Origin of the sequence: Bartonella sp. AA81SXKL (genome assembly GCF_042196945.1) — a bacterium.
Lineage (GTDB): Bacteria > Pseudomonadota > Alphaproteobacteria > Rhizobiales > Rhizobiaceae > Bartonella.
Map to the genome: position 1 here is coordinate 57,672 of NZ_JBHIRH010000005.1, position 57,671 is coordinate 115,342.

Genomic DNA, 57,671 nt, shown 5'->3' on the forward strand with positions numbered 1-57,671 from the left:
CACAGCTGATAAAAAAGCGCTATCAAGAACTAATTGTTGATTTACGTAGCAAGATAGATGTGAAATACCCTGATCCTAATGTTACAAAAATCATGGAATCGCTTCATCAAAATGGGACGCTACTTCCCGATGAAACATCTGATGAAGAAGATACGGAATAGCTAGGAAAAATAGGTGGATAGCCTCTTTAATAGATAATTTGCTAGGTTAGTTTTGTTCAAAAAGCCTAGCAGTTTTCTATGAGAGGTTATTGATCTGCAATCGTTTCATTTGTTTTTATAGAAAGCATATTGTGGTTTTGAAAATTTCTCCTTTGTCGCCTCAAAAGATCCAGGAGCTTTCTCCATTATCTGGTGTACGGATAGCAACAGCTGAAGCTGGGATTAAATATAAAGATCGTACAGATCTTCTTTTCATCATATTTGATAAGCCAGTGAGTGTGGCCGGTGTTTTTACTCGTTCAAAATGTCCATCTGCCCCTGTAGAGCATTGTCGTGCATCGCTTCCTCATGGGGTTGCGAGGGGTGTTGTTGTGAATTCTGGAAATGCAAATGCTTTTACAGGAAGCAAAGGAAAGCACACAACCGATGCAATTATTTGTGCAGCAGCGAACGCTTTAAAGGTTAGAGAAGATGAAATTTTTATAGCTTCTACGGGTGTTATTGGTGAGCCAATGGATGCATCGGGTATTGTCAATCTTTTACCAAGTATGACAGAGACAGCAGAAGAGGGAAATTGGTTGGAAGCTGCAAAAGCCATAATGACAACGGACACATTTCCAAAACTTGCGACGCGCACTTTTGACTGTGGGGGAGAGCGTGTTACCATTAATGGAATTGCAAAAGGTGCTGGTATGATTGCACCCGATATGGCGACAATGCTGTCATTTGTGGTTAGTGATGCTACCATTTCTTCGGATGTACTCCAATCCATGTTATCAGAGGCAGTTGAGGGTTCTTTCAATTCAATTACTGTTGATAGCGATACCTCAACTTCAGATACGCTTATGTTGTTTGCGACAGGGAAAGAACATTTTCCATGTCTTACAAGTAAATCTGATCCGCGCTATGGGGTTTTTGTGAAACAATTGAGTGCACTTCTGCATGAACTTGCACTACAAGTTGTTTGTGATGGTGAAGGTGCTCGTCATTTAATTGAGGTTAATGTGGTGGGTGCTACAACAAATAATGCAGCTAAAACTATTGCTTTATCAATTGCAAATTCACCGCTCGTAAAAACGGCTATTGCCGGTGAAGATGCGAATTGGGGGCGGGTCGTTATGGCAGTTGGGAAGGCCGGTGTTGAAGTCGATCGTGATCTATTGACGATTTGGTTTGGTGAGCATCGTGTGGCCGTGAATGGCGTACGAGATCCTGAGTATTGTGAAGAAACAATAGGTACTTATATGCAAGGTAAGCACATCACGATTCGTGTTGATATCGGTTTGGGTAAGAGCACGGCGACGGTTTGGTCTTGCGATTTAACAAAAGAGTACGTTATGATCAATAGCGATTACAGAAGTTAATGGATGCACTTTATATTTAACAGTTTATTATTTTTCAGAGCAAATGGGGTATGTGAGCTCTTTTAGGAGCAGAGGGGATATGATAGAAAAGTCAGTTATCTTTATGTTCCCTATTGGGGAGTGATATGTGTATGAAAAGTTCCATTCTTCTTGTTGTTGCATGCGCACTGTTAGATCAGAATAATCGTGTTTTGCTTACACAGCGTCCTGAAGGAAAATCGCTGGCTGGTTTATGGGAGTTTCCTGGTGGCAAGGTTGAGCAAGGTGAAACTCTGGAAGCATCATTGATTCGTGAACTAGAGGAAGAGCTTGGTATTTATGTTCAACCAAATAATTTACACCCTTTAACATTTGCAAGTCATAGCTATAAAACATTTCATCTCTTAATGCCATTGTATCTTTGTGACCATTATGAGGGCGTTGCGCAAGGACGAGAAGGGCAAAATTTAGAATGGGTTTTTATTAATGATCTTGATAAATACCCTATGCCTGATGCTGATAAACCATTGGTTCAGGTATTGAAAAATCACCTTCTTTAATGTGTCATAAGAAGGAAATATTGTTTAAATATAAATCAATATATTGAGTTATAATAATAATTTATAATTTTTTTTTATGTTGAATGGGGAAGTCCAGGGTCATAAAAAATTTTTTCATTTCAAATCTGTTTTATGTTAAATTAATCAAAATCATTCTTTTGCACGTTCCAAGTGGGGCGGGTCATATGGATAAAATTATTTAAGACAGAAATAAATAAAATACGTGCTGAAAGAACACTCTTCAATAGCCAAGGGTTATCGCAACATTGAGAATTGGCAAAAAGTGTATAATGATGCCTTTGCGCGCTTCATAAGCATAAAAATGGTGGTAGATAATGGATTTATACTTTTCGCGATTATTATTGAGAGATTGTCTTGGATGCATCGAGAGATATTAGGAGTATTTATTTCATAAGATATCGATAATAGGAAAAATTTCAAAAAATGTTGCTTTTGATTAAGAGGGGCATATCCCTTACGTAATATAGAACGCCATTGTGTTGCATATTTACGGGGTTGTTTAAAAGAGACATCTCGCAATATTCCAAAGCCCATTTCGTGCTGGCACTCGTGAATGGTATAATGGTAAAGCCTTATAAGATAAAATCTATTGAGCGCCACTATCTTTACGCTTATGAAGGAGTAAGCTGGTTCCAATGTTAGTTATGATAGCTCTTGGCATTTGAGAGCATTCAGAAGGGATATTTTTTCTTTTCGTAATCATTTTTACTTATACATCAATTTCGCTTGTGATGAACAAGCAAGCGATTTTGATTGATTCAACATAAAAACAGATTTGAAATAAGAGAATTTTACGATATTTAGAATGCTTGATGCAGAGCGAATGATGGATAGTTATCCTTATAAATCAATCTATTGTATAATAAAAACATTCAATTAACTTTTTATAGGAGGCATGTATTAAGTTTCTTGAATTGGACGGCGTTTTGCGATGGGATATTGATTTTTTTTAGCGATACGCGTAATTGTTTTTTCCAATGGCTCAATCATAACGTCCATAGAAAAACCATTTGCGTGAATAATATTTGCGTGATCGACCATAATAGCAACATGATCTTTCCAAAAAATTAAATCACCTCGTTGAAGTTTATCAGTATCTGTAAGAGGACTGCCTATAGTTTTTTGCTGCATATCGGTGTCACGTAAAACTATTTGATCAGTCATCATCATAGAGAGCTGAATGAGTCCCGAACAATCAATTCCAAAACCGCTGACACCACCCCAAAGATAAGGTGTACGGATAAAGGTTTCTGCAACTGTGACATAATCTTCATATACGCGTCCAATGGGGCTGAGATGGCTCGTAATGATTGCTGTTCTATTTTCAAGAATAGAATACATTGTGTCACGGACTTCAATTTCATCAACAACACTGACTTTGCTTCCCATAGATAATGGGGATACTATTGGTCCACGTAAGTCAGCGTGTAAATATTTAAATGTGCGTGGTACTGAAACAACATGGGTTTGTTTTATGGTTGATGTACAAAGAACTTTTGTATCAATATAACCGACATAACCATCTTTGAGTGATTGTCCCCACGACAATGTTTCCCCTTGTTCAAAAATGAGAAGTTCTTCTCCCAATAAGCATTCTGTTTGTCTTTCACTTTTTTTACTATTTTCTTTAAAAAGTTCAGCGACCGCTGTATTAACACGTCTTTTTTCACCTTGAACAAAGCGCTGAGCTGTAATTTCTGTTTCAAGACGTTGATCTGCTAGATCATCTCTGAATGCATGAAGTCTTGGGTCTTTAGAGATCATCTTTTTGCTGTCCATTTTGTTACTCCTTACCTTTAAACAAACTCATGAAAACTGTATTGGTAAGGTTTTTATCCTCAAACAAAACTAAGAACACAGTGTAAGACCAATTATTCTTTAAGCTGCAAAATTGTCCATTTTTGTGGATATTTGTGTCAAAATTCATTTTTAAAAATATTATAAAGGGCACGAATAGTTTGTGCTGATCCACCAATAGGGTATCCTGGTTTTTCTTTTGGAACCCATCCATAAAGGTCAAAATGCGCAAAATGTTCAGCTTTTTCAACAAAAGAATTAAGAAATAAAGCAGCCGTTATAGAATCAGCAAAGCTATTTCCAGTTACATTGTTAAGATCAGCAATTGGTGATGATAACATCTCTTGGTAAGGTTTCCAAAGGGGCATTTGCCAAAGAGGATCAAAGACAGCGTGAGCAGATTCAGAAATTTGTTGTGCCCATATTGAATCATTACAATAAAATGCGGGAAGATCTGGTCCTAATGCTATACGCGCTGCCCCTGTTAAAGTAGCCATACAAAGCATGAATTGTGGACTTTCTTCATCACCATAGGCGAGTGCATCGGCAAGGACAATTCGCCCTTCAGCATCTGTATTACCTACTTCAACACTTAAACCTTTACGACTTTTGAGAATATCACCTGGTCGGTAAGCATTCCCAGAAATTGCATTTTCTACAGCTGGAATCAAAACGCGTAAACGGAAAGGCAATTTTGCATCCATGATAAGTTTAGCCAATCCCAAAACGTTTGCTCCACCCCCCATATCTTTTTTCATAAGCAACATGTTATTGGCTGATTTAATATCGAGACCTCCAGTATCAAAAGTTACGCCTTTGCCCACCAACGTTATTTTAGGATGATGTTCTTGCCCCCAGAGTAACTCAATCAGTCGTGGTGCAGTGCTGCCTGCTCGTCCTACAGCATGAATCATCGGAAAGTTATGGATTAAGAGATCGTCTCCACAAATACTTTTGATATGAGCACCGTAGGTTTTTCCTAGTTTTCGAGCTTCTTTTTCGAGAGTATCAGGGTTCATATCATTGGCTGGAATATTAATGAGATCACGGACGAAAAAGACAGCTTCATAAATTCGTTGGAGCTCATTAAGATCAATCGCCTCATTGACATGGATAGATAATGATTTGAAAGAAGAATTTTGACGATAGCGATTAAATTGATAGCTACCAAATGCCAATCCAAGATAGGTATTTATTTCATCAGAGGTTGTACCTTCTAGATGCCATTGACCAGCAGGAAGCTTTTGAGCAAGCAGTCCTGTGATAAAAGGATCGTTACCATTGCCAATTCCAAATAAAACTTTTTTTAAATGTCCCGTTTCGTGAGGAATAAAGAGTATTTGTCCTGCTTTACCAGTAAAGTCATTAACTTTTATCCATGCTGTTGTTGACGCATCAAGTGATAAGTTGGCAAGAGTTCTTTGGTTTACCAAGATGATAGGGCAACTGTTATCGATACGCGTTGAGGTAAAATGAATGTGGTGGTGCTGCATAGTTATGAGATCCTTATAGTCGTCTAAGTGCGACATATTCGACCAAATGATTTTTTCCCTTTCGTAGAATGAGATTGGACCGTGGTCGTGTTGGCAATATATTTTCCTGTAAATTTTTTAAATTAATCGTTTGCCAAAGATCCTCAGCGATTTTTGAAGCTTCTTTTTCATTGAGGTGGGCATAACGATGAAAATAGGATTCAGGATTTTGAAAAGCTGTTTTACGCAAACGTTTAAAGCGCTCTAAATACCAGTGACGAATGACTTCTGTTTCGGCATCGACATAGATTGAAAAATCAAAAAAATCTGATACGAAAGGAATAACTTTCCCATCTTTAGGAAGATCACTGACCTGTAATACATTAATACCTTCAACAATTAAAATATCAGGACGATCAATGGTAATAGTCTGATTTTCTAGAACATCATAGATCATATGTGAGTAAAGCGGGGCACGGACATTTCCGATACCTGCTTTTATCGCCGAAAGAAAGCACAGCAACTTTTTAATGTCATAGGAATCAGGAAATCCTTTGCGATTCATTCGATTTTTTTGCTGTAAGATTGCGTTAGGATAGAGAAAACCATCCGTCGTTATCAGATCAACTTTAAGGCTAGATGTCCATCTTTTCAACAGTTCTTGAAGAATGCGAGCCGTGGTTGATTTTCCTACAGCTACAGAACCAGCAATTCCAATAATAAAGGGCGTTTTTCTACTCTCTTCTTGATGGAGAAACTGCTGACGTTTGTGAAAAAGTTCCTGTACTGCTTCAACATGGCATGATAATAGACGCGATAAAGAAAGATAAATGCGTTGGACTTCTTTAAGATCAATAGGATCATCAATAGAGCGTAAACGCTTAATTTCATCAAAAGTCAAAGTAAGAGGTGTGTCTGCACGAAACTCTGACCATTCTTGTGCAGTAAAAACGCGATAGGGTGAATATCGGTCAGAAACGGATTTGACCAGATTATCTTTCTGATTAATTTTTTGTATAGTCGTATCAATCATTTGTATTGGTCGAGAATTTTTTGCAGCAGCAATTGATTAAGAGCAGACAGATGAGCGGCTTTATTTTCAAGTAAATTTTGTTTTGCATGCTCTCTTCTTTTAAGATAATAGATCATTTTTCATTAACTTATAGTCCAGTCATTCCAGTTTGCACGGATTTGTGCTAATGAGTACCCTTGTGCCCAAAAAGCCCATAAAAGTAGGCGCGCTTTTACGGCTGATAAATAACCAGACATGAGAGCACCAGAAGCAATCATATCGATTTCGGAGCCTTTATAGCCATAAGTTATACGAGTTGTTGAGCCATTACAACAACGACTAGCAATAATGATTGGTATTTTTTGTGCATATTGTTGTACAAGGTCTGCTTCTTGAAAACTACAGTGTCCTGCACCAAAACCAGCAATAACAACTCCAGCATAATACCCACTTTCAAGGCATAGTTTCATTAATTGTGCATCAGATGATAAAGAGGAATAGAGGAGTGCAATTTGATGATCATGGTTTTGGGGAAGATCAAACGTTTTTGGGAAAAATTTTCGATCATTGAAATAAATAAGTTTTCCCTCTAAAATAGTTCCTAAAATACCTGCAAGACCTGATTGAAATGTTTCGACTTTGACGGTATGACTTTTATAGAGCCAATAAGGTGAATGAATTGTATCATTTATGACAACAAGAACGCCCCTGTTACGACTTTGTGTGGCTGCTGCGACACGAGTGGCTGCTAAAATGTTGGCGGGGCCATCGGCGCCTGCTTCATGAGGCATGCGCATAGCACCGGTTATGATGAGTGGTTCGGCTTCTTTCCAATAAAGAGAAAGAAAAAAAGCTGTTTCTTCCAGAGTATCAGTCCCTTGTGTTAAAACAATACCTTCTGCACCAGCGTTTATTTGTTGTTTTGCCCACTTAATTATTTCAAAAAGCATTTGAAACGATAAAGATCCACTTGGTATTTGCATTAATGTTTGTGCATTAATATCAGCAACGTTATTTAAATCAGGAACACTTTTTATGAGGTTATCTGAAGTTAAAGTCGGTTGCATGTGACCAAAACTATCAGCAGTCATTGCAATTGTTCCACCTAAGGTCCCTATGGCTATTTTTTTCATAATTTTCCTCTAAAAAGCACAAACTGTTTATATAAAGCTATTTAGCAGTAATTTACATTGACAACAATGATATCATTTTTCCATTTTCAACAAATTGAGTTATGCTGAATCATTGTGTTTTGCTGTATATGTTCTTAAATAGGACAATAGTAATTGAGTTTTACATTGTATGAAAAGAAATCAATATTAAAAAGTAAAGTTAATATTAAGGAGTTTCCTTATGACAGAACATAAGCCAGACATAATGTATGGTACAACAATTATTACGGTACGAAAAGGTGGAAAAGTCGTGATGTCCGGGGATGGTCAGGTCTCTCTTGGACAGACAATTATGAAAGGTAATGCACGTAAAGTGCGTCGTCTTGGAAAGAACGGAGTGGTTATTGCTGGTTTTGCTGGTGCTACGGCAGATGCTTTTACATTACTGGAGAGATTGGAAACAAAGCTTGAGCAATATCCTGATCAGCTTATGCGTGCTTGTGTGGAACTTGCAAAAGATTGGAGAACAGATCGCTATTTGCGTCGTCTCGAAGCAATGATGCTCGTGGCTGATAAGAAAGTAACTTTGGCTCTAACAGGGCTTGGTGATGTCTTAGAACCAGAAGATGGGGTTATGGCAATTGGCTCTGGAGGAAATTTTGCTCTTTCAGCAGCGCGTGCACTCATGGATTTGGATTTGGATGCAGAAACTATTGCTCGTAAAGCTATGGCTATTGCCGCTAAAATTTGTGTTTACACCAATGATCATTTTACGATTGAAACATTGGATGCAGAATTATCTTCTTTAGAGAAAGCTATTTAAATGTGTGTTGTATTTTCCCCTCGTGAAACTGTTTCTGAACTTGATCGTTTTATTATTGGCCAAAATGATGCCAAACGCTCTGTAGCTATTGCACTGCGCAATCGGTGGCGTAGGCAACAGCTTGATGCGCCGATGCGTGAAGAAGTTATGCCAAAAAATATTTTAATGATAGGGCCAACAGGAGTTGGTAAAACTGGTATTGCACGTCGATTAGCAAAACTTTCTGGAGCACCCTTCGTTAAAGTAGAAGCGACTAAATTTACTGAAGTTGGTTATGTGGGACGTGATGTTGAGCAAATTATTCGAGATCTTGTTGAAATTGCCATTTCTCTTGTGCGTGAAAAGAAACGGGATGAAATAAAAGAAAAGGCTCACGTGAATGCTGAAGAGCGCGTTTTAGATGCCCTTGTTGGTAAAACAGCCAGTCCCGCTACCCGTGATAGTTTTCGCAAAAAATTGCGTGGAGGTGAATTGGATGAGAAAGAGATTGAAATTGAAGTAGCCGATAATAATAGCAATAGTGCTTCAACCTTTGATATTCCTGGTATGCCTGGGGCACAAATGGGTATTATGAATTTATCAGATATTTTGGGTAAAATGGGCAGTCGTACAAAAGTTCGTAAGACGACAGTAAGGGATGCTTTTAAGCCGCTCATTGATGATGAATCTGAAAAACTCCTTGATCAGGATCAAATTATTCAAGAAGCGCTTCGTGTTGCTGAAAATGACGGGATTGTTTTTATTGACGAGATTGATAAAATTGCAACTAGGGATGGTGGAGCAAGTGTTGCGGTTTCGCGTGAGGGCGTTCAACGGGATCTTTTGCCTTTGGTTGAAGGAACAACAATTGCTACAAAATATGGGCAAATCAAAACAGATCATATTCTTTTTATTGCCTCAGGTGCATTTCATGTTTCTAAGCCATCTGATTTATTACCGGAACTTCAAGGACGTTTGCCCATCCGTGTGGAGCTAAACCCTTTAACAAGAGAAGATTTACGGCGCATTCTAACGGAACCAGAAGCTAGTTTGATTAAACAATATATTGCTCTTATGGCAACAGAAGAGGTTCATTTAGAAATTACCGATGATGCAATTGATGCTTTAGCAGATATTGCTGTAGATTTAAATGCAAGGATTGAAAATATAGGGGCACGTCGTTTGCAAACAGTGATGGAGCGCGTTTTGGATGAAATTTCTTTCACGGCACCTGATAAAGCTGGAACATCCTTTACAATTGATGCCGCTTATGTGAGAAAATCTATTGGCGAACTTGCTGCTGATATCGATCTTTCACGTTTTATTCTTTAGAGTTATCGCTTGTTTTCTTTATCTGCGCGCTTCGATAATTTTGAAACCATGGGCTTGTTCATGTATCAACACTGTGCGGAAAATATTTTTTAATAATGTTTCATAAGGCAGGTGGCGGTTTGCAACAAAAAGCAGACTGCCGCCTGGTTTTAGGCACTTTGCAGCATTTATAATAAAATTTTTTCCTAATGAAATATCTGTCGTTTGTTGCGTGTGAAACGGTGGGTTTGAAATGATTGTGTCATACAGATTTGTGATAGGTTCATGCACAAGGTCGTGCCAATAAAAATGAATTGAAAAAGGAGCTGTTCTGGATTTAAGGTGCTGTTTTGCTGCTCTCAAAGCGTTGTAGTCTGCTTCATAAAGGTCGAGAGCGGTGAGTTTTTCACTTCTTTCAAGCGCAACGTGAGAAAGATAGCCCCATCCAGCACCAAAATCAGCCATTTTTCCAGAAATAACTTTGGGCATATAAGAAGCAAGTGCAGCGGATCCCGGATCAATACGTCCGTGTGAGAACATACCAGAAGTGGTTTGAAATTTACCAAAAGTGAGCGGTGGTGAGCGCAATTGTGCAATGTTATGTCTCTCAATTTGTTGAGGAACTTGCAACCAAAATACAAGACCATGATTTTTAGACAATTTGTTGGTGATGGGAACAATTGTTTTGACCCACTTCATCATTGAAGCAGCACCAGCAGTTTTATTCCCACTGATTACAATCCATCCATTGGGTTTAACGCATTCTAATAAATCAAGAAAACAATTTTGGTTAAAACCACGATATTTGCTCAAATGTAAAAATGCACCATCATAGCTGAAGGTTTTATCTATTTGGGGAGAGCAGTGAAATTGAGTATCGACAAATTTTAAAAAATCTGGTCGCCAAGGCGTAATAACTTTTAAATTCTGTGCCCATTCTGGAGCTGGGATTTCTGTTAAACCGAAACTTAACCAACATTGGTTTGGATCAGGATATGGGAGTTCATGATTTTCAAAAGGCAAAAATAATAACACATATGACTCTTTCAAAGAAAAATGCCACTCCAATGTTGGGATGGCATTTCATGATACGATAAGAGGAAAAACTTACTCTTCTTTTTTCTTACGGCGGCGCTTATTTTCAGGTTGTTTTTTTTCATCCACGCACTTTTCTTCATTCATCGCTTTATCACCGGTGATTTCCTTTCCGGTTTTTTGATCAACAACCTTCATTGATAACCGAACTTTTCCACGCTCATCAAAGCCCATTAATTTAACCCAAACTTTGTCACCTTCCTTCACAATATCGGTTGTTTTGGTGACGCGTTCTGATGCAAGCTGAGAGATATGAACGAGTCCATCACGAGAACCAAAGAAGTTTATAAATGCACCAAATTCTGCAGTTTTTACAACTGTTCCTTGGTAGACAGCACCAACTTCAGGCTCATCGACAATAGAATGGATCCAGCGTTTTGCTGCTTCAATGGTTTTAGCATCAGCAGAAGCAATTTTAATGGTACCATCATCTTCAATATTAATTTTTGCTCCAGTTTGTTCCACGATTTCCCGAATAACTTTACCACCAGAGCCGATAACATCACGGATTTTATCGACAGAAATATTCATAACTTCGATTCGTGGAGAAAATTCACTCAGCTCAGCACGTGCACTGGTTAAAGCTTTCGCCATCTCATTGAGGATATGGATTCGTCCACCTTTGGCTTGTTCAAGCGCGATTTTCATAATTTCTTCGGTAATACCATCAATTTTGATATCCATTTGCAAGGCAGTAATACCATTTTCTGTTCCTGCGACTTTGAAATCCATATCTCCAAGATGATCTTCATCCCCTAAAATATCAGACAGAACAGCAAAGCGTTCTCCTTCTTTAATCAAGCCCATGGCAATACCAGCAACAGGGCGTGCTAGAGGAACGCCGGCATCCATGAGAGCAAGTGAGGTCCCACAAACCGTTGCCATAGAAGAAGATCCATTGGATTCAGTGATTTCTGAGACAGCACGAATAGTATAAGGGAAAGATTCTTTCGTTGGCAACATGGGGTGAATTGCTCGCCATGCCAATTTACCATGTCCAATTTCACGACGACCAGGAGAACCAAGGCGTCCCGTTTCACCCACTGAAAATGGTGGAAAATTGTAATGGAGAAGGAATGTTTCCTTATACATTCCCGTTAAGGAATCAACATATTGTTCATCTTCACCAGTTCCTAGTGTTGCAACGACAATAGCTTGTGTTTCTCCGCGGGTAAAGAGTGCTGATCCATGTGTGCGGGGTAAAATACTTACTTCTGATTGGATAGGGCGCACGGTAGAAAGATTGCGTCCATCAATCCGCTTTTGGGTATCAAGAATATTCCCGCGAACAATTTTTGCTTGCAACTGTTTAAATACGGTTGCAATTTGATCTGCACTAAATTGACAGTCTTTTTCTGTTTCTGGCATAAATTTATTGAGGATTTCTGTCTTTAGTGCATCAATTGCAGCATAACGTTCTTGCTTATCAGTAATTGTGTAAGCCTTTCGTATATCCTGTTCTGCCATTTTCTGCACCGCTTTTTCAAGTTCAGAAAGATTTTCAGGAACAAAATCACGAGGATCTTTTGCAGCAACTTCAGCAAGCTTTATAATGGCATCAAGGACAGGTTGAAGGCCTTTGTGACCAAACATCACTGCTCCCAACATGATATCTTCCGATAATTCTTGTGCTTCTGATTCAACCATCAAAACAGCACTTTCTGTTCCAGCAACAACAAGATCAAGTTTTGATTCAGGCATTTCATCAATATGAGGATTAAGAATATATTGTCCATTACAATAGCCAACGCGGGCACCGGCTATAGGCCCCATGAAAGGAACACCTGACAGGGTCAATGCGGCAGAAGATGCAATCATCGCAAGGATATCGGGATTATTTTCGAGATCATGCTGTATAACGGAAACAATCACTTGCGTATCATTTTTATATCCCTCAACGAAAAGGGGACGAATTGGGCGATCAATCAAACGTGAAACCAAAGTTTCATTTTCACTTGGTCGACTTTCACGTTTTAAATAGCCCCCAGGTATTCGACCAACAGCATAGGATTTTTCTTGATAATTAACGGTGAGTGGAAAAAAGTCCTGGTCTGGTTTTGGACTTTTGGCTGATACAACGGTTGCTAAGACAATAGTTTCTCCATAGGTAGCAATCACTGCACCATCAGCTTGACGTGCTATTTTCCCTGTTTCAAGGGTGAGAGGACGCCCAGCCCATTCAATTTCTATCTTGTGCGTTTTGAACATTTTTTATCCTTAATGACCAGTGTTTAAATCTTTGATTGCTCACATTCTGGTTTTGCGTAGCATATTTCCAAGCTCTGGGGTGGACAACATACTTTTTATCTTTGTTACGAGAATAGAGAAGTAAACTGCCTTAAATGCGAAATGATAAGCAGTCCTATCCCATAATAACTTGTCAGTTTTTAAATTTTTTAATTAAAAGCAACACGTTGAAAAAATGGGTGGTTTTTTTTTAAACGCCACCACCATTTTTCTTTTAGCGACGCAAACCTAACTTTTTGATAAGTGTCTGATAACGATTTTGGTCAACTCCTTTAAGATAATCAAGAAGACGCCGACGTTGAGACACCATCTTCAAAAGACCACGACGAGAATGATTATCCTTTTTGTGAGATTTAAAGTGGTTTGTTAAATTAGAAATACGTTCAGAAAGTACAGCAATCTGTACTTCTGGTGATCCTGTATCACCAACTTTATTTGCGTATTCTGCGACAAGAGCTTGTTTACGTTCAGCTGTAATCGACATCGTATTATCCTTTCCAAAAACGAAGAAACATAAAGTCACCCATAGCCGAGATGTCGTTCAGCAAGGGTCTGTGAGGAAACAAGAAGAGTCAAAGACTCTTACCTATTTTCGTCCTTATATAGGAAAGAAGGTTAAAATACTAGTCCTTTACAGCATTTTGAAGTCTTTCTTTAAATAAAAGCTTTTGTTTTGAAATATTGATTTAAATAGAGTTTTATGAGAAGTTTTTTAAAGAATTATGCATCCTTTTGATACAAAGATTATGAGCGTGTGTGTGATAACAAAGATGATAAATACCGATTTGGAGGAAAAAGATGCAGAGCATTTCAACATTAAAACTTTTTCGTAATTCGGTATTTCGAAATCTATGGTCATCTACTCTTATTTCTAATTTAGGGGGGCTGATACAGGCTGTTGGAGCAGGGTGGTTAATGGCGTTGATTAGTTCTTCGCATTCCATGGTTGGGCTTGTTCAAAGTGCCACAACATTACCACTTGTTATGTTTTCTTTGATGGCAGGGGCATTAGCGGATAATTTTAATCGGCGTCAAATTATGTTGTGTGCGCAGATTATGATGATGGTCATATCCATGAGTTTATCTGTTTTAGCCTATATGGGATTTCTAACACCTTGGCTTTTGTTATGTTTTACGTTTTTGATTGGATGTGGCACAGCTTTTTATAATCCTTCTTGGCAAGCAACGATAGGAGATATTGTGAGCAGGGAAAATATTCCTGCTGCTGTTAGTTTGAATAGTGTAGGCTTTAATTTGATGCGGAGTGTTGGTCCTGCTATTGGTGGTGCCATCATTGCAACTTTGGGGGCATCTGCTGCTTTTTTGTTTAATGCTATAAGCTATATTCCTCTTATTGGTGCGTTGTTTTTCTGGAAGTCGAATTATGAAAACAACTCATTACCACGAGAAAGGCTGTTAGGAGCTGTCTCAGATGGTTTGCGTTATGTTGCGATGTCACCTAATCTCCTGAGTATTATGGTTCGAGCGTTCCTTTTTGGTATAGGAGCAATTTCTATTTTAGCACTTTTGCCAATTGTTGCGCATAAAGTTCTTGGAGGAAGTGCCCTTCTTTATGGTACATTGCTCGGTTGTTTTGGGTTAGGAGCCATGACAGCAGGTATTATTAATGCAGTTGTACGGCATCATTTTCGTTCAGAAACAATTATTGCAAGTGCATTTATTGGTTTTGCCTTTTCTTGCTTTTTATTGGGAATAAGCCGTTCACTGATTATAAGCCATATTGCTTTATTTCCTGCAGGGTTATGTTGGGTTTTGGCATTATCATTGTTTAATACATCTGTACAACTCTCTACACCACGCTGGGTTGTTGCACGTTCTTTAGCACTTTATCAAACGGCATCTTATGGGGGGATGGCTATTGGAAGTGCAATCTGGGGAGTTTTGGCTGATGGTTATTCTCCAACAATTGCTTTGAGCGTTTGTTCTCTATTCTTGATTTTTGGTGCTCTTGCGGGGGTAAAATTTAGAATTCAAGAAATTCCTCAGATAGATTTAAATCCTCTTGATCATTTTAGAGAGCCGGAATTATTACTTGACCTCAAAGCAAGAAGTGGACCGATCATGATAATGATCGATTATAAAATTCATGAAAATGATCTTGAAGAGTTTCTCAAAGTGATGACGCGTCGACGCCATATTCGATTACGTGATGGTGCGCGTCAGTGGGTCCTTTTACGAGATCTTGAAAGACCTGAATATTGGACAGAGGCTTATCATATGCCAACATGGGTAGATTATTTACGCCATAATCATCGTCGTACAAAAGCAGATGCAGAAGTCAATAAGCGTCTGCGTCATTTAAATTGTGCTCCTAACGGTATAAGAGTGCACCGCATGATTGAACGCCAAACAATACCTCAAGCCAATGAGATGCTTTTAAAAGTTTCCTCTGATCATCTCCCTTAGGATTAAAACAGTTTTTGTAAATATTAAATATATTAATATTATTTCGATCAATTTGTTAGCATAATCATAAAAAAATTGCTGTTTCAATATTTAATGAATTGATTTATAATGGTTATTTGTTATTTTTCATGTTGAGTGATAGTTCTGAAAATCTTAAGCTTTTCTCGTTTCAAATCTATTTAGAGTAAATCAGTCCATATCTTTGCTTGTACATTATAAACGAGGACTAAAGTATGAGTAAAAAACGATTAAAAAAGAAATAAAAAGCCTCTTATGAATCCTTTAAATGCAAGGATTGTTGCGACATTAAGAGGAAAAAGTGTGTGGTGGTGTTAGCTTATAGCACTGACTTAAATTTTGATATGAATACGGTAAATATAGACAATGAAAAGCACCATATGTTTCTTAATTGATAGAGAAAAATATCTTTCCGCAGAAGGTGGTTGGGAAAAGAATCGATTAAATTGTGAAAATCCTCTTTGGTTTAAATAGACCTTTGTCGAGAGTGCCAATAGCAAGAAGTTGTTCCTTATAGAGGACACAAACTTCCTCTTCATCAAGAGGTACTTTGTGATGATTCAAGAGGATAGAATGGCCTCTTATAATCCTCTGTGCTTGAGTTTCATTAAGGATATAGTGAGGGAGGCAATCCAATGCGGCGCTTGTGTCAATTAAGAGCTCATCAAGTGTTGTGAAGTTTTTTTCAAAAGAACGATTATTTTCATCTGTAGTGTTTTTATTTGGCGGAATGGCTGCTTTTAGTTCCTCCCATGTAATGAGATCTTCTTCATCAAAAGGTGCGACGGCAATACGTCTTAAATCAGCAATATGCCCATAGCAACTGAGATCACGTCCTATATCGCGTGCTAAAGAGCGCACATAAGTTCCTTTTCCGCAGGTTATTTCAAAGACAGAATGCTCTTTGGTAGGCATTTCTAATAACTTGAAAGTTTCTATTTCCACTTCACGGGGCGGAATTTCAACAACTTCCCCTTCACGCGCTAAATCATAGGCACGATTTCCGGCAATTTTGATTGCTGAAAATTGTGGAGGTGTTTGCAAAATAACACCTGTATATTGAGGAAGAAGAGCAAGTATTTCTTCTTGTGTTGGACGTATGAGAGAAGTTTTCGTTATTTCTCCTTCTAAATCATCTGTTGAGCGCTCTTGCCCCCAAGCAATATGAAAACGGTAAGTTTTTTTGCCTTGCATCACGTAAGGGACGGTTTTGGTTGCTTCGCCCAATGCAATGGGAAGGAGACCAGAAGCAAGAGGATCAAGTGTACCCGCATGTCCTGCCTTTTGAGCATGGAAGAGCCATTTGATTTGTGAGACAGCTTCTGTTGATTTCATTCCTTTTGGTTTATCAAATATGACCCAGCCAGAAACAGGACGCCCTTTTTTCTTGTGTTGCCGCGCCATATCTTTAATCCTCATCTGTATCACTATGGTGAAGATCGCGCGCAACCTCAGGCGAGCGAAGGAGGGCATCAATTTTTGAAAAATTATCAAAACTATTATCAATTCGGAAACGCAGTTCTGGCATATATTTCATTTGTCGCAACGCATGACTGATTTCTCCACGGAGAAAACGACTATGTTTATTGAGGGTATCAACAACATCGGTATGAGAAGCATTTTTAAGAGTGCTGAGAGGTGATACAAAGCAAGTAGCAATTTTTAAATCTGGTGACATGCGTACTTCAGAGACAGAAATAACAATATCTTTTAAGATATCATCAAGCAAAATATCACGCTGTAATATATGCGCTATTGCATGACGTACTTGCTCTGCTACTCTAAGTTGCCGTTGTGATGGCCCTGCATTTTTCATCAAAGTTTTATCCTTGCTACAAGATCTCTTTTTTGACCATTTAGATAAGGAAAAAGAGATATTGTGTATAAAACCTAATAACTTTTCTCATTTCACAACAGAGTAAAGTTATTGGATTATTTTATAATGTGCGATTAATATGTTCGATACGGAAGGTCTCAATGATGTCTCCTGCACGCATGTCTTCATAATTTTCAAAGGCTATTCCACATTCTTGACCACTTTGCACTTCATTGACTTCATCCTTAAAGCGTTTGAGTGTTTTCAGCTTTCCTTCGTGAATAACGATATTATCGCGGATAAGGCGAACACCGGCTCCTCGTTCTATTTTACCTTCTGTAACACGACATCCTGCAACTTTTCCAATTTTTGTAATGTTAAAGACTTCTAGAATTTCAGCATTACCAAGGAAAGTTTCACGCTGTTCTGGTGAGAGTAATCCAGACATGGCAGCCTTGATATCGTCAACAAGATCATAAATGATGTTGTAATAACGAATCTCAATTCCTTGTGTTTTAGCAAAATCACGTGCTTGCTTATTGGCTCGAACATTAAAGCCAATTACAGCAGAGTTAGAAGCTTCTGCAAGAGAAATATCACTTTCGGTAATTCCTCCAGCACCAGAATGTACAATACGTGCACGAACCTCATCATTTCCAAGTTTTTCCAATGCTGAAGCAATTGCTTCGATTGATCCTTGCACATCCCCTTTTATAATAAGAGAAAATTCCTTAACACCAGTCGTTTGCAATTTTGTCATCATTTGCTCAAGAGAACCACGCGAACCAGTTTGCCGCGCAACAGCTTTATCACGTGCTAATCGTTGTCGATATTCAGAAATTTCACGTGCTTTTGCTTCATGTGTGACAACAGCAAAACGGTCTCCGGCTTGTGGTGTTCCTTGCATGCCTAAAATTTCAATTGGTGTAGAGGGAACGGCTTCTTTGACATGGCGGCCATGGTCGTCAATCAAAGCACGCACACGACCCCATTCATTTCCAGCAACTATAATATCAGAAGGGTGTAATGTACCTTTTTGAACAAGAACTGTTGCAACAGACCCACGTCCGCGATCCAATTTGGCTTCAATGATAACGCCCTCTGCAGTTCGTTGGGGATCTGCTTTCAGATCAAGCATTTCAGCCTGAAGAAGGATAGCTTCGAGAAGTTTATCAAGATTTTGACCAGTTTTAGCAGAAACTTCAACGTCCAAAGTTTCACCACCCATAGTTTCAACAAACACTTCATGTTGTAGAAGTTCTGTACGCACTTTTTGTGCATTCGCAGCTGGTTTATCAATTTTGTTGATAGCAACAATGATAGGTACACCAGCAGCTTTCGCATGATTGATTGATTCAATCGTTTGAGGCATAACACTATCATCAGCGGCTACAACGAGAACAGCAATATCAGTAACACGAGCTCCGCGTGCACGCATAGCCGTAAATGCAGCATGACCTGGTGTATCAATAAAGGTAATTTTTTGACCGTTTTGTTCTACTTGATAGGCACCAATATGCTGCGTAATACCTCCTGCTTCGCCAGAAACAACATTTGCTTTACGAATAGCATCCAAAAGAGAAGTTTTTCCGTGGTCAACATGGCCCATAATGGTTACAACAGGGGCGCGCTGCTGCATGTTTTGAGGATTATCTGTTATATTAAAGATACCTTCTTCTACGTCAGATTCTAAAACACGTTTAACAGTATGGCCAAATTCAACAGCGATGAGTTCGGCAACATCTGCATCAATAACATCGCCAGGTTTCATCATTTGTCCTTGTTTCATCAAGAATTTAATCACATCAACAGAACGCTCAGTCATACGTTGTGCGAGCTCTTGAATGGTAATCGTTTCAGGAAGAACAACTTCGCGAGAAATTTTTTCTCTTGGTTCTTGATTTTGTGCACGCTTAAACTTTTCCTGTCTACGCCGCATTGCAGCCATTGAGCGCCCACGTGCGCTTCCTTCTTCATCCAGTGCACTATTCAGAGTTAGCTTTCCGCGTCTCCGCTCATCAGCTCCTTTGACAACTTTGGGTACACGTATTTCTGATTTAGCAGGATTAGCACGTCGACTATGCCGTTCTTCCTCATTATTGTCATCTATTTTGCGTTTTTCAACCACGGTTGTCTGTTTAGTGGCAATAGGAATATCTGCCTGTTCAATGAGAGGGGGAACAGGTGGAGTCTGCACTGGCGATATTTCTTCTTCTTGTTGGAGATGGATTTCTTTTTCTTTAATTTCTTGCTGTAAAATTTCTTCACGCTCTTTAGCGCGTCTTGCTTCTTCTTCGGCTTGTTCTCGCGTTATTCTTTCTTGGATATGTGCTTCTTCTAACGCGCGAAGTCTCGCTTCCATTTCAGTTGATGAAAGATTGCTTTTTGCCACAGATTCTTGAGGCTTTTTTTCCTCAAAACGCGGTTTAGAACGCTGGGGGGCCACATGCGGCTTTGTAATGGGCTGTAGGGTTTCAGCTTTTTCATCAGGTCGCGTAATTTTACGCCGTTTGGTTTCGACAACGACAGCCTTCGTACGGCCATGACTAAAATTTTGTTTAACCGTGCTCGTTTCCAAGACAGACCTCTTGAGAGTTAGTATCTTCTTGACCGTTGTTTTGTCGTTGTTATTTTCACTCATTGTACTTCCTTCACGGCTTGTGCCGTCATCTCACTAGACTTACTATGCTTGTCGTCACGATAGCTGATCAATCTACATGTCGTTTTGAGAAATCCTTCAGCAGCTTTTGTGTCCAGTAAGGCCGCGTGCATTACAGGATTAGAGCCAAAAGCCACTCGCATTTCATCATTTGTAAATAAAGATATGGTTTTTATAGTCCGATTTGTTTGTTGTTGTATTGAATGGATGGCCTGTGCAATTTTTCGTTTCCCATCTTCTGTTGTTTCTTTAGCATGAAGTACAAGAATAACTTTACCAGAGCGGATAGCAGCGTCAACCTTTGTTGCTCCCATAACAATTGCTCCCGCTTTTCGTGCCATGGAAAGGCTTGAAAGAGCGGCTTTTAGTAAAAGCGTATCAACAACATGCACAAGATTTGGTGTAACTTCAACATCTGTTTTAAAATTTCTATGAAAAGCTTTCTGTTTGATTGCTTTCTCAATAACAGCGTGATGGGCAGAAATCCAAACGCCACGCCCTGGTAAATTCGCTTTAAGATCAGGAACAATTTGGTTATTGGGACCAATAACAAAACGGATCAGCGTTTGTGCTGAAGCATTTTTTCGGGTCACAATGCAAGTCCGTTCATTCATTTAAAGTGTATCCACATCCAAATCATCTGTTTTTTCATTTTCTGCAGAATTTTCATCTTCTACAGGATTTTCTGTAACAAGATCAGCTTGGTCTATCCAGCCTGCTTGTACACGTGCGGCTAAAACCATAGCTTCTGCATCTGCGCGTGTAATGTCAAAAGGGGTTAAAATACCAGAAAAATTCTGTGTTTGACCTTCTTTACGTTCTCTCCAACCAGCTAAATCATCAACGGCATAGCCAGCAAAGTCTTCTATTGTTTTTACACCATCCTGACCTACAGCAACCAACATAGCACTTGTCATTCCAGGAAGTGTTCGCAACTCGTCAGAAACTCCGAGCTTTTTGCGTTTTTCATCAAGTTCTTTTTCTTGATGATCAAGATATTCGCGGGCACGACTTTGGATTTCAGCGGCGGTATCATGGTCAAAACCATCAATAGAAGCGATTTCTTCAAGATCAATATAGGCGATTTCTTCAATAGAAGAAAAACCCTCTGATGCCATAACCTGTCCGATCATTTCGTCAACCTCTAAGGCTGCCATAAACAATTTACTCCGTTCAGTAAATTCTTTTTGACGATTTTCAGATTCTTCCTTTTCCGTTAAAATATCAATGTTCCATCCTGTTAGTTGCGAAGCCAAGCGAACATTTTGCCCACGTCGTCCAATAGCAAGGCTAAGTTGATCATCTGGCACAATAACTTCAATCCGTTCAGCATCTTCATCAAGGATGATTTTAGAAACTTCAGCAGGTTGCAGTGCATTAACGACAAATGTTGCCGCATCAGGCGACCAAGGAATAATATCAATTTTTTCGCCTTGTAATTCAGCAACAACAGCTTGTACACGACTTCCTCGCATTCCAACGCATGCTCCAACAGGATCAATGGAACCATCGCGTGAAACAACGGCGATTTTAGCCCGTGAACCTGGATCACGAGCAACAGATTTGATTTCTATAATACCATCATAAATTTCTGGTACTTCCATAGTGAAAAGTTTTACCATAAATTGGGGATGTGTGCGTGAAAGGAAAATTTGTGGACCACGCGTTTCACGGTGTACATCATTGACAAAAGCACGAATGCGATCTCCATAGCGGAATGATTCACGAGGAATTAATTCATCACGGCGAACAATAGCTTCACCGCGTCCTAGATCAACGATGACGTTACCATATTCCACACGCTTAACTGTACCAGAAATAATTTCACCAACTTTATTTTTGAATTCCTCATATTGCTGATCGCGCTCTGCATCGCGTACTTTTTGTACAATAACCTGTTTAGCAGATTGTGCTGCGATACGTCCAAAATCCATAGGAGGTAAAAGATCAGCAAAAAAATCACCAATTTTTGCTTCTGTTTGACGTTTGAGAGCATCAGACAAAGTAATTTCCGTTGTATAGTCTTCAACGACATCAACGATTTTAAGCAGGCGCTGTAATTTAATTTCACCTGTTTTAGAATTGATTTCAGCACGAATATTGGTTTCTTGACCATAACGAGAACGTGCTGCTTTTTGAATAGCATCAGCCATCGCAGAAATGACAATTTCACGGTCGATTGACTTTTCACGTGCAACAGCATCTGCAATTTGCAGAATCTCAAGCCTGTTAGCGCTTGTAGCCATCAATTTTCTCCTTCTTTGTGCCACACGATGGGTATTTCCCAGTGATATTATTTTTTGAAATTGAGCGTCTGTATAGAGTCGTTAGCGTTCTCTTCGGCAATGAATTGTTGACTTAAATCTTTATTTTGTTTCAATGCATCGCGAATAAGCTCATCGGTAAGCACTAAATGCGCATTTATGATATCACAAAAGGAAATAGGGGTATACATGGCTTCTCCATAAGCAGCTTTATCAGTGTTTAAAATAAATCCATCTTGCGTGATATTTGTAAGTGTCCCACGAAATTTTCGGCGCCCATCAATTGTTATTTTGGTTTCAATTTTTGCAAGATGCCCTTGCCAATGAAAAAAATCAGATTTTCTTACCAATGGACGATCAATTCCAGGTGATGAGATTTCTAAATGATATTTGCGTTCAATAACATTTTGTACATCAAGGAGGGGAGAAACTGTTCGACTAACAGTTTCACAATCTTCTATGGTCATAGAACCATCGGCACGTTCAACCATAATTTGAAGTGTTAAACCATTTTGACCAAGAAGTTTCACACGAACCAAACGAAAACCTAAAGGTTTAAGTAGTGGTATGACAAGAGCAGCAACCTGTGCTTCGATACCATCTTCTTCAAACAGGCGCGGTTCGTCAAGATTGCTTATTTTTTCAGCTTCGTTCATACATTTTATCCAAGTTGGTTTCATCAGTTTTATGATATTAAAAAAGAGCGGGTCCAACGGCCCACTCTTCATCATAAGACCAAGAATTTAACTATTGATACTCTTAAATTCAAAATTTTTCAAGTTGTTTATGAGAAAAGCGCTTGATCATTTATTTCTTGATAAAGGTAAGATAGGCAGGCGTTCGTCCTTCGCGTAAAGCTTTTGCTTCATAGCGGGTTCCGCTCCATAGTGGATAAGGGAGTTTCCAGTCTTGAGGGCTTTCTGCTTTCCATTCAAAGTGATCATGTTGTGCACAATGGTACAAAGTCCAGTTTACATAACTGTCTATATCGCTAGCAAAGCGCAAAAACTTCCCTATTTTAAGAACACGAGCAAAACGGTTAAGATTTTTTATGTTGATGAAGCGTCGTTTCCAGTGTTTCTTTTTCGGCCAAGGATCAGGATAGAAGAGGTCTATTCCATCAAGCGAGTTATCAGGGAGCCAATCAAGAAGGCGTGTAGCATCATCATTATAGAGGCGAAGACGATTTTGATGGTTTTGATGCTGTTCAAGAGACGATAATATTTTTGCCATGCCATTGATAAAGGGCTCGACGCCGATAAAACCGGTTTTTGGAAAATATTCCATTTCATGAAGTAAATGTTCACCTCCACCAAAACCGATTTCAAGTCGAATTTCTCTTACTTTGCTTGAAAATAAGGATGTAAGGTTTAAGGGAGGAGGGACATTTAAATCAATATTCAAATTGGGGAGAAGCATTTGTATACGTGTAAGCTGACTGTTTCGAAGTTGTTTTCCTTGTCGGCGTCCAAAAAATGCTTCACTCTTACGTATATTATGTTTAATCATGGGATTTGGATCATTGTTTGAAGCGTTTTCACGAGATCAGTTTTTTCCCATGAAAACGAACCATCGTGTTTTGGTTTACGACCAAAGTGACCATAGGCAGCTGTTTTCGCATAAATAGGTTTATTGAGGTCAAGATGTTTTCGAATGCCGGTAGGTGAAAGGTCCATTATTTTGCGGATGGCTTCTTCAATAACTTTTTCATCGACTTTTCCTGTTCCATGAAGATTAAGATAAATAGATAAAGGTTGTGCAATACCAATTGCATAGGAGAGTTGAATGGTGCATCTCTCTGCTAAATCAGCAGCAACAATATTCTTAGCCAGATAGCGTGCCGCATAGGCAGCAGAACGATCAACTTTTGTTGTATCTTTTCCTGAAAAAGCACCGCCTCCATGGGGTGCTGCACCTCCGTAAGTATCCACAATAATTTTGCGTCCCGTTAATCCGGCATCGCTTTGAGGTCCTCCAATGACAAATTTTCCTGTTGGGTTAATATACCAACTGCATTGAGCTGCAATGGGAATGTCATGTAAAGCTTGGCGAATGTAAGGTTCAACCACTGTACGTACTTTATTGGAATCCCAGCTTTCATCAAGGTGCTGCGTTGAAAGAACAATGGATGTGACCTCTATCGGTTTTCCATTTTTATAACGTATGGTTATTTGGCTTTTAGCATCTGGTCCTAATTTTCCAGTTTCTCCCTCTCCTTTATGACGAGCTGCGGCAAGAAGTTTGAGAATTTTATGCGCATAATAAATTGGCGCAGGCATGAGATCAGGTGTTTCACGGCAAGCATATCCAAACATGATACCTTGATCACCTGCTCCTTCTTCACCATGCCGATCCGTAGCATTATCAACCCCTCTTGCTATATCAGCTGATTGTGGGCGCAAAAGAACATCAATTTTAACAGTTTTCCAATGGAAGCCTGTTTGTTCATAGCCAATGGTACGAATAGCACGGCGGGCTGCTGTACGAAAACGTGTGGGATTAATGAGTGGAAAGCTAGTTTCATCATAGATGAATTCTTTATTTTTATCTTTTTTTAATAGCGTATCGGGAACACGTACTTCACCAGCGATAACAACACGGTTGACACTGACGAGAGTTTCACAGGCAACGCGTACTAACCATGGATCAGTACCAGTCTTTTCAGCTTCTTTATAGATCATATCAACGATTTCATCGGAAATACGATCACAAATTTTATCAGGATGTCCTTCCGATACCGATTCGCTCGTAAAAAGATAATCTTGATGCGGCATAGGAACTCCTTCAAAAAAGAAAACCAACGATTTAATCAATTGCTTACTAAAGTCGTCACCATTTGCTAATTCTACAGCAAATAGTCAATGCAAATGTATATGAATAAAAGAGAAAAGATATAATTTTAATTTATAACTTATTTGTCAAATCTTCCTCAGAAAGTGCTTTTGCCAAGTCAATAATTTTTCGACGCACTTTAGCATCAGATATATTTGTAAAAGCGCGCATGAGTTGAATCCCTTCGCTGCTAGAACAAAAGTCTATAAAATTGTGTTCACTTTCAGCAAAACCCTCTACTTGTTGGGAGGTAATACCTTTATCAAAAAAGTAAGAAACAGGAACATCCATAATTTCCGCTATCGCTTGAAGACGGCTGGCACCAATACGGTTTGTTCCTTTTTCATATTTTTGGATTTGCTGAAAAGTAATTCCTAATTTTTCACCTAGTTTCTCTTGAGTGAGTCCTAAAATATTACGACGTAAACGGATACGAGTTCCAACATAGATATCTATAGGGTCAGGTTTTTTTTTAGTTTCGGTCATAATGCAACTCTTTATTTCCAGCATTTTTCTTCTAAACCAACATCATATTTATGCGCAGTTGATTTATCATATAATTAAAACAATATGTAATATTTTTTCCCAATATTACTGGTACACGCAACATAATACCGTACAAAGGGCACTTGAATCATTTAAGCTGTTTTGTAAAACCAAAACCAATACGACACAATAGCATAAGGATGAATAAGATAAAAGTAGAGAAAGTTCTGTATTCATTGCTTCCTATAGGGGTAATGGATGATGGAACTCGTGAATCAATAATGCCCACAGCATTTTGTCGAAGAGCTACAACGATTCGTCCATAAGAATCAATAACAGCTGATATGCCATTATTGGCTGCCCGTATGAGGGGGATTCCCAGTTCAACGGCACGAAGCTGTGCTTGTTGAAGATGTTGATAGGGTCCAGGTGTTACACCAAACCATGCATCATTTGTAATATTAATAATTGCTTGAGGCGGGGAGCCTTTAAAAGTCATTTCATGGGGAAATATTGCTTCATAACAAATCAAGGGTAGATAAGAAAATCCGTTTGGCATTGTAACAATTTTGCGCACACTTGCAGCACTATATCCACCAATATTATCGGCAAGGGTACGCAATCCAATTTTTTTCAATAAATTCTGATAAGGAAGATACTCACCAAAAGGAACCAAATGAAGTTTATCGGAAGTATTTAAAATATTACCTTGAGCATTAATGACTGCAATTGTATTAAAATATTGTGTTTGGGAATGAGGTAGATCATTGCTGGCGCGTATTGCTCCAACGATAGCCCATTGTTTAGGTTTTAAAAGAGAGGCAATGCGCATTGTGGTAGATGAGTTATCATAGAGAAGGTAAGGAACGGAAGCTTCAGACCATACGATAAAATCGGGTTCTGAATTTTGATCGGTTGTTGGCGTTGCACTTAGCTTCATATGCGCTTCCAACATAGATTCTCGTGTATTATCACGCAATTTTATATTTTGTTGGATGGACGGTTGAACAATGCGCACCCAATAAGCACTTTTTTGATCTTCAGCTGTGTTTTCTATAGTATGAAGACGATAAAACCCAAAACCACAGTGAATTAATATAAGTGATAAGCAAAGAGAAAGTGCCACTTTCTTTTTTTCATCCGTTAATAAAACAGTTGGCAAACTGTAGGCTAAGACAGCAAGAATATTCATTCCGTAAAGTCCTACGATTGCATCAGATTGCATGAACACTGGGGTTGGCATGGCTGTATAGCCAAGAGAATTCCATGGAAATCCTGTGAATAAAAACGCACGCAACCACTCGGATAATCCTAATGCAAAGGCTAAAACAAAAAAGCGTGCTATTCCTTTTGTCCATAATAAACCGACAATGAAACCAGAAAAAAACCAATAAAAAGAAAGGTAGAGTGGAGGGACTAAAATGGCTAATGGGACGGCCCAACCAAAAGAATCTGGATCTGTTAACAAAGCATTGCATAGCCACCAAAGGCCGCAAATAAAATAACTAAAACCAAAGGTTCCACAGCTTAAAGCGTAAGTAAAAAAATGTTTTTTATTGTTTTTGGTGTCCTGTATTGAGTCAAGTAAAACAATAAAGAGAGGGAAAGTTAGAAAGCAAAGAGGTGTTAAATAAAAGGGTGGAAGTGCAAAAGAAGTAAGAGCACCACACAGAAATATCCATGCTTGGCGCTTCCAGCCTGTAACAGAGAATAAAAAAACGATGAAATTGTTTAAAAACGCTGGACTATTCTTTAGGGATGGCATTGTTCTCAAGATTCTCATTTTTGGGAATGCGAAAAATGCGCAACCGTTTGATCCGGCGTTTATCAGCTTCTAAAATACGAAATCTATAGCCAGGTACAGCTTCGACAATTTCACCTTTGGCAGGAATGCGATCAAGAATTGAGACGATCAAACCACCAATAGTATCAACTTCATCACCATATTCTCCTACGATAAAATCAGGACCAAGAGCTTTCTCAACATCTTCTAGTTCAGTTCTTGCATCAACGAGCCATTTATTATTTGGTTCACGTACGATAGCATTGTTGACATTATCATGTTCATCTTCGATATCTCCAACGACTAACTCAACAATATCTTCCATTGAAACGAGACCATCTGTTCCTCCATGTTCATCAATAACTAAAGCCATTTGAGTTCGTGTAGTTTGCATCCGTGTTAATAATTTGCTTGCAAGCATAGAACTGGGAACAAAGAGAACTGTTCGGATCAAATCCAATTCACCAATTGGAGTACGCAAGTCTGTATGGTTTAATTGAAGAAAATCGGATTTTTGTTCGGTTTTTGTTGGATTGATAATAAAGCGAGTGATGTAGTTAAGAATATCGCGGATATGGATCATGCCGCGCGGATCATCTAAAGTTTCAGCATAAACGGGGATACGAGAATGACCAATTTTTGCAAAACATTTAAGGGTTTCTCCAAGAGAGGTGTTTATTTCTAATGCTTCGATTTCAGAACGAGGTATCATAACATCATCCACGCGTGCTTCACGTAAGCGTAAAATGTTATGCAGCATAGTACGTTCTTCAGGTGAGAAGAGGGCGGTATCTTTTTCATTGTTAGTTGTGAGTGCAACGGTAAGATCATCGCGCAGTGACGTAGATGCACAATTTCGACCCCGTAAGAATGAAAACAAATGATTCATCAGGGAATATTTTTCTGTATGATTCGTTTGCTGAGAGGGGTCTTTTTCATTATTAGAAGATGCTTGATTATTATTTTGTGCATTTATTTTGTTTGCCATGGTTTTGAAATCTTCTAGACTTTCTTTTATAACAGATAAATAAGAGGCTTTAAATGGTATGCTGGTAATATTGATTTTAAAAGTTAAATTTTATCATTGATAGACAATTATGCGTAAGGATCTTTTATGGAAAGCTTTTGAAGAATTTCCCTTTCGAGCTTTTCCATTTTATATGCTTCATCATCAGTTTCATGGTCATAACCAAGCAGATGCAAGATACCATGAACAATCATATGTGTTAAATGGTCTTGAAATGTTTTTCCTTCTTTCTCTGCTTCGAAAACAACAGTTTCTCGGGCAATAATAATATCACCGAGCATGGGACCAGGTCGATTTCCAGCTTTAAGTGGAAAAGCAGGAAAGGATAGTACATTAGTAGATTTGTTTTTGTTGCGCCATTGTGCATTGATTTGTGCCATATGTTCATCATCCGTAAAAAGCAGGCTAATCTCGCTTACAACATTTTCCAATGAAACATGATGCATAGCTGTCATTAATGCTTTTTCAGTGATATTATAAAGCATTTTCTCATCATTCCACCCTGCGCTTTTAATCATTATATCAATAATAATCATGATGAATCAAATTCATTTTTTAATGCATCGCGTGTGAATGATTTTTTTTTATTTTGTATTTCGGAATCACGATCATAAGCACGAACGATAGCAGCAACAAGTGGATGGCGTACAACATCTTTTTCATCAAAATGCACAATTGCAATATTTTCTATATTTGAAAGAATGCGAACTGCTTCAATGAGACCTGATTTTTGCCCTGTAGGCAAATCAATTTGGCTTACGTCACCGGTAACGATCATACGCGTTCCTTCTCCAAGACGTGTGAGGAACATCTTCATTTGCATGGGCGTAGTATTTTGTGCCTCATCAAGAATAACAGCAGCATGGGCAAGTGTTCGTCCGCGCATAAAGGCGAGAGGAGCAATTTCTATGACACCAGAAGCTAAAATGCGTTCTATTTTTTCAGCGGGCATCATATCATAAAGAGCATCATAAAGTGGTCGTAAATATGGGTCGACTTTTTCTTTGAGATCACCGGGAAGAAAACCAAGACGTTCTCCAGCTTCAACAGCCGGACGTGAGAGAATAATTCGTTCAATGATACCACGTTCTAGAAGCATTGCAGCATGAGCAACAGCAAGATACGTTTTTCCTGTTCCTGCTGGTCCTACACCAAACACAAGTTCAGTATGCTCCATAGCACTTATGTAAGCGTCTTGTGTTGGAGTTCTTGCATGAATTATTTTTTTATGGGTACTCAACCGTGCTGGTATACGTTTCGTTGCAGATTTGTGTGTTATTGTGTCTTCTTTCTGCTTCTTTGGTATATTTGCCATAGCAATCGCTCCTTTTATATCTGATAAAGTGAGCTCTTGATGTGTTTTGGCACGTTCATAAAGCTGCTGCAATACATATTGCGCACGTTTTATAACGGAAATATTTCCACGGATTAAGACTTCATTACCACGCGGATGAATACTAAGTTCGAGTTTTTTTTCGATATAAGCGAGATTTTCGTCAAATTTACCAAAAACTGCTTTTGCATATTGATTATTTTCGAAAATCAAAACAACTTGGCTCAGATCTGAAGCGCTTGTTTGTTTCAAGGTATCAGCCTTTTCAAGGGACGTATTTACTTTTTCTTTAATACGCTTTATTTTTTCGGTTGAAGCTTTCAGCCTATTCTCCATATCTACATAAATATTGCACATTTTTTTAAGTAAACTTTATAAAAGACAATTTTTTACAAAAAGTGCACGCTTTAGATGTAATCATTTTCTTTTAAAATAAAAGAGTTTTCCAAAATATTTATTGTGAACAAGGTGTTAGAGGCATGTCTATCTATTTGTCACTTCACCAACAAAACTGTTTGAGCTTGCATTTTTAATATGAATTTCTATCACGCTACCTGTAGAGGCTTCTGTATCGACGACAACAGGTAAAAGCCAAGGGGAACGCCCTACCATTTGTCCTGAGTGACGTCCAGTTTTTTCGATGAGAACGTTCGTTTTTTGACCAATTTTAGAACGCAAAAATGCATTTTGTTGCTCAAGGAGAAGGATTTGTAAATGTTGAAGTCGGGCATCTTTTACAGATTCATCAACATGATTTTTCATTGTGGCTCCCACTGTTCCAGGACGGGGGGAATATTTAAAAGAATAAGCTGAACTGTACTGTACTTGTTGAATAAGTTTAATGGTTTCTTCAAAGTCTTCATCTGTTTCTCCTGGAAACCCTACAATAAAATCGCCTGAAAAGGCAATATCTGGCCGTACGGTTCGAATTTTTTCGATAAGATGAAGATAATGAGAGCTTTTGTGTTGTCGGTTCATGGCTTTTAAGATGCGATCTGAACCTGATTGAACAGGAAGATGGAGGTAAGGCATTAACATATCAAGATCTCGATGCGCGGCAATAAGGCTATCATCCATATCACGTGGGTGGCTGGTTGTGTAACGCAAACGCTTTAAACCATCGAGTTTTGCGAGATGATAAAGAAGATCGCCAAGACGCCAAGTTTTGCCATCAGCACTTTGTCCATGCCAACCATTGACATTTTGTCCAAGCAGCGTAATTTCTTTGACACCCGCTTCGATGAGTTGAAGGGCCTCTTCAGTAATTTGTTCAACGGATCGTGATATTTCAGCACCGCGTGTGTACGGAACAACACAAAAAGTGCAAAATTTATCGCAACCTTCCTGCACTGTTAAAAATGCGCTAACACCTCGTTTTCTTACTGCATGTTTATTATGGGGCGGCAAATGAGCAAATTTATCTTCAACAGCATAGTCTGTTTCGATAATTTTTTTCCCTTGTTTGGCTTTTTCTAACAATTCTGGCAAGCGATGATACATTTGCGGACCAATAACAAGATCCACTGTTGGAGCACGGCGCAAGATTTCACTTCCCTCAGCTTGTGCAACACAACCTGTTACACCAACCATAAGGGGTTTATCAGGTGTGCGCTCTTGACGCATAACGCGCAAACGACCGAGATCAGAATAAAGTTTTTCTGCTGCTTTTTCACGAATATGACAGGTATTAACAAGAATAAGATCGGCATCATTGGGAATTTGTGTTGTCACATAGCCTTGCGAACTGAGACTATCAGTCATCCGTTGGCTATCATAAACGTTCATTTGACATCCATAGGTTTTGATAAAAACCTTTTTAGGAGCAACAGGAGGCGTATTTTTAGGATTTACTTTATTCATAGCGCATGTGTAAATGTTTTTTACACAAATCTCAATCTATTTGCTTAAAAGTTTTTTGCATGATAATTGCATCACCACGACCATTTTTTGACGCGTAGTAGGCAAGACGTTCAGAAATTTTTTGAAATTCAAAGCGTTGATAAAGGTTCAAAGCAGAAAGATTTGTGGCTTCTACTTCCAAGAATAATTTTATGGCGCCCTTGTCGTGAAGATGGTGAACTGTGCTTTCGATAAGAAAGGTACCAATTCCTTGTTGACGATAATGAGGATGAACAGCAATTGTGATGATTTCTGCTTCATCAAGGATGAGACGGCATAGGCAAAAGCCTAAAATTTGATCAGAGCGATCAATGAGAAAAACTTTGTGTCCGAAGATAGAGTGATCTGTTAAGAAATTATCAAAAGCTTGTTTTTCCCAAGAAGGGGTAAAACAATGCTGATGAATTTGATGAAGAGAAGCACTATCATTAACTTGTAGCGGAGCAATTCCAAAATTCTTTTTTGTCAATGAAAATTTGGGCATTATTTTTTTTGTGGTAAAGAAAAATTGGTTTGTTGTTTTGCATCAGCGCTGCGTAGATAGAGTGGGCGAGGTGAATTTTTTGATTGTTTGTTTGCAGCAAGATAAGCATAGTTTACAATATCAGCCGCTTCGCAGGAGATTTTTTCTAGGACAATTTTTTCGTATATTTTATGGTTTTTAACATGCTCCACAACGACATCAGCAGCTGGGCCAGTCAGTCGGGTTTTTTTTGGCAAATCTTCGAGGATATTTTCAATTGTTTTTAATGCCGGCTCTCCCAAAGGTGTGAGATCATTATGAAAATTTTGATGGTAGAACATTCCTCTCCCTGCTTCAATGACAACAGTAATTGCCGATGCTGTACTTTTACTGTTTATGACTTGTGCTGCTAACGCTTCAAGAGCACTCACACCAATAGCTGGTATTTCAAGTGCTAATGCCAAAGCGCGCGCTGTTGCAACACCGACACGTACACCAGTAAATGACCCAGGTCCAATATTGACAGCAATACGCTCAACTTGATCAAGCGTCATATTGGCTTGTGTCATTATTTGTGTAATCTGCCCAATAAGTTTTTCAGCATGTCCTTTGTTCATGCGCTCATTGATACGCGCAATAACAGATTTATGACGAATAAGCGCAACAGCACAATAAATTGAAGCAGTATCTATAGCAAGGATAAGCATAAAAATATTTTAGTTGAATAAAACGATAAATAAAAGTCCTGCTGTATTTTTAATATTTTCATTATCGTATATTTCATTTGTAAGAAAGTTACTAGTGCCAATAAGCAACAATATCTTTTTATGGGGTAGAACGAGATGTTGATTTAATCCTTATTTTTATCACTTTTTGAATGAGTATCTTGAGTATTATAAGATTCTCTTATTTTAAATCTACTTATGGTGAAACAATTAAAGTTATTAGCTTGTATATTACAAGCGGAGTTAGCGTATGAATCAAAACTGTTGAAGAAAAGAATAAAAACTCCTTTCACGAATCGTTTAAATGTAAGGATTGTCACAACTTTTAAGCTATCAAATAGTACGATGATGCCACTTGTATTACATAGTAAGTAAAAGTAATTTAAAAGAGGAAAAGTTATGACCCCACATTTTTTCCAAATAAGAATATATTCTATCCGTCTTTATATAAAAACCTCAGCGTAATGAGAGCAGATGAAAGAAATGGCATTGTTTTGCATGAGTTACGTATTTCGATACTACCCTGTTGCAAATCATTATGGACTGAAAAGCAAATTTGACAGTTTTCACTTAAATATCAGCTCTTTCAATTTTTTGTATAGAATAATGAGCAGTATTTTAGAACTTTTTCTGGTTTATGAAAGAACTGATTTTAATAATAATGAGGACTTTGGGTTGATTGCATACTACGTTGAAAAAATAATAATCAATACACATTTAAAATGTTATATGATTTAAATCATTTAATTGTATCATGATAAGGCTACAAATACCGAGAATAATTATGGAGCAGGTTGAAGCCAAAATGACGCGCCATCCTGCTTTTTTTAGTGATCGGATATCAACACCTAATCCTAGTGCAGCCATTGAGATAACAGTAAACAACTGGGCAATAAATTTGATGGGATTGATAGCCTTTTCAGGGATAAGACCACTTGAGCGAACAAGCATCATGATAATAAAGCCAATGATAAACCATGGGACGAGGGTATGTAAACGCAAGCGTGTTTGTGCTGATCGGCGATAAATGATTGATAGAGTAAAAATAACAGGGCCTAACATGAGAACCCGTACTAATTTGACAATTGTTGCAATTTGAACACTCAGAAAAGAGACAGATGCTGTTGCTGCTAAAACCTGTGGTACAGCATAAACAACCATGCCAGCAAGCACACCATATTGGCTAAATGACAAATTCAGAGACGGATGTAAAAAGGGTAGAAATAAAATAATAAGAATTCCTAAAAGAGCAGTGAAGGCAATTGACGCGGCTACATCGTCATGTTTTGCTTTTATGACAGGTGCAACGGCGACAATAGCTGAATTGCCACAAATAGCATTCCCACAAGCGACCAGCATTGCTAAATGTGTAGAAAGCCCGAAAAGTCGGCCGATGGCAAAGCTCAGGATAATCGTTACGAATATCACGAATATGATACTAGCAAGCAAATTCCAGCCAGCTGAAAGGACTGCGTTAATGCTAATGCTTGCTCCTAGAAGAACGATAGCAATTTCGAGAAGTGTTTTTGCACAAAAGGTGATACCTTTTTGAAAATATGTTGGCAAAGGAAAACAACTACGGATAATCGATCCTAAAAGAATTGCCAAAACAATGCTTTCAAGCCAAGCTTGTCCAAAAAGCTGTTTTTCTACGACTTCTAAGCCATAAGCTAAGGCTGATATGAGTAAACATACTAGAATACCAGGACCAAAGTCGTTTAAAAGTGAGAGTTTTTTCTTTATCACTTGAATATTTTCCCCATACAAAGAAATAATAGTAAATAAAACGAAATAACAGGTAAGAGAAAGAAATTTTTAAAGATTTGTTCTTGCTTGTACAGCTGCTGCTAAAGTTCCGTCATCAAGATAATCAAGCTCGCCTCCTACAGGGACACCATGAGCAAGTCGCGTAATTTTAACTGGAAAATTGGAAAGCTGATCGGTGATATAGTGAGCAGTTGTTTGACCTTCGACAGTCGCATTGACAGCAAGAATAATCTCCGTAATAGGGTTTTGTACAACACGTTGTATTAAGGTGGCAATATTGAGTTCATCAGGGCCTATTCCATCTAAGGGGGAGAGTCGTCCACCCAACACATGGTAACGTGCGGCTAAAGTTTTTGCGCGCTCAAGAGCCCACAGATCAGCAATATCCTCAACAACAATGATTGTTGTATCATCGCGGCGTAAATCTGTGCAAATTGAACAAGGATCAATGGTATCGACATTTCCACAAACAGAACAAATGCCGACTTTTTCTATAGCTGCTTGTATAGCCGCTCCCAAAGGCTCCAGCAATGTCTCTTTTTTTTTGATAAGATGAAGCGCAGCACGACGTGCTGAACGTGGACCAAGACCTGGTAACCGTGATAAAATCTGAATGAGACGTTCAATTTCAGGTCCTGCAATGTATTTAGACATATTTTTGTCCCACGGAAAAAATCCGTTTCATTAAAATGGAAGCTTGAAACCTGATGGGAGTGGTAGCCCTGCGGTCATACTTTTGGTTTTTTCTTCTATTGCGACTTCGATTTTTGTTCTTGCTTCATTATAAGCCGCCATAATGAGATCTTCAAGAATTTCAGCTTCCTCAGGTTTGAGTAATGAAGGATCAATTTGAATTGCTGTTATAATATTTTTGCCATTTAAAGTGATATTGACGAGACCACCCCCTGCAGTGCCCACAGCTTGCAGATTAGCTATTTCCTCCTGAATCTTCTGCATTTTTTCTTGCATTTCTTTGGCTTTTTTCATCATGCTCATCATTTCACGCATAGGAATAGGTATCCTTATTCATCATTGATATCATTTTTATTTTTAAAAATATCAGCATTTTTAAAGGTATTGGGGAGTAAATCAAGATCATTTTCTTCTTTATTGAGTCGAATATCGACAATTTTTGCTTCTGGGAAATGATTGAGGATTTTCGCGATATCAGGATCTGTTTCTGCATTGGAAAAAAGAGTCTTTTGAATCGCTATACTTTCCTCCTGTAAGGTTGGGCCACCTCCTTCATTAACAAAAGTTATTGTCCAGCGTTTTTCAGTCCATTGAGATATCTTTTTTTCTATATCATGAGCAAGAAATTGTGGGGTATTTTCAGAAAGTCTCAAGGTAATATGCCCAGCTTCAAAAGAAACAGGATGAACAAATTCTTTAACAAGGAGTTTGAAAGGAACGTCATTATGCTGTTCGGCTAATTGAACAATATCGTGCAAAGAATTAATCACGAGAGTTTTAGGTTCAGTAATCTTTTCTGTTGTTTGCGTGACAGAATGCGATAAATTTGCAATCTTTTCAGAAAAATCAGTAGATTGAGAAGTTTCTAGAATTTCTGTTACTTCTTGGGCGTTGATTTTGTCATGGTTTTGATTTTTAACTAAATTTTCTGGTTGTAAGGAATGATCTAATTGGTTTTTCAAAGAGCTTTTTAAATCTGATTGATCGGCTAATATATTTGAAACGCTCGAGGAAGCATGGGCTCCGAGCATTGTTTCTTTTGTTATATTATTTGCATTTGTAGATTCTTGATGAGAAGAATTTTTAACCAGTGTGAGAGGCGTTTTTTCTTGCGTAAGCTTTTTTAAAGCCTCATCAAGAGTTGGTAAGTCAGCCGTGTGAGCAAGACGAATTAAAAGCATTTCAGCGGCTTGAAGAGGACGTGCAGTTTGATTAACTTCCTGTAAACCTTTGAGTAACATTTGCCAGTTTCGGGATAAAATAGGAACGGAAAGTTTTTTTGAAAAGTCTAAACTTCTTAAACGTTGTTCTTCAGTCAGAGAGAAATCTTCCACTATTTCTGGTGTAAAACGTAAACGTGTGACCAGATGATTAAAATCGGCTAGTTCTGTCAATATAGTAAGAGGATCAGCACCTGCTTCATATTGACTGCGTAATTCATGTAACGCATTGACAACATCGCCCTTCATGATAAATTCAAAAAGATCAATAATACGTGCTTGATCCGCTAATCCTAACATTGTACGCACCGCAATAGCATTAACATTGCCATTGCTATGGGCGATTGCTTGATCAAAAATGGATAATGCATCACGTGCAGATCCTTCTGCAGCACGGGCAATCATAGAGAGCGCTTGATCTTCTACTTCTACCTTTTCATATTTCGCAATTTGGCGCAAATGTGCACTCAAAGCTTTTGATTCAATACGTCGCAAATCAAAACGTTGGCAACGCGAAAGAATTGTAATAGGAACTTTGCGAATTTCTGTTGTGGCAAAAATAAATTTCACATGGGAAGGTGGTTCTTCAAGAGTTTTCAATAAACCATTAAAGGCTTGTGTTGAGAGCATATGTACTTCATCGATAATATAAACTTTATAGCGTGCAGAAACAGGACGATAGCGTATTTGTTCAATAATTTCACGAATATCATCAATGCCCGTATGAGAAGCGGCATCCATTTCTATAACATCAATATGGCGCCCTTCGATAATTTGTGTGCAATGTTCACCAAGAGAGTCCAATACAGTTGTTGGTTGGTCAATATCTTTTGTTTTATAATTAAGCGCACGTGCCAAAATACGTGCTGTTGTGGTTTTACCTACGCCACGAATCCCTGTTAACATCCACGCTTGTGCAATACGACCTTTTTCAAAGGCGTTGGTGAGAGTACGCACCATAGCTTCCTGACCAATGAGGTCAGAGAAGTTTTGGGGCCGATATTTACGAGCAAGAACACGATAGGCTGTTTCTACCGGTAAATTTTCCATGAATATTTCCAACTTCGAAGTTCTTTATGCGTACATTTTGATAATACAAAAGCATAGATCAATACTGTAGTCTCATATAAAAGGATTTTTTCTTAATCAAATTATTTATGGGACAATTTGTTTAAAAACAACAAAATCCCTTTATTTGCTGCATACAAATGCCGCTCTGAAGATTAAAAATACCTCGCTAAAAGACAGTATAAAAAAATAATTTCTTCAGCAAAATAGGAGGTTGGAACAATGACCCGTACCAGAACTCGTTGGGGCTGCTTCTTTCCAGACCTGACCCAGTTGGCGAGTAGTTCGTCCACCACCAACCTCCCAAGTTCATATTGTCGATTTGGAATGAAAAATCAAGCTCAGAAACGAAAAATATCCTAAGAAAGACGAAGAATTTTCCTTTGCGTTTAATTTATTGACATATAAACAACAAAGAGATTGTGGATTTACCAGTTTTTATAGCAGTAGCTCTTCATATTTATTTGGTATGAAAATATCTTTTCGCTTAAGATCGTCTGAATGTATAATTATTCTCATTCGCTGAAACATATAAGAGTTTTAGGATAGATACGCCTGTTCTAAAACTACGAAATTGAATGATTAAAAATTTGCAACGATAAAAAAGGCAAATAAAGTATATAGATCATGTAATTGGCTAACATTCGAAAGTTAGGGGGAAGAGTGCTATTTAAATAATTATAAAATATTGCTTTAATGGTGTTGCTCCTCTATACAAAACATCCCAAACATAATACATTTAATGTTGTACATTCACAGGCTTTTTAAAGAGCTATTGTTCAATACTCTTAACTATATTTCAAAATCCACTCATAAATAGTATATATGCTTCCCTTGAGGTATAAATCCATTGTGCACTATCCTCTTTATGCTTAATAAAAGTATAAATTTTAGCCCTCATACTACTTAACAACTCCCAATGTTGCGATCCCTTGCACTTGAGAGGCTTTATAAGAAGCATTTTTATTCCTTTTTTAATCGTTTTTACTCACACATCACTTCCATTTGTAACTTTCAAGGAAACAAATTTAATTGATTTCAATATGAGATTTAAGATGAGAGAATCTTACTTTATTCGTGGTTGTAATTCATTATAAAAAATCGAACTCTTATAATGATAAGTCAATATCTTAAATATCGTACAAGAGAACCACTTCATTTCTATGGTGAATGAGAATATCAAATATGTAATATTTTTGCTTTTAACATATATGAATATAAATACTAAGTAAATGTTATCGCTCTTTTTTTGCGTGCTTGTTCTTTTAATTAAAAAACATTGATGTTCATCACAAAATGGATCAATATATGAATTTCCATTATTTGAGAAAAGATTTCATATATTTTTAAGGGATTGTACTCAGCAAGAGAAGATGCAACATTAAACGCTATAGAAATAAGGGGGTACTGATTTTATAAGCATAAAAATGGTTCTTATTCGATATAAGCGACATTTTATAGTTTCAAATAATTATATTCTTTAATAAGGAGGGAAAAGCGAGATAAATTTTTATAAAAAGCTGAATGAGTATGACTTAAAGTGCAGTGAGGAATGCATCTGTAGATGCAAATTCTACTTTTCTGGTTATCTAAGTGATTTGGGTACGGTGTGCTTTATAGTACTTAAAATAAAGAAGTTGCGAAGATAGAAGTTATATTCTTATTAAAAAAATAGCTCTGATAGTAGAAAATACAGAACAATTTAAGTCTAGTCTTCTATTTTTCGCAAAAGTTCTTTAATATCTAACCTTATAAGCAGCTTAAGGTTTGCCATATTAGTATAAAAATAACCTTTTCAGCGATTAGTTTTAATGGCTCATTATGCCCTATTTTGAAAAAAACACCTGAAAAAAAGAATAACTGTACTCAAATTTAGATGTTATAGAAATATTGTTAATCATAACCTCCTGTGTCACAATCTGTTCCAACAACTTTTTTGTTCGTAATATTTTTAAAAATATAATGTCCTGACCAAGGAAAACTTATATGAAGAGATTTTATATTTTTTAGGGTAAAGATTTTCTTTTCTTTATCATGGGTTATTTTCTTTTCATCATCAACAAAAATTCTCAATTTGTTTAAATCAGAAGGGGCAGAGTATGATAAAGTAAAGGATACTTTCTTTGGTTTAAAGATATTACAAGAGTATTCAACTCCTTGCTGGAATGTATAGGATGGTGTGATCACAACACTTTCATCCCGCGCAAAATTCCATTTTTTTTCACCAAAGCCAGCAAATGCAACACTAGAGTAGGCGAGAATATTTGCGGCTAATAATCCTCGCGTGAAGACTTTTTTCATTATCCTCTCCTTTTTTCTAAAGTGAGGTGAATCATAAATCAGTTTTTATAAAGATACAAGTTCAAACTTAACGCTAAAATCAGGGCTAAGTTGCATTTTCTAGTTTTAAACCATGTTTAGAATGATATTAATCTAAGAGATTCGAATGCTCTATTATGTATAATAATTTGAATTGTTTTGAGAGCTAATTTAGAAGTTCGTTATCTTTATTGGAATATTGTCAGAGGAAATGACTTTTCTCAAGAGGCTCTCTTTGAATATATCAAAGGGAAATAGATGGTACAAGCGTTTTTATTTTTGGTTACTGTGTTTTTTTACACTGGTTTTTATACGAGTTGAATTGCGGTTTATCATGATATAATTTGTGAGAAAATATTATGAAAATAATTTATATATTCTATTACGAGCTGTTTTTTCTTCTTCAGTGTTTATGAAGGGTGTTGAGTAGAAAAAAACGAGCCCTTTCAAGATGGGTTGCATTATGAAATTTTTATGATGTTTTTTGATATCAATAAAAATGATGGCAGCTTAATTGCTTTTATATATACGATGTTCGATCGTTTTGTGCTGGATAAGTACCGATAATACGCAGTTCTGCAGAAAAGAAAGATAATTCTTCTAAGGCAAGTTTCATCATCGGGTCTTCAGGATGTCCTTCAATATCAACAAAGAATTGTGTTGCATTGAAATTTCCACCAATTTGATAGCTTTCTAATTTTGTCATATTGATACCATTCGTTGCAAATCCTCCCATAGCTTTATAGAGAGCAGCGGGGACATTGCGCACTCGAAAAAGAAGACTGGTGATGATTTTTTCGCCATTTTGAGGTTTGGGGACATGCCGTTTGGAGCGTGAAAGGATGACAAAACGGGTAATATTATGAGGGTTATCTTCAACATCTCTTTCAAGAATATCAAGTCCATAGAGTTCTGCTGCGATTAAAGGTGCTAAGGCAGCCTGTGAACGTTTAGCATTTTTTTTAATAAATTTTGCAGCTCCAGCGGTGTCAGCAGAAACAACAGGTTTCCAACCGTTGTTTCGTATGATTTTTCGGCATTGTGCAAGGGCATGCGTATGGCTGTGGACGGTTTTAATTTCGTCATGTGTAACGCCGGGCAAAACCATGAGTTGAAAATGGATAGGTAAAAAATATTCATCAATAATATAAAGAGATGACTGCGGTAAAAGATGATGAATGTCTGCAACGCGTCCCGCAAGGGTATTTTCAATAGGGATCATAGCAAGATCAGCTTTCCCGCTTTCCACTAAATTAAGGGCGTCTTCGAAAGTAGCAGAGGGAACAGCATCCATATTGGGGAACATATTGGAGCAAGCAATATGGGAATTAGCGCCGTATTCTCCTTGGAAAGAAATTTTATTAGTTTTTTTAAGTATTTTCATGCTAAAATCTCACAAACTCTATCGAGATCATGTTGTGTATCTACACCTAAGGGAATTGTATCGACTATTTCCACATCAATACGCATATTGTTTTCTAATGCACGTAATTGTTCAAGTTTTTCACGTTTCTCAAGTGGTGAGGGTTTGAATGATACAAATTTCTCAAGTGCTTCGCGCCTATAGGCGTATATTCCAATATGGTGATAAAGAGGACCCTCTCCATAAGGTGCTTTGGCGCGCGTAAAGTAAAGAGCACGAAGGCGATTTTGAGAAAGCGGTGTACCAATGATTTTGACAACGTTGGGATCTCTTGTTTCATTTTCTTCAATGATTTGAGCACCCAAGGTTGCAATATCAGTAAAGCTATTTTCTAAAGGGCGTAGTGCACGAATGATTTCACGAGGCATGATTGTTGGTAGGTCACCTTGTATATTTAAAATGGCGTTGTAGCGTTGTTCAGGATCAATGCGCACTAAAGCTTCATAAATACGATCAGATCCAGACTTATGATCACCTCGTGTTATGATATATTCATGCCCATAATCTGCAACAGCTTTAGCGATATCATTATGATCTGTTGCAACGATTGTACGTCCTATTCCAGCTTTTTTGGCTTGTTCTGCGACATGAACAATCATCGGTTTTCCGCCAATTTCAGCGAGAGCTTTTTGAGGAAGACGGGTTGAGCCCATACGGGCAGGAATAAGAATAATTGGTTCAAGAGCCATTGTAAGATTCCCAATGTCATTTGTGATGCATTTATGATATTGTGTGTTATAAAGAAAAAGCTTAAACTAAAAATTGTAATGAAACCGTGAACATTTGAGTTTTTATGAATCGCCCGAGATTTATTTATTTTATTTGTGCTTGTTTATGTGTGCTGGTTGCTATTGTGGGGATTTTCACACTCAGCAATATAGTTTACGATCATCCTACATCAGTCCAATATCATCATACAGTTGCCAAGAATGATATATTTCAAGAAAAACAAAAAGCACCTGATGTTTCCCTATCACTAAATAGCCGCCTTCAACAAGGCAATTTTGAAAATGGCCGTAAAATTTTTCGCCAATGTGCCATATGCCATACTTCTGGACGCAATGAAGCAGGGCGTGTTGGTCCAGTTCTCTGGAAGATTGTTGACCGCCCTTTGGCATCAGCAGCAGGTTTTACTTATTCACGGGCATTGCGTGCTCATTCTGATCAAAAATGGGATTTTATCACTTTGGATCGTTATCTACGTTCTCCACGTGAAGCTTTTCCTGGGACTATTATGTCTTTTCGTGGAATTAAAAATGACCAAGATCGTGCCGATCTTTTGCTTTATTTACGCAGTTTATCCGATCATCCTGTTCCTTTACCAATGGATAATAATAAAGCGAACGAGCCAAATTAACTTATACCATAGTTGTTAACTTTAGAAAGAAGTCTGATTTTTTTGTAATTTTAGTTTCATAGTTTTATAAAAAGAGCTCTTATTGATGTTTTGTTAGGGGGAACGCCCCTCACGCAAAACAGAACACATTTAACATTGCATATTGACTCGCTTATTTTAAAGAGCTCTTATATAAAAATGCACTCTTTACGCTGTCATCTGCGGATTGGTTTTCAAGATTTGTGTGCTTCACTTTTTCTACATATACTTGTCTGTGAAATTATTGCTGAAGGATTATCAATTCATGAGCCGCAGCTTTCTGCTTCTGAATGCAATAATTATGTAATTAAAGCTCTCCATGAAGTTTATCTCAATCCTTCTATACACATCAATCCCTATGTACTTTTACATCAATTCCCATGTATTTTTCTTATGAACAGAGATAATTGATTGTTCTTATACGTGCAATAATCCTAAGCTGCATTTTATGATGCTTGATGAATAGACGTTTTCTCTTGAGGTTAGAGATGTATGGACAGATCATTGACCTTTTATAGTATCGATCACTAAAATATGACTTAGATTATTTATTTATAGGTTATGGTTTGAAGTAAGCACTTTCATGTGAAACAATTTTTATGTGTGAATAGTAAAATAGTTGAATAGAGTTCTGCTGATTGTATTTTTATCTACGTCGAAAATTTTTTACACAAGAATACTGATAGCAGCTACGTTCCCACGAGTCTCTGTCCATTTATAGACGATGACATGAAATTATGATGATAATCCATTATAGAGAATTATTTTTTCACAAAAGGTTTGCCATATTTGTGATAAATTTAATAGGTTTCATTGGTTACAATGTTTCGATGACTTGCGATAAAATAATTAGTATTTCAATACATATTGCGAGAGTGCTAAAAATTAGTGGAAGAGAGGACATAATCATGATTCTCCAAGCTCCTTAATAACTATGGTATTTTCTTTATAATTTGAGCGTTTATAAGTAATAATATTAAATTGCGCTAATAATCCATTATAGAGAAGAATCTTTCCTACTAATGGCTCTCCGATGTTTGTGATCATTTTAATAACTTCCATTGCTTGTAGGGTTCCAATAACGCCAGGTAAAACACCGATGATTCCAGTTTCAGCGCATGTTGGGATAGTCCCGTGAGCTGGAGAGGTGGGGAATAAATCGCGATAGTGAGGATTATTGTCTTTATATGGCATAAGGACGGTTAATGAGCCATTAAAACGTTCTACAGCACCACTTATTAAAGGTTTTTTACATTGGGCAGCGTGATCAGCAAGAAGATAGCGTGTCGTAAAATTATCACTTCCATCAACAATGATGTGGTAAGCATTGAGCAGTTTATCCACATTACTTTTGTCTAAGCGTAGGGTGTGTTTTTCAACTATAACATGGGGATTTATTGCTTTTATAGTGGTTTCAGCACTGTCTGTTTTACTTTTTTTGATTGCATTTGTTTTATGAATAACTTGGCGTTGTAAATTGGAAAGTGAAACGATGTCGTTATCGACAATTCCAAGAGTTCCAACACCTGCGGCAGCCAAATAGGTTAAGACAGGAGCACCAAGACCACCAGCGCCTACAACAAGAACACGTGCTTTTTTTAGCTTTTGTTGCCCTGCACCACCAATTTCAGGCAAAATGATGTGGCGTGCATAGCGTTCGATTTCTTTGTTGTTTAATTTTATATCTGTTTCTTGTGTCATAAATTTTCTCTTGTCATAGTTCTTTTATTGTTTACTAAGTTTATGATGCATAGACCAGTCTGCTTTTAGGATAGAGAGGATTTATTTATGAAAATTGCCATTCAGATGGATCATATTTCAACAGTTCGGATTCAAGGAGATACGACATTTGCACTCGCTTTAGCAGCCCAAGAACGTGGACACTCTCTCTTCCATTATACACCAGATCGTTTATCTCTATACGATGGTTGTGTGATTGCACGACTAGAGCCATTGATTGTACATGATAAAGAGGGAAGCCACTATCGATTAGAAAAGCCTGTTCGTACGGAATTAACAGATATGGATGTGGTTCTTTTACGCCAAGATCCACCTTTTAATCTCAATTATATCACAACAACTCATTTGTTAGAACGTATTCATCCTAAAACACTCGTTGTGAATGATCCGGCATGGGTACGCAACAGTCCAGAAAAAATTTTTGTTACTGAATTTTCTGATCTGATGCCAGAAACATTAATTACCAAAGATATTGAAGAAATAACAGCTTTTAGAGAGACATTTGGCGATATTATTGTTAAACCACTTTATGGAAATGGGGGCGCTGGTATTTTTTATTTAAAACAAGATGATCGCAATTTAGCATCATTGTTGGAAATATTTGCAGAAATTTATCACGAACCTTTTATTGTTCAGCGCTATTTAGAGGCAGTACGAAAAGGAGATAAAAGGATTATTTTGCTTGATGGTACACCTGTTGGAGCTATTAATCGAATTCCGACAGAAACAGATGTGCGCTCTAATATGCATGTTGGAGGTCGCGCGGAAAATGTGGAGTTAACAAAACGTGATTATGAAATTTGTGAACGCATTGGTCCAGCCTTAAAGGAACGCGGTCTTCTTTTTGTGGGGATTGATGTGATTGGAGATTATATAACAGAAATTAATGTGACGTCTCCTACGGGAATTCGTGAAATTAAACGCTTCTGCGGTATAGATGTTGCTCATTTGTTTTGGGATGTTATTGAGTTCAAGCGTTCAAATGAATTTATTTGACAGAGGACAAAAACATGGTTTTAAAAAAATGATCCATGTTGTTTTTTATATTTGTTATGTTGCAAATGTGAACTAGAATGACCGTATGATATAAATTAAGAGGCTTTGTTTTCAATTTTTAGGGAGTTTATAGATGAACAAAGTATTATCAATTGGAGTGGGATTGATTTTTGCGCTACTGCTGTCAGCAAATGGAGGCAATGCGCGCGATCAAATACAGATTACTGGTTCATCTACAGTTTTACCTTATCAAAAGATTGTTGCTGAAACATTTGGAGAAATTTATCCCCATTTTAAGGTTCCTGTTATCGAATCGGGAGGAACAGGAGCTGGTATTAAGGAATTCTGCCGTGGTATTGGGGAGAACACTGTTGATATTGTTAATGCTTCGCGAGCAATGAAACCGAGTGAATTACAGTCTTGTTTTGATGCTGGTGTAAAAGATGTTGAGGAAATACGTATTGGGTATGATGGCATTGTTTTTGCAACTGATATTAAGGGGCCTGATTGGAAATTACAGCCAGTAGATGTTTATAAAGCCCTTGCTGCTCGAATTATTATAGACGGAAAGTTGCAACCGAATAATGTTTTGAAATGGAGTGCAGTTAATAGTGCTCTTCCTGATTGGACGATAGCAGCGTATATTCCTGGAGAGAAGCATGGGACACGTGAAGTTTTTGAGGAAAAATTACTTACTAAGGGGTGTAAAGAGAGTGGGGCAGTTGAGGTGATGAAGTCTTTAGGAATGGATGATAAGGAGATACACACTGCTTGTATTGCGGTACGTAAGGATGGAAAAGCGGTTGATATTGATGGTGATTATTCTGAAACATTTGCGCGTCTAACTTCTAATAAAACAGGGGTTGGTATTTTTGGTTTGTCGTTTTATCAAAATAATGCTGATAGGCTAAAGGTTGCCGATATTAACGGTTTTGCGCCAACAGTTGAGACGATTTCTAGTGGACAATATCCAGTTTCTCGTCCGCTTTTTTTCTATATTAAGAAAGCACATTTAGGTATTATTTCAGGTTTGCGAGAGTATGTTGATTTTTTTCTTTCTGATCAAATGATTGGTCCAGAGGGTCCTTTGGCTGAATATGGTTTGATTGTTTCTCCTGAAAAGGAACGTCAAGCACAGCGTTCTGATTTTTCTGCTGGTCGAGTAATGACATTGAAATAATTTGCAGGGAAAATTTGTTGGATTTCTGAGATAGGAAATTTGGGTGCTATTTTTTTATAAAAACTGAAAGATAAAATGCGCATTTCCTTCATTGTTTTGCTATTATTGATTTTTGGATTTTGTGGCTTTTGTATTTCTTATATGCGAGCACGCATTCTTGAATACAGACAACATAAAATGCATTCTCGTGCGTATTATTATGGCTGGTGGACATTTTTGATTACTGTTATTCCAGCTTTTATTTTTTTAATTGTTTGGGATGCTGGGAGTACAATTTATTTAGAATATAATGCTTCTCGAGAGCTGGGGGCGTATAGTGCGCATGTAACAGAGTCTGTAAATCACGATCTACTTTGGGAGACACTTCGAAGTCTCGTCAAAAAGATTCATCGTTTTGAGGGGAATCTTTCTACCGCTTCCTATAAGGAAGTGCAGGCACAATTACTCGCGAAGGGATTGATTTTACCCGATGAAGCATCAGATGATGTGTTCAAAATAGCACAGTCGTGGGTATTTTCTTCTGAAAAGCTTAAATTTATAGGTTATGTTTTCCTTTTTGCTATTGCGTCCTTTGGTTTTATTTGTGGAATGATGCAAATTGCGCCTCATCAACGTGCGCGTAATAAGGTTGAATCTTTTATTATTATTGGATTGATTTGTGCATCTATTGTTGCAGTCTTGACAACAATAGCCATTGCGCTTTCTATGCTTTTTCAGACAGTAAGCTTTTTTCAGTCTGTATCCTTTTCAAATTTCTTTTTAGGAACAGTTTGGGATCCGCGTTTTTCCGCGAGCGGTTCCAGCGATGAAGTAGGACAATTTGGTTTAATACCGCTTCTTGCTGGTACGCTTTATATTGCATTTGTTGCCATGCTTTTTGCTGTACCTATAGGACTATTTTCAGCTCTTTATATGGCGGAGTATGCTTCTGCGCGATTGCGAGCAATTGTAAAACCATTGTTAGAAGTTCTTGCTGGCATTCCAACGATTGTTTATGGCTTTTTTGCTTTGAAGGTTGTGGGACCATTTTTACGTGATCTTTCTGCTTCTCTCTCAGACGGGGTTAGTTTTATTATGGCACAAAGTGTTTTGACCGCTGGAGTTGTGATGGGAATTATGTTGATACCTTTTGTTTCCTCTTTATCGGATGATGTTATTACGGCTGTTCCACGCATTTTACGTGAAGGTTCTTATGGTTTAGGCGCAACGCAATCTGAAACAATTAAAAAAGTTGTTATACCAGCAGCGCTTCCAGGGATTATGGGGGCCATTTTGTTGACGGCATCGCGTGCAATTGGAGAAACAATGATTGTGGTTTTGGCGGCAGGTGTTGCAGCAAACTTAACACTCAATCCTTTTGAAGCAATGACTACGATGACTGTTAAGATTGTTAATCAATTGACCGGTGATTTTGAGTTTAATTCTCCACAAACTCTGGTGGCTTTTGCCTTAGGGATGACGCTCTTTGTTATGACACTTTTGATGAATATTCTAGCTCTTTATATTGTGCGTAAATATCGGGAACAATATGAATGAATGAAGATTTTTTTCCTCGTCGCAATATTAGTCTCAATCGTCGGTATTGGGCTGAACGTCGTTTTCGTGCCTATGGTTTGATTGCCATTTTTATTGGTTTGTTTTTTTTATTTGCGCTTTTATGGTCTATCATTAGTCAGGGTTATACAGCTTTTTTTCAAAGTGAAATGACATTGTCGATTTATTTGGATGAAAAGATCATTGATCCAAGTGGTCAACGTAAAACAAAACCACAAGTGCTCATGACGGCGAATTATCCACTTCTTGTACGCAATGCTTTAGCAAAGAAACTTAATATCAATCAAAATGATCGAGCCTCTCTTCGAGACGTTAACCGTATGTTTTCGAATGGTGTCCGTGTTCAACTGCGTGAAATGGTGACAAAAAATCCAAAACTGATTGGCACAATGCAAAAAGTTAAAGTTTTGGCATCTGCGGATATTGATTCTGCTTATAAGGGACAGATTGATTTGCGTGTAGCAGAAAAAAACCGTAAAGTTTCTAATCGACAAATAGAATGGATAAAGCGTTTAGCGCATGATGGTACGCTTTATAAAACATTTAATATTGGTTTTTTTACATTTGGCGCTTCAAGTCGTCCTGAGACTGCGGGATTAGGTGTTGCGATCATTGGTTCTCTTTATATGATAGGCATCGTTTTATTAGTTTCACTTCCAATAGGTATAGCAACGGCTCTTTATTTAGAAGAATATGCACGCAAAAATAAATTTACAGATTTTATAGAGGTTAATATCAATAATCTTGCAGCTGTTCCTTCAATTGTGTTTGGTCTTTTAGGACTCTCTTTTTTTGTTAATTTTTTAGGATTACCACGTTCAGCCTCTTTTGTTGGTGGTCTTGTTTTAGCGCTCATGACTCTTCCCACGATCATTATTGCAACACGTTCTGCTCTGCGTGCTGTTCCTCTCTCTATTCGTGCAGCAGCTTTGGGGTTGGGAGCATCAAAAACACAAATGATTTTTCATCATGTTGTTCCTTTAGCTGCGCCTGGCATTTTGACAGGCACAATTATTGGAGTCGCTCAGGCTTTGGGTGAAACAGCTCCTTTGCTTTTGATTGGAATGGTTGCTTTTGTTGTTAATATTCCTACGACCCCCATGGATCCAGCAACGGCTTTGCCTGTTCAAATTTTTATGTGGGCGGGTGAAGCAGAGCGTGCTTTTGTTGAAAAGACATCAGGTGCTATTATTGTATTGATGATTTTTCTTGCGATCATGAATATTTCTGCGGTTTTTTTACGTCGACGATTTGAACGCCGCCAGTAATTTTAATAAAACAACAGCTTTGATAAGATTTTTGTAAGGTGAATTTTTGTAATGAAGATTAAAATGCGCGGTCAGGATGTGAAGGTTTCTTACGGAGATAAAGAAGCACTCCACGGTATTACACTTGATATTCCTGAACATCAAGTAACTGCTTTGATTGGTCCATCAGGATGCGGAAAGTCAACTTTTTTGCGTTGTTTTAACCGTATGAATGATACAATTGAAGGCGCTAAAACAACTGGTCTTATTACCTTAGATGGGGAGAATATTTATGACACACGGATTGATGTTGTAGAATTGCGCGCTCGTGTTGGAATGGTTTTTCAAAAGCCCAGCCCTTTTCCAAAATCTATATTTGAGAATGTTGCGTATGGTCCACGCATTCATGGTTTAGTTAAAACACGCTCTGAATTGCATGATGTCGTTGAAAAGAGTTTGAGGCAGGCAGGTTTGTTTGAAGAAGTAAAAGACCGCCTTCATGATCTTGGAACAAGTTTATCAGGGGGACAACAACAGCGTTTGTGTATTGCACGTGCTATTGCGGTTAGTCCTGAAGTTATTTTGATGGATGAGCCATGTTCAGCTCTTGATCCCATTGCGACAGCACGGATTGAAGAGCTTATCGATGCGTTACGGCAAAATTATACAATTGTTATCGTAACGCATTCCATGCAACAGGCCGCACGTGTTTCTCAATATACGGCTATGTTTCATTTAGGGCATTTGGTAGAAGTTGGTGCGACTGAAATGATCTTTACCTCACCAAAAGAGCAACGGACGCAAGATTATATTACGGGGCGTTTTGGATAGGTGAATTGAGGAGTGTAAGATATGTCTATGAAACATACTGTCCGTTCTTATGATGCAGAACTAAAATATTTAAGAGTAAGGATTACAGAAATGGGGAGCCATGCAGAAAGGATGATTGAACGTTCTGTCGCATCGGTTGTGTGTAGTGATCTTCAACTTGCAACGACAGTGATTGCCGATGATGTGTTTTTAGATGAAGCAGAACGTGACATTGATGAAAAAGCGGTTGCTATTATTTGCAAACGCCAACCGATGGCTGTCGATTTGCGTGAAATTATTGGAGCCATTCGTATTTCTTCTGATCTTGAACGGATTGGGGATATGGCAAAAAACATTGCTAAAAGGACTGTTGCACTTTCAGAAATACGTCAATCTGCTTCTGTTTATCATGGGCTTGAAACAATTACAGCTTTAGCACTCAATCAATTAAAAGAAGTCTTAAATGCTTATACGAGTCGCCTATTAGAGCGTGTTGACGCGGTGCGTGAGCGTGATGAGAAGATTGATGCTTTGTATACTTCTCTTTTTCGTGAACTTTTGACGTATATGATGGAAGATATGCGCAATATTACGGTTTGTACGCACTTACTGTTTTGTTTAAAGAATATTGAACGAATTGGTGATCATGTTACTAATATTGCTGAAATGCTGCATTATATCATAACGGGTTACCATATGTCCTCTGATCGTCCTCGCGATGACCTTACTTATAAAGTTGGGGTAGGTGAGAAGAAAATAGATTAAAATTTCTCTTATATATATAAAATCAGTTTGTAGATATATGAGTATTCTCTTATAGTGCAGCTATAGAAAGAATAAGATAACCATCTATGGAAAAGCACAAAGAAGCAACAAAGAGTTTTTTCAGAGAAGCATGGCAGATTGTTAACTCTTGGTTTGACATATTTGTATATTGGATGATATCATCACTCGTATTGTGGCAGGAGGGGAGTTTTCTAGGGGATTTCCTTTCAGATCATTTTATTAAAATTTTATATTAAAGGGGATATCTGTATTATTTTTTCGTATGTAGAAGAAGTGGATAGTGTTACTTTATTGTAATTGAAACGTGTGGGTTATTATAGCCTATATTGAGCCATGAAGAATAACAATATCGATCCGCAAATTAATAGTTTTTTATTTTTTATTTTGCATAGATACTTTTTGATTACCTCTTGTATTAAAATTTTACTGAGTGGTAACAATTAGCTATGTACTTTATTGAGAGATACATTTAAAGCTCATTTCAAGACTTGAATATCTCAGAGATTATAGGAATGTGTTGCATAAGATGAAAAAAAATCGTTGGAATGTTTTTGTTACCTGTTGTGTAGCGCCGTTAGTTGTTGTGGGATGTGCTTCAAGTTATTTAGATGCTGGAAAAGTAGATAATAATAAGACAAAAACGGTTACATATCCATTGACAGAGCGTCAATGTCTTATGCGAGCGATGTATTTTGAATCAAATCGCACAAGCCGTGAAGGAATGATTGCCGTTGGAACGGTTGTTATGAATCGTGTTAATTCAACCGCCTATCCTAAGACGATTTGTGGTGTTGTTGGTCAATATAGGCAATTTGCTCCTGGTGTTTTAACGCGTCCTATGACGGAGAAAGCATCTGTTGCTCGTGTAAGAGAGGCGGCTGATGCCGTTTTACGGGGTGAACGAGATAAGAAAGTTAAACACGCTAAGTTTTTTCATACCGCTGGTTTGTCTTTTCCGTATAAAAACATGCATTATGTTCAGGTTGCAGGGGGAAATGCTTTTTATGAAAAACGATCACGTGATGGAGAACTTCAAGTTCCTACAAATAATCGCCCTTATGATGTTGCTTATGCTTTTGCTCAAGAACGTTCTGGTCATGCGCCAAGCTTTATAGATGAAGGCTTAGAGAGTAGGGGAGTAAAGGCAGAGAAAAGTACATCTCCTTTGACAGAAGTAGCACAGTCCAAGACGGCACATCCTGCTCCTTTTGCTATGGTACAGCTTGATAAAGTTCCTATTCCTGCCTATGCACCTCAACATCTAGCTAGGAAAGAGGAAAATAAAACGATTATGGCTTTACCTTCATCTGATCAGTTAAATGCAATTGTTGCAATGTTAGAAAAACGACACAGGAACTAGTAAGTTTTTCATGACCAAAGAAGGATGATATACCCATTGCGGTTTATGAATTAAGTGAATTTTAGCGATAATTATACGCATAAATATACGTAGAGAAAGCGAACTCAAAGGATCTGAAAAACAATTTATAATATGACGACATAAAGAACGCATTCTATTTAAAGAAGGGTATTGGTAATGTACTTTGATATTCATGAGACAATTTCGCCTGAAATGCTTAATCGTCTTGCAGAAATTACAGTGAAAGTGGGGTTGAATTTACAAGAGGGGCAGGATCTTGTTTTAACTGCTCCAGTTTCAGCGTTACCTTTTGTTCGGCGTATTGCATATCATGCTTATAAGGTTGGTGCTGGTGTCATTACACCAATTTTTAGTGATGATATGTTATCTCTTACACGGTTTGAAAATGCCCATACAACTAGTTTTGATTGTGCCCCTTCTTGGCTTTATGAGGGAATGGCAAAGGCTTTTGAAAATGGGGCAGCGCGTTTAGCGATTGTTGGTGATAATCCTTTGCTCCTTTCCAATCAGGATTTTGATAAGGTTTCACGTTTAAATAAAGCCACTTCAATAGCTTACCAGCCGGCACTCAAGCAAATATCAAATTTTGCTACGAATTGGTCGATTGTTGCTTATCCAACAGCAGGATGGGCTGAGGCAATGTTTCCTTCTTTACCACTTAATGAGGCGATTAAAAAATTAGCCGATGCAATTTTTTCTGCTTCACGTGTTACAGGAGAAGATCCGGTGCAGGCGTGGACTGTCCATAACGAGAATTTAAAGAAACGATCATCTTGGCTTAATGAGCAGCGTTTTTCTGCCTTACACTTTACAGGGCCAGGGACTGATTTAACTGTTGGTTTGGCAGATGATCATGAATGGCATGGTGGTGCATCCGTTGCTCAAAATGGTGTTATTTGCAATCCGAATATTCCGACAGAAGAAGTTTTCACGACTCCTCATGCTCATAAGGTTGAAGGTTTCGTTCGCTCAACAAAGCCCCTTTCCTATCAAGGAACTCTGGTTGATAATATTGAAGTACGTTTTGAAGCAGGGCGTATTGTTGAGGCTCGTGCATCAACAGGCCAAGAAGTTTTACAGCAGGTTTTGCAAAGTGATGAGGGTGCAAGCCGGTTGGGCGAAGTTGCCCTTGTGCCCCATTCTTCACCAATTTCTAAGAGTGGCCTCCTTTTTTATAATACCTTATTTGATGAAAATGCTGCATGTCATATTGCTTTAGGGCAGTGTTATTCCAAATGCTTTTTAGATGGGGCATCATTGACGTCAGAAGAGATTGCAGCACGTGGTGGGAATAAAAGTGTCATTCATATTGACTGGATGATTGGTTCTGGTGAAATTGACATAGATGGCATTACCCAAGATGGTGTAAGAGTTCCTGTATTTCGTAAGGGTGAATGGGCTTAATTTTGTTACCATAAAACACGGTCATTTGAGGTGGGGTGGGATGTAAGCCTCATTGATACGTTAAGTATTTTAGAGTGTGTGGTATATATTCAAGGCAGGGTTTGGCCATAAAGCCTTTAGTTAAATGACTCACATGAGTAGGAATCCAAGTAAAATCCACTCATCAAGAATTTGTTTAGTAGATGTAGAGGAAGTCTTCGTTCTTTGAGGGGTGGGAAGAAGTCAATTTATCAGAGATACGATTGGAAAGTGTATAATTATTAAAGAAGAGTAATGCCTGAGCTTCCTGAAGTAGAGACAGTTCGTCGTGGACTTGAGTCCGTTGTAACTGATGCAAAGATAGTATCTGTCAAACTTAATCGTAGAGATTTGCGCTTTCCTTTTCCTGAGGCTTTTTCTGAGCGCCTTATTGGCAGAACAATTATAGAACTTGGCCGGCGTGCGAAATATTTATTATTTCATCTTTCTCAGGATGAAACGATTTTAAGCCATTTAGGAATGTCTGGTTCATGGCGTATAGAGAATGATTTTTTAAGAAAAGCTTGTTTAGCGTCAAGTAAATTAGTTAAACATGATCATTTTGTCATGGAGATTCAGACAAAGAATGGTGACGTTTATCGTCTTATTTATAATGATGTGCGTCGCTTTGGGTTTATGCTTTTAGTCGATACGGATAAGCTTTATGAACATCCACTTTTAAATAAGCTAGGTCTTGAACCTATGAGTAATTCGTTTTCTGGTCGTTATTTACAAAAGGCTTTTGTTAATAAAAAAATGTCTCTCAAGGGTGTTTTACTTGATCAGTCTATTGTTGCAGGTCTTGGGAATATTTATGTTTGCGAAGCACTTTGGCGGAGTCGTTTGTCTCCACAACGTGGTGCATTTACATTGGCATCAAAAACGGCACGTGCACGTGAATTTGCAGATTCTTTAGCACAAAATATATGCAATGTGATTTCTGAAGCCATTTTGTCTGGTGGCTCTTCTTTACGTGATTATATGCATATAGATGGTTCGCTTGGTTATTTTCAGCATACTTTTTCAGTTTATGGACGAGAAGGCAAGCAATGTTTGGAATGTGGAGCGCCTATTATGCGCATTTTACAGGCTGGACGTTCAAGTTTTTACTGCTCACAATGTCAAAAATGAATAAGGTGTCTTGCAAAATCTTACAAGAGGCTTAAAGTCATCGCATCTATAATATAATTACACAAGGCTTGAAAGGTTTTTTTATGCTGAATAAAGTACTAACACATCTTGATGGAAATATAGAGAAGAGCCTTGAACGCCTTTTTTCTCTTTTACGTTTTCAATCGATTTCTACAGACTCGGCTTACAAGGATGCATGTCGTAAAGCAGCTGATTGGTTAGTGGAGGATTTAAAAAGCATCGGTTTTGAGGCTTCACGCCGTGATACGCCGGGGCATCCAATGGTTGTTGGGCATCATCCAGGACCTTCAGATGATTGTTTGCATGTGTTGTTTTACGGACATTATGATGTTCAACCTGTTGATCCATTGAGTTTATGGGAGGATGATCCATTTACGCCTTCTTTAAAAGAGAGAGATGGAGAGAAAGTTATTTGTGCTCGTGGAGCTTCAGATGACAAAGGTCAGTTGATGACTTTTATTGAAGCATGTCGTGCATTTAAGAAAGAAACAGGGCAGCTTCCTATTAAAGTTACTGTTTTATTTGAGGGAGAAGAAGAATGTGCTTCTCCTTCCCTTATTCCTTTTTTAAAAGCAAATACAGATGAACTTAAGGCAGATTATGCATTAGTTTGTGACACGTCAATGTGGGATGCGGATACACCATCTATTGCTCTTTCTCTTCGGGGAATTATGGCAGAAGAGATTATTATCACAGCAGCGAATCGTGATTTGCATTCTGGTTATTTTGGAGGAGTAGCAGCTAACCCCATTCGTATTTTAACGAAAATCTTAGCAGGACTTCACGATGAAAATAATAGGGCAACACTTCCTGGTTTTTATGATGGCGTAGAAGAAACACCTCCACAGATTTTACAATCATGGAATGCACTTAATTGTACTGCTGAAAATTTTCTTGGTCCTATAGGACTTTCCGTTCCAGCTGGTGAAAAAGGGCGGAGCATTTTAGAGCTTGTATGGGCACGTCCTACCATGGAAATTAATGGTATTAGTGGCGGCTATGAAGGGGAAGGGATGAAAACAGTTATTGCTTCTCAAGCGAGTGCAAAAGTATCGTGTCGTTTGGTGCATAAGCAAGATCCAGAGAAAATACGCCAAGCGTTGCGTGATTATGTACGTAGCTCAATTCCTGCTGATTGTAAGGTTGAATTTAAGAATCACGGTTCTTCTCCGGCACTTCAGATTTCTGATGATTCATCTTTTATCAAGGAGGCGAAGGATGCCTTATCACAAGAGTGGGAAGTGCCTGCTGTCTTGACAGCCATGGGGGGCTCGATCCCAATTGTAGCAGATTTTCGGTCAATTCTTGGTATGGAAACTCTTTTGGTTGGTTTTGGACTGGCTGATGACCGTATTCATTCTCCTAATGAAAAGTATAATTTAAAATCGTTTCATAAGGGGCAGCGGTCTTGGGCGCGTATTCTTGCTGCTTTAGCAAGTAGGAGGGTAAATGGCTGAGATTCGCGTTCATCAAGGTGATTTACCAAACTTAGATAATTATCAAACTGATGCTGTTGCGATTGATACTGAAACTTTAGGATTACAACCCCATCGTGATCGTTTATGCGTTGTTCAGCTTTCTTCTGGAGATGGTACTGCTGATATTATACAGATTGCTAAAGGACAAAAGAATGCACCTAATTTGGTCAAGCTTCTTGAAGATAAAGCAGTCGTAAAAATATTCCATTTTGGGCGTTTTGATCTTGCTATTTTAGCACATACATTTGGTGTTATGCCAGAGGCTATTTTTTGTACAAAGATTGCTTCGAAACTCACGCGCACTTATACGGATCGTCATGGCTTGAAAGAAATTTGTAATGAATTGCTGAATGTGAATATTTCTAAACAGCAACAATCTTCGGATTGGGCGGCAGAAACGTTATCACAGGCACAAATTGAATATGCTGCGTCGGATGTGTTATATTTGCATCGTTTAAAGGTTATATTTGAAGAACGTTTAAGACGTGAAGAGCGAGAAAATGTTGCCAAGGCATGCTTTCAATTTTTGCCTATGAGAGCTAGGCTTGATCTTTTAGGATGGGCGGAAGTTGATATTTTTGCGCATAGCTAACTTTAAAATTGGCTTTTAAATGGAGTTAATTATTGATGTGAGAGGACAAAATGCTTGTACATTATGGGCATTTTATCCTCTCATCTTTACCATCATTTTTAATTCTGCTTTACGACTTTCAAAAGTATTTAAAGCGATGTCTGTTAAATAATAGAGATTACGCATTGCCTCATGCTTTTTTAATGGATTTACGTTCTTCATGTAAAACAGAACGCCCTAAACGGAATATATTTGTGTTGCTAATTCATGTACTTTTTGTAAAGAAACAGACACCCAAGTTCATTTTACGGCGGTGCTCATAAAAGATATAACGATAAAGCCTCCAATACCAATATAAAATCTATTGAACACTACCATCTTACGCTTATAGAGTTAACAAGCCGCTACTATCACACATTTTGCCAACACCCAATTTTGCGACAACCCTTGGCACTGGAGACGTTTCATAAAAGGCATTTTTAGTCCTTTATTGTACAGTTTCACTCCACATAGGCTTCCCCACTTGTAATGTACAAACAAATGGTTTTGGTTGATTCAACATGAGGAAGATTTGGAATGAAAGGGTTTTATGGTATTCGGAGTTCTAATTTAATATGGATAACGCTATATTATCATTATAAATCAATATATTATATGATTAATATATAAAGATAACCACGATTATACTGAACAATGCAAAGAACGACACCTAGAAAGTGACCTAGAAACAAGTTAGCAAGGAATATGCTTTTACCAAGTTAAAATGTTATAGTAACTTTTGCGTTTAAATGACTTTATAAGATAAAACTCCTTTTTTCAAGAGT

Annotated in this window: 50 protein-coding genes and 1 other RNA gene (1 of these 51 only partly in view); 18 read left to right on the forward strand and 33 right to left on the reverse strand. The window is 37.9% G+C overall.

The annotated features are described in order from the left end of the window. The 3 genes from ACFINZ_RS04240 to mutT form a co-directional block, all read left to right on the forward strand. Window positions 1-161, forward strand: the final stretch of a protein-coding gene (locus tag ACFINZ_RS04240) for a peptidylprolyl isomerase (protein WP_375633953.1). Its footprint begins 793 nt before the window's first position; the window shows 161 of its 954 coding nt (coding positions 794-954); its start codon lies beyond the left edge, outside the window; its stop codon occupies window positions 159-161. 131 nt (window positions 162-292) lie between these two features. After that, a complete protein-coding gene (gene argJ / locus ACFINZ_RS04245) occupies window positions 293-1,525 on the forward strand; it encodes a bifunctional glutamate N-acetyltransferase/amino-acid acetyltransferase ArgJ (protein WP_375633954.1) in 1,233 nt (410 codons plus the stop codon). 125 nt (window positions 1,526-1,650) lie between these two features. Further along, window positions 1,651-2,064, forward strand: coding sequence for an 8-oxo-dGTP diphosphatase MutT (gene mutT, locus ACFINZ_RS04250; protein ID WP_375633956.1), 414 nt, complete (start codon window positions 1,651-1,653; stop codon window positions 2,062-2,064). Window positions 2,065-2,985: 921 nt separating this feature from the next. Here mutT and ACFINZ_RS04255 read toward each other — a convergent pair. The 4 genes from ACFINZ_RS04255 to ACFINZ_RS04270 all read right to left on the reverse strand — a co-directional run bounded on the left by ACFINZ_RS04255 (window position 2,986) and on the right by ACFINZ_RS04270 (window position 7,499). Then, entirely contained in the window at window positions 2,986-3,849 is an 864-nt protein-coding gene (locus tag ACFINZ_RS04255) for an NlpC/P60 family protein (protein ID WP_375634025.1), read from the reverse strand. Between the two features lie 152 nt (window positions 3,850-4,001). Beyond that, window positions 4,002-5,375, reverse strand: a complete 1,374-nt coding sequence (locus tag ACFINZ_RS04260; RefSeq protein WP_375701182.1) for a M17 family metallopeptidase — start codon at window positions 5,373-5,375, stop codon at window positions 4,002-4,004. A 13-nt stretch (window positions 5,376-5,388) separates the two neighbouring features. After that, a complete protein-coding gene (gene coaA, locus ACFINZ_RS04265; RefSeq protein WP_375633960.1) occupies window positions 5,389-6,387 on the reverse strand; it encodes a type I pantothenate kinase in 999 nt (332 codons plus the stop codon). 122 nt (window positions 6,388-6,509) lie between these two features. Continuing rightward, window positions 6,510-7,499, reverse strand: coding sequence for an asparaginase (locus tag ACFINZ_RS04270; protein ID WP_375633962.1), 990 nt, complete (start codon window positions 7,497-7,499; stop codon window positions 6,510-6,512). Window positions 7,500-7,719: 220 nt separating this feature from the next. Here ACFINZ_RS04270 and hslV point away from each other — a divergent pair, with 220 nt between their 5' ends. Then, complete coding sequence (gene hslV / locus ACFINZ_RS04275; protein WP_375633964.1) at window positions 7,720-8,301, forward strand: ATP-dependent protease subunit HslV; 582 nt, start codon at window positions 7,720-7,722, stop codon at window positions 8,299-8,301. Then, on the forward strand, window positions 8,302-9,612 hold the full coding sequence (gene hslU, locus ACFINZ_RS04280) for an ATP-dependent protease ATPase subunit HslU (RefSeq protein ID WP_375633966.1): 1,311 nt from the start codon (window positions 8,302-8,304) through the stop codon (window positions 9,610-9,612). It abuts the gene before it with no gap. A gap of 18 nt (window positions 9,613-9,630) precedes the next feature. Here the strand turns inward: hslU and ACFINZ_RS04285 are convergent, their stop codons facing one another. The 3 genes from ACFINZ_RS04285 to rpsO form a co-directional block, all read right to left on the reverse strand. Continuing rightward, the gene (locus ACFINZ_RS04285; RefSeq protein ID WP_375633968.1) at window positions 9,631-10,626 is read right to left on the reverse strand and encodes a class I SAM-dependent methyltransferase; all 996 of its coding nucleotides are present in this window, start codon (window positions 10,624-10,626) and stop codon (window positions 9,631-9,633) included. Between the two features lie 72 nt (window positions 10,627-10,698). After that, complete coding sequence (pnp, locus tag ACFINZ_RS04290) at window positions 10,699-12,894, reverse strand: polyribonucleotide nucleotidyltransferase (protein WP_375633970.1); 2,196 nt, start codon at window positions 12,892-12,894, stop codon at window positions 10,699-10,701. A 253-nt stretch (window positions 12,895-13,147) separates the two neighbouring features. After that, window positions 13,148-13,417 carry a 30S ribosomal protein S15 gene (gene rpsO, locus ACFINZ_RS04295; protein ID WP_005774142.1) on the reverse strand — a complete coding sequence of 90 codons (270 nt, stop codon included), beginning with the start codon at window positions 13,415-13,417 and terminating at the stop codon, window positions 13,148-13,150. A 314-nt stretch (window positions 13,418-13,731) separates the two neighbouring features. Here rpsO and ACFINZ_RS04300 point away from each other — a divergent pair, with 314 nt between their 5' ends. After that, window positions 13,732-15,360 (forward strand): MFS transporter, encoded by a 1,629-nt coding sequence (locus ACFINZ_RS04300; RefSeq protein WP_375613307.1) that lies wholly within the window; start codon window positions 13,732-13,734, stop codon window positions 15,358-15,360. Between the two features lie 459 nt (window positions 15,361-15,819). Here the strand turns inward: ACFINZ_RS04300 and truB are convergent, their stop codons facing one another. The 24 genes from truB to ACFINZ_RS04420 form a co-directional block, all read right to left on the reverse strand. Then, a complete protein-coding gene (gene truB, locus ACFINZ_RS04305; RefSeq protein WP_375643073.1) occupies window positions 15,820-16,782 on the reverse strand; it encodes a tRNA pseudouridine(55) synthase TruB in 963 nt (320 codons plus the stop codon). 4 nt (window positions 16,783-16,786) lie between these two features. Continuing rightward, on the reverse strand, window positions 16,787-17,194 hold the full coding sequence (gene rbfA, locus ACFINZ_RS04310; protein ID WP_375633973.1) for a 30S ribosome-binding factor RbfA: 408 nt from the start codon (window positions 17,192-17,194) through the stop codon (window positions 16,787-16,789). Between the two features lie 121 nt (window positions 17,195-17,315). Then, window positions 17,316-19,835 carry a translation initiation factor IF-2 gene (gene infB, locus ACFINZ_RS04315; protein WP_375680670.1) on the reverse strand — a complete coding sequence of 840 codons (2,520 nt, stop codon included), beginning with the start codon at window positions 19,833-19,835 and terminating at the stop codon, window positions 17,316-17,318. Next, window positions 19,832-20,467, reverse strand: a complete 636-nt coding sequence (locus tag ACFINZ_RS04320; protein ID WP_375633975.1) for an RNA-binding protein — start codon at window positions 20,465-20,467, stop codon at window positions 19,832-19,834. Before ACFINZ_RS04320 ends, infB begins: the two co-directional genes overlap by 4 nt. Next, window positions 20,468-22,099 carry a transcription termination factor NusA gene (gene nusA, locus ACFINZ_RS04325; protein WP_375634589.1) on the reverse strand — a complete coding sequence of 544 codons (1,632 nt, stop codon included), beginning with the start codon at window positions 22,097-22,099 and terminating at the stop codon, window positions 20,468-20,470. 47 nt (window positions 22,100-22,146) lie between these two features. Continuing rightward, a complete protein-coding gene (rimP, locus tag ACFINZ_RS04330) occupies window positions 22,147-22,797 on the reverse strand; it encodes a ribosome maturation factor RimP (RefSeq protein ID WP_375611870.1) in 651 nt (216 codons plus the stop codon). Between the two features lie 127 nt (window positions 22,798-22,924). Then, complete coding sequence (locus ACFINZ_RS04335) at window positions 22,925-23,626, reverse strand: tRNA (guanine(46)-N(7))-methyltransferase TrmB (protein WP_375634588.1); 702 nt, start codon at window positions 23,624-23,626, stop codon at window positions 22,925-22,927. Further along, entirely contained in the window at window positions 23,623-24,891 is a 1,269-nt protein-coding gene (metK, locus tag ACFINZ_RS04340; protein WP_375633979.1) for a methionine adenosyltransferase, read from the reverse strand. The genes ACFINZ_RS04335 and metK overlap by 4 nt, the downstream gene beginning before the upstream one ends. A 130-nt stretch (window positions 24,892-25,021) precedes the next feature. After that, complete coding sequence (locus ACFINZ_RS04345; RefSeq protein ID WP_375633981.1) at window positions 25,022-25,435, reverse strand: helix-turn-helix domain-containing protein; 414 nt, start codon at window positions 25,433-25,435, stop codon at window positions 25,022-25,024. Window positions 25,436-25,583: 148 nt separating this feature from the next. Next, the gene (gene lnt / locus ACFINZ_RS04350) at window positions 25,584-27,218 is read right to left on the reverse strand and encodes an apolipoprotein N-acyltransferase (protein ID WP_375633982.1); all 1,635 of its coding nucleotides are present in this window, start codon (window positions 27,216-27,218) and stop codon (window positions 25,584-25,586) included. Then, window positions 27,181-28,206 (reverse strand): hemolysin family protein, encoded by a 1,026-nt coding sequence (locus ACFINZ_RS04355; RefSeq protein WP_375701183.1) that lies wholly within the window; start codon window positions 28,204-28,206, stop codon window positions 27,181-27,183. The genes lnt and ACFINZ_RS04355 overlap by 38 nt, the downstream gene beginning before the upstream one ends. A gap of 107 nt (window positions 28,207-28,313) precedes the next feature. Then, complete coding sequence (gene ybeY, locus ACFINZ_RS04360) at window positions 28,314-28,781, reverse strand: rRNA maturation RNase YbeY (protein WP_375633985.1); 468 nt, start codon at window positions 28,779-28,781, stop codon at window positions 28,314-28,316. After that, entirely contained in the window at window positions 28,778-29,902 is a 1,125-nt protein-coding gene (locus tag ACFINZ_RS04365; protein ID WP_375634606.1) for a PhoH family protein, read from the reverse strand. The genes ybeY and ACFINZ_RS04365 overlap by 4 nt, the downstream gene beginning before the upstream one ends. Window positions 29,903-30,061: 159 nt before the next feature. Beyond that, complete coding sequence (gene miaB / locus ACFINZ_RS04370) at window positions 30,062-31,438, reverse strand: tRNA (N6-isopentenyl adenosine(37)-C2)-methylthiotransferase MiaB (protein WP_375633987.1); 1,377 nt, start codon at window positions 31,436-31,438, stop codon at window positions 30,062-30,064. A 31-nt stretch (window positions 31,439-31,469) separates the two neighbouring features. Then, window positions 31,470-31,961: a ribosomal protein S18-alanine N-acetyltransferase gene (gene rimI, locus ACFINZ_RS04375; RefSeq protein ID WP_375633989.1), complete on the reverse strand. Its 492-nt coding sequence runs from the start codon at window positions 31,959-31,961 to the stop codon at window positions 31,470-31,472. Continuing rightward, window positions 31,961-32,647 carry a tRNA (adenosine(37)-N6)-threonylcarbamoyltransferase complex dimerization subunit type 1 TsaB gene (gene tsaB, locus ACFINZ_RS04380; RefSeq protein ID WP_375701184.1) on the reverse strand — a complete coding sequence of 229 codons (687 nt, stop codon included), beginning with the start codon at window positions 32,645-32,647 and terminating at the stop codon, window positions 31,961-31,963. The genes rimI and tsaB overlap by 1 nt, the downstream gene beginning before the upstream one ends. Before the next feature lie 735 nt (window positions 32,648-33,382). Continuing rightward, window positions 33,383-34,411 carry a YeiH family protein gene (locus tag ACFINZ_RS04385; protein WP_375633991.1) on the reverse strand — a complete coding sequence of 343 codons (1,029 nt, stop codon included), beginning with the start codon at window positions 34,409-34,411 and terminating at the stop codon, window positions 33,383-33,385. A 69-nt stretch (window positions 34,412-34,480) separates the two neighbouring features. Further along, window positions 34,481-35,086 carry a recombination mediator RecR gene (recR, locus tag ACFINZ_RS04390; protein WP_273790577.1) on the reverse strand — a complete coding sequence of 202 codons (606 nt, stop codon included), beginning with the start codon at window positions 35,084-35,086 and terminating at the stop codon, window positions 34,481-34,483. Between the two features lie 30 nt (window positions 35,087-35,116). Beyond that, on the reverse strand, window positions 35,117-35,440 hold the full coding sequence (locus ACFINZ_RS04395) for a YbaB/EbfC family nucleoid-associated protein (RefSeq protein WP_375606797.1): 324 nt from the start codon (window positions 35,438-35,440) through the stop codon (window positions 35,117-35,119). Between the two features lie 14 nt (window positions 35,441-35,454). Beyond that, the gene (locus ACFINZ_RS04400) at window positions 35,455-37,395 is read right to left on the reverse strand and encodes a DNA polymerase III subunit gamma/tau (RefSeq protein ID WP_375701185.1); all 1,941 of its coding nucleotides are present in this window, start codon (window positions 37,393-37,395) and stop codon (window positions 35,455-35,457) included. A gap of 224 nt (window positions 37,396-37,619) precedes the next feature. Further along, window positions 37,620-37,717, reverse strand: an RNA gene (ffs, locus tag ACFINZ_RS04405) — signal recognition particle sRNA small type. 1,589 nt (window positions 37,718-39,306) lie between these two features. After that, window positions 39,307-39,714 (reverse strand): hypothetical protein, encoded by a 408-nt coding sequence (locus ACFINZ_RS04410; RefSeq protein ID WP_375633994.1) that lies wholly within the window; start codon window positions 39,712-39,714, stop codon window positions 39,307-39,309. 538 nt (window positions 39,715-40,252) lie between these two features. Then, a complete protein-coding gene (locus tag ACFINZ_RS04415; protein ID WP_273790573.1) occupies window positions 40,253-41,116 on the reverse strand; it encodes a prephenate dehydratase in 864 nt (287 codons plus the stop codon). After that, window positions 41,113-41,844 carry a 3-deoxy-manno-octulosonate cytidylyltransferase gene (locus ACFINZ_RS04420; RefSeq protein WP_375618030.1) on the reverse strand — a complete coding sequence of 244 codons (732 nt, stop codon included), beginning with the start codon at window positions 41,842-41,844 and terminating at the stop codon, window positions 41,113-41,115. Before ACFINZ_RS04420 ends, ACFINZ_RS04415 begins: the two co-directional genes overlap by 4 nt. A 104-nt stretch (window positions 41,845-41,948) precedes the next feature. Here ACFINZ_RS04420 and ACFINZ_RS04425 point away from each other — a divergent pair, with 104 nt between their 5' ends. After that, the gene (locus tag ACFINZ_RS04425) at window positions 41,949-42,512 is read left to right on the forward strand and encodes a c-type cytochrome (protein ID WP_375618029.1); all 564 of its coding nucleotides are present in this window, start codon (window positions 41,949-41,951) and stop codon (window positions 42,510-42,512) included. Window positions 42,513-43,436: 924 nt separating this feature from the next. Here ACFINZ_RS04425 and ACFINZ_RS04430 read toward each other — a convergent pair. Next, a complete protein-coding gene (locus ACFINZ_RS04430) occupies window positions 43,437-44,231 on the reverse strand; it encodes a molybdopterin-synthase adenylyltransferase MoeB (RefSeq protein ID WP_375636671.1) in 795 nt (264 codons plus the stop codon). Between the two features lie 87 nt (window positions 44,232-44,318). Here ACFINZ_RS04430 and gshB point away from each other — a divergent pair, with 87 nt between their 5' ends. From gshB to ACFINZ_RS04485, 11 genes are all read left to right on the forward strand, one after another. Then, window positions 44,319-45,266, forward strand: a complete 948-nt coding sequence (gshB, locus tag ACFINZ_RS04435; protein ID WP_375634580.1) for a glutathione synthase — start codon at window positions 44,319-44,321, stop codon at window positions 45,264-45,266. 133 nt (window positions 45,267-45,399) lie between these two features. After that, window positions 45,400-46,446, forward strand: coding sequence for a substrate-binding domain-containing protein (locus ACFINZ_RS04440; protein ID WP_375627631.1), 1,047 nt, complete (start codon window positions 45,400-45,402; stop codon window positions 46,444-46,446). A gap of 75 nt (window positions 46,447-46,521) precedes the next feature. Further along, window positions 46,522-47,982 (forward strand): phosphate ABC transporter permease subunit PstC, encoded by a 1,461-nt coding sequence (pstC, locus tag ACFINZ_RS04445; protein ID WP_375684035.1) that lies wholly within the window; start codon window positions 46,522-46,524, stop codon window positions 47,980-47,982. Beyond that, window positions 47,979-49,268, forward strand: a complete 1,290-nt coding sequence (gene pstA, locus ACFINZ_RS04450) for a phosphate ABC transporter permease PstA (RefSeq protein WP_375634578.1) — start codon at window positions 47,979-47,981, stop codon at window positions 49,266-49,268. Before pstC ends, pstA begins: the two co-directional genes overlap by 4 nt. A 51-nt stretch (window positions 49,269-49,319) precedes the next feature. Continuing rightward, the gene (gene pstB / locus ACFINZ_RS04455) at window positions 49,320-50,078 is read left to right on the forward strand and encodes a phosphate ABC transporter ATP-binding protein PstB (RefSeq protein ID WP_375611792.1); all 759 of its coding nucleotides are present in this window, start codon (window positions 49,320-49,322) and stop codon (window positions 50,076-50,078) included. Window positions 50,079-50,099: 21 nt separating this feature from the next. Next, the gene (phoU, locus tag ACFINZ_RS04460; protein WP_375634004.1) at window positions 50,100-50,822 is read left to right on the forward strand and encodes a phosphate signaling complex protein PhoU; all 723 of its coding nucleotides are present in this window, start codon (window positions 50,100-50,102) and stop codon (window positions 50,820-50,822) included. A gap of 547 nt (window positions 50,823-51,369) precedes the next feature. Continuing rightward, a complete protein-coding gene (locus tag ACFINZ_RS04465) occupies window positions 51,370-52,203 on the forward strand; it encodes a cell wall hydrolase (RefSeq protein WP_375634006.1) in 834 nt (277 codons plus the stop codon). A gap of 177 nt (window positions 52,204-52,380) precedes the next feature. Continuing rightward, window positions 52,381-53,628 (forward strand): aminopeptidase, encoded by a 1,248-nt coding sequence (locus tag ACFINZ_RS04470; RefSeq protein WP_375701186.1) that lies wholly within the window; start codon window positions 52,381-52,383, stop codon window positions 53,626-53,628. Between the two features lie 273 nt (window positions 53,629-53,901). Next, entirely contained in the window at window positions 53,902-54,777 is an 876-nt protein-coding gene (mutM, locus tag ACFINZ_RS04475; RefSeq protein ID WP_375634008.1) for a bifunctional DNA-formamidopyrimidine glycosylase/DNA-(apurinic or apyrimidinic site) lyase, read from the forward strand. Between the two features lie 83 nt (window positions 54,778-54,860). Then, the gene (locus tag ACFINZ_RS04480) at window positions 54,861-56,255 is read left to right on the forward strand and encodes a M20/M25/M40 family metallo-hydrolase (protein WP_375611787.1); all 1,395 of its coding nucleotides are present in this window, start codon (window positions 54,861-54,863) and stop codon (window positions 56,253-56,255) included. Continuing rightward, the gene (locus ACFINZ_RS04485; protein WP_375618019.1) at window positions 56,248-56,868 is read left to right on the forward strand and encodes a ribonuclease D; all 621 of its coding nucleotides are present in this window, start codon (window positions 56,248-56,250) and stop codon (window positions 56,866-56,868) included. The genes ACFINZ_RS04480 and ACFINZ_RS04485 overlap by 8 nt, the downstream gene beginning before the upstream one ends. A gap of 72 nt (window positions 56,869-56,940) precedes the next feature. Here the strand turns inward: ACFINZ_RS04485 and ACFINZ_RS04490 are convergent, their stop codons facing one another. After that, complete coding sequence (locus ACFINZ_RS04490) at window positions 56,941-57,069, reverse strand: hypothetical protein (RefSeq protein ID WP_375634011.1); 129 nt, start codon at window positions 57,067-57,069, stop codon at window positions 56,941-56,943. Window positions 57,070-57,671 lie beyond the last annotated feature (602 nt).

What these genes read in the sequence shown, in the direction of transcription:
- mutM (WP_375634008.1), top strand. Translation starts at nt 53,902, where the DNA reads ATGCCTGAGCTTCCTGAAGTAGAGACAGTTCGTCGTGGACTTGAGTCC.
- rimI (WP_375633989.1), bottom strand. Translation starts at nt 31,961, where the DNA reads ATGCCCAAATTTTCATTGACAAAAAAGAATTTTGGAATTGCTCCGCTA.
- gshB (WP_375634580.1), top strand. Translation starts at nt 44,319, where the DNA reads ATGAAAATTGCCATTCAGATGGATCATATTTCAACAGTTCGGATTCAA.
- ACFINZ_RS04400 (WP_375701185.1), bottom strand. Translation starts at nt 37,395, where the DNA reads ATGGAAAATTTACCGGTAGAAACAGCCTATCGTGTTCTTGCTCGTAAA.
- pnp (WP_375633970.1), bottom strand. Translation starts at nt 12,894, where the DNA reads ATGTTCAAAACGCACAAGATAGAAATTGAATGGGCTGGGCGTCCTCTC.
- mutT (WP_375633956.1), top strand. Translation starts at nt 1,651, where the DNA reads ATGTGTATGAAAAGTTCCATTCTTCTTGTTGTTGCATGCGCACTGTTA.
- ACFINZ_RS04420 (WP_375618030.1), bottom strand. Translation starts at nt 41,844, where the DNA reads ATGGCTCTTGAACCAATTATTCTTATTCCTGCCCGTATGGGCTCAACC.
- ACFINZ_RS04430 (WP_375636671.1), bottom strand. Translation starts at nt 44,231, where the DNA reads ATGACACAAGAAACAGATATAAAATTAAACAACAAAGAAATCGAACGC.
- ACFINZ_RS04395 (WP_375606797.1), bottom strand. Translation starts at nt 35,440, where the DNA reads ATGCGTGAAATGATGAGCATGATGAAAAAAGCCAAAGAAATGCAAGAA.
- rimP (WP_375611870.1), bottom strand. Translation starts at nt 22,797, where the DNA reads ATGAAACCAACTTGGATAAAATGTATGAACGAAGCTGAAAAAATAAGC.
- coaA (WP_375633960.1), bottom strand. Translation starts at nt 6,387, where the DNA reads ATGATTGATACGACTATACAAAAAATTAATCAGAAAGATAATCTGGTC.
- ACFINZ_RS04260 (WP_375701182.1), bottom strand. Translation starts at nt 5,375, where the DNA reads ATGCAGCACCACCACATTCATTTTACCTCAACGCGTATCGATAACAGT.
- ybeY (WP_375633985.1), bottom strand. Translation starts at nt 28,781, where the DNA reads ATGATTATTATTGATATAATGATTAAAAGCGCAGGGTGGAATGATGAG.
- ACFINZ_RS04335 (WP_375634588.1), bottom strand. Translation starts at nt 23,626, where the DNA reads ATGATTAAACATAATATACGTAAGAGTGAAGCATTTTTTGGACGCCGA.
- ACFINZ_RS04465 (WP_375634006.1), top strand. Translation starts at nt 51,370, where the DNA reads ATGAAAAAAAATCGTTGGAATGTTTTTGTTACCTGTTGTGTAGCGCCG.
- miaB (WP_375633987.1), bottom strand. Translation starts at nt 31,438, where the DNA reads ATGAATAAAGTAAATCCTAAAAATACGCCTCCTGTTGCTCCTAAAAAG.
- infB (WP_375680670.1), bottom strand. Translation starts at nt 19,835, where the DNA reads ATGAGTGAAAATAACAACGACAAAACAACGGTCAAGAAGATACTAACT.
- hslV (WP_375633964.1), top strand. Translation starts at nt 7,720, where the DNA reads ATGACAGAACATAAGCCAGACATAATGTATGGTACAACAATTATTACG.
- recR (WP_273790577.1), bottom strand. Translation starts at nt 35,086, where the DNA reads ATGTCTAAATACATTGCAGGACCTGAAATTGAACGTCTCATTCAGATT.
- ACFINZ_RS04355 (WP_375701183.1), bottom strand. Translation starts at nt 28,206, where the DNA reads ATGGCAAACAAAATAAATGCACAAAATAATAATCAAGCATCTTCTAAT.
- hslU (WP_375633966.1), top strand. Translation starts at nt 8,302, where the DNA reads ATGTGTGTTGTATTTTCCCCTCGTGAAACTGTTTCTGAACTTGATCGT.
- ACFINZ_RS04415 (WP_273790573.1), bottom strand. Translation starts at nt 41,116, where the DNA reads ATGAAAATACTTAAAAAAACTAATAAAATTTCTTTCCAAGGAGAATAC.
- ACFINZ_RS04270 (WP_375633962.1), bottom strand. Translation starts at nt 7,499, where the DNA reads ATGAAAAAAATAGCCATAGGGACCTTAGGTGGAACAATTGCAATGACT.
- ACFINZ_RS04485 (WP_375618019.1), top strand. Translation starts at nt 56,248, where the DNA reads ATGGCTGAGATTCGCGTTCATCAAGGTGATTTACCAAACTTAGATAAT.
- ACFINZ_RS04440 (WP_375627631.1), top strand. Translation starts at nt 45,400, where the DNA reads ATGAACAAAGTATTATCAATTGGAGTGGGATTGATTTTTGCGCTACTG.
- rpsO (WP_005774142.1), bottom strand. Translation starts at nt 13,417, where the DNA reads ATGTCGATTACAGCTGAACGTAAACAAGCTCTTGTCGCAGAATACGCA.
- ACFINZ_RS04410 (WP_375633994.1), bottom strand. Translation starts at nt 39,714, where the DNA reads ATGAAAAAAGTCTTCACGCGAGGATTATTAGCCGCAAATATTCTCGCC.
- pstC (WP_375684035.1), top strand. Translation starts at nt 46,522, where the DNA reads ATGCGCATTTCCTTCATTGTTTTGCTATTATTGATTTTTGGATTTTGT.
- metK (WP_375633979.1), bottom strand. Translation starts at nt 24,891, where the DNA reads ATGCCGCATCAAGATTATCTTTTTACGAGCGAATCGGTATCGGAAGGA.
- ACFINZ_RS04470 (WP_375701186.1), top strand. Translation starts at nt 52,381, where the DNA reads ATGTACTTTGATATTCATGAGACAATTTCGCCTGAAATGCTTAATCGT.
- nusA (WP_375634589.1), bottom strand. Translation starts at nt 22,099, where the DNA reads ATGGCTACAAGCGCTAACAGGCTTGAGATTCTGCAAATTGCAGATGCT.
- ACFINZ_RS04300 (WP_375613307.1), top strand. Translation starts at nt 13,732, where the DNA reads ATGCAGAGCATTTCAACATTAAAACTTTTTCGTAATTCGGTATTTCGA.
- tsaB (WP_375701184.1), bottom strand. Translation starts at nt 32,647, where the DNA reads ATGCTTATCCTTGCTATAGATACTGCTTCAATTTATTGTGCTGTTGCG.
- ACFINZ_RS04425 (WP_375618029.1), top strand. Translation starts at nt 41,949, where the DNA reads ATGAATCGCCCGAGATTTATTTATTTTATTTGTGCTTGTTTATGTGTG.
- lnt (WP_375633982.1), bottom strand. Translation starts at nt 27,218, where the DNA reads ATGAGAATCTTGAGAACAATGCCATCCCTAAAGAATAGTCCAGCGTTT.
- ACFINZ_RS04490 (WP_375634011.1), bottom strand. Translation starts at nt 57,069, where the DNA reads ATGAAGAACGTAAATCCATTAAAAAAGCATGAGGCAATGCGTAATCTC.
- ACFINZ_RS04480 (WP_375611787.1), top strand. Translation starts at nt 54,861, where the DNA reads ATGCTGAATAAAGTACTAACACATCTTGATGGAAATATAGAGAAGAGC.
- ACFINZ_RS04255 (WP_375634025.1), bottom strand. Translation starts at nt 3,849, where the DNA reads ATGATCTCTAAAGACCCAAGACTTCATGCATTCAGAGATGATCTAGCA.
- pstA (WP_375634578.1), top strand. Translation starts at nt 47,979, where the DNA reads ATGAATGAAGATTTTTTTCCTCGTCGCAATATTAGTCTCAATCGTCGG.
- ACFINZ_RS04345 (WP_375633981.1), bottom strand. Translation starts at nt 25,435, where the DNA reads ATGACCGAAACTAAAAAAAAACCTGACCCTATAGATATCTATGTTGGA.
- ACFINZ_RS04320 (WP_375633975.1), bottom strand. Translation starts at nt 20,467, where the DNA reads ATGAATGAACGGACTTGCATTGTGACCCGAAAAAATGCTTCAGCACAA.
- pstB (WP_375611792.1), top strand. Translation starts at nt 49,320, where the DNA reads ATGAAGATTAAAATGCGCGGTCAGGATGTGAAGGTTTCTTACGGAGAT.
- truB (WP_375643073.1), bottom strand. Translation starts at nt 16,782, where the DNA reads ATGGCGCGGCAACACAAGAAAAAAGGGCGTCCTGTTTCTGGCTGGGTC.
- phoU (WP_375634004.1), top strand. Translation starts at nt 50,100, where the DNA reads ATGTCTATGAAACATACTGTCCGTTCTTATGATGCAGAACTAAAATAT.
- rbfA (WP_375633973.1), bottom strand. Translation starts at nt 17,194, where the DNA reads ATGAAAAATGCAGGGCCATCACAACGGCAACTTAGAGTAGCAGAGCAA.